Here is a 48,243-nt window from a genome sequence, read left to right as displayed (position 1 = left end):
CGCAGCTCCTACAGGGGAGTTGTGTGCAGGCGTTCAGTGTTGGATTTTGTGATCCAGGGCGGCGTAGAAGTTGGCGCTCTGTTGCAGGTATTTTTGGGTGTAGCTCTGGGTGTGGGATTTTTTACTGGCGATTTCAACGTTGGCACCGGCTGGCAGCACCACGGTGGCGGAGATGGCGGAAGCGGCGATAACGGAGAAGAGATTGAAGTTCATGGCGGTAACCCTCGTGTTCGGTTGGCTTGCTTGCCCGGTTGGGCTGTGAAGCAAACTTAACGCTCGAGGGTTGATCGCTTGAAATGCTTTGTAGCATTACCGGATATCAGCGCGATTAATACAAAGAGACAGGCCCCGTAAAACGGGGCCTGTGGCTTATTGTCGCACTAGAAACTTGAGATCGCTAGGGGCGTCCATCGGCAGTTTTTGCACGGTTTTGCCGAGCAAACCGGTCTTGCTGTCGCGTTCAACGACGACAATCTGGTTGCTCTTCTGGTTGGCAATCAGCAAGAACTTGCCGCTCGGATCAAGGCTGAATTCGCGCGGGTGATCACCTTCCACCGAACGCTTTTGCAGCTCTCTGAGCTGGGCGGTCGCCGGATCGATGCTGAACACCACCAGTTGATTGGCAGTGCCACGGTTGCTGACGTAGAGGAACTTGCCATCCGCCGAGGTGTGCAGCGCAGCGCCGGCCTTGTCCGAGGTCGGCTGGCCGGCAGCCAGGTCAACCAGTTGCGTCTGGGTCAGCACGCCGTCGTTGTAATCGAACACCGCAACCTGCGCGCTCATTTCCATGCTCAGCCAGGCGTGTTTACCGTCAGCACTGAACAGCAGATGACGCGGGCCGCTGCCGGCCGGCAAGGCGACCGAGGCGGTTTTCGCCGGGGTCAGCGGCAAGTCCGGGTTGGCTTTCGGATCGAATTGGTAAATGAAGACCTTGTCCGCGCCCAGGTCATTGGAGAACACGTAGCGACCGTCCGGCGAGGAAACTGTCGAGTGCACGTGGTTCGAGGCCTGGCGCTCAGGATTGACCCGACTCGCCGGGTGCGCGCTCATTTGCACGACGGGTTTGAGTTTGCCGTCGGCACCGACCGGCAACACCGCCAGCGTTCCACCCGGATCTTCCATCACCGAATAGTTACTCACGAACAAATGGCTGGCGTCAGCGCTGAGGCTCGAATGGGTCGGCTCGTTGCCTAGGCTCTGCACTTGATTGATCAGGGTCAGGGCGTGGGTTTTCGGATCGATCGAATAGCTGCTGACGCGGCCGACCGGGTCTTTCTGGCCCGGGCCGTTTTCATTGACCACGAACAGGCGATGCTGGTCTTTGGACAGGGTCAGCCACGACGGGTTTTCGCTCTTGACCACTTGCAGCGGCTTGGCCTCGATCTGGCCAGTGGCGCTGTCGAAGTTCATGCGATAGATGCCTTGGCTGGTGCCGGCGGTGTAGGAGCCGACCAGCAACTGGAAGTTCTCGGCGGACGCCGTGGACAGGCCCATGGCGCCGACGCTGCCGGCCATCAACAGCGGCCAGAATTTACGCATTTTCATCAGTGTCATCCTCGTCGTCGCTGCTGCTGACGACATCGCCATGGCAAACCAGGCGGTGTTCGCCGATCGTTTTGGTTTCATTGAAATAGCCGACGATCAACCAGCTCTGCAGCGAGTCATCAAACGTCGCCGCTGCCACCTGGGCCGGGGTGAATTCCCAATGCTTGGCCGCACGACCATCGATGCATTCAATGTGCAGGTTGTCGTCTTCGTCGAGGGCGAATTCGAAGGCATGCAGGCCGTCGATTTCGACCATACCGCAGTGTTCGAGGGCGTTGAGAAGGGTTTGGGCAGTCATGGCAAACAGTCTTTCTAGGGGGGAAAGGGCCAATGATAGCTCATTGACGTTGAAGAACCCTGTGGGAGCTGGCTTGCCAGCGATAGCGATATGTCGGCCACATCTATATTGGATGTACCGCCGACATCGCTGGCAAGCCAGCTCCCACAGGGTTCTTCTGTGTAATCACTACCTGTGCCACACCACAAAACCTGTGGGAGATTTTCCCACAGTGATTTGTGGGATGGTGTCAGAGGGCTTCGCGGCTAGGTTTGCCGTCGACCAGGCGCTGGATGCGCAATGGGTTGGCGTTTTTCAGCGGCTCGGGCAACAAGCTGTCCGGGTAGTTCTGGAAGCACACCGGGCGCAGGAAACGGTCGATGGCCAGCGTGCCGACGGAGGTGCCGCGCGCATCTGACGTTGCCGGGTATGGCCCGCCGTGGACCATCGAGTCGCATACTTCGACACCGGTCGGATAGCCGTTGAGCAGAATGCGCCCGACCTTCTGTTCCAGCAGCGGCGTCAGTTCGACGAAGCGCTCGAAGTCCGCCAGTTCACCGATAATCGTCGCCGTCAGTTGCCCATGCAGACCGTGCAGCGCGGCGCTGAGTTGAGCTTTGTCGGCCACTTCAACAATCACCGTGGTCGGGCCGAACACTTCTTCCTGGAGCACTTCATCGCCATCGATCAACAGGCTGGCGTCCGCCTTGAACAACTGCGGCTGCGCCTGATTGCCTTGCTGTGGATTGCCGGCCAGATGCTCGATGCCAGGATGCGCCATCAGCTTCTGCAAGCCTTTGCCGTAGCTGCCGAGGGTGCCGGCGTTGAGCATGGTTTGCGCCGGTTGATCACCGATCAAACCAGCGACCTGCTGCACGAACGCGCTGAACTCTGGCGAGCGAATCCCGATGACCAGACCCGGATTGGTACAGAACTGACCGCAGCCTTGCACCACCGAGGCGGTCAAATCGCGGGCGATGGTTTCGGATCGCTCGGCCAGTGCCTGCGGCAAAACGATCACCGGGTTGATGCTCGACATCTCGGCGAACACCGGGATCGGCTGCGGGCGCGCGGCAGCCATGTCGCACAGCGCACGACCACCCTTGAGCGAACCGGTGAAACCGACCGCCTGAATCGCCGGGTGCTTGACCAGCCATTCACCGACACCACCGCCGTAGATCATGTTGAACACGCCCGCCGGCATCGCGGTTTTTTCCGCTGCGCGGATCAGTGCATCGGCGACCAGTTCTGCTGTCGCCATGTGGCCGCTGTGGGCCTTGAACACTACTGGGCAACCGGCGGCCAATGCCGACGCGGTGTCGCCGCCAGCGGTGGAAAAGGCCAATGGAAAGTTGCTTGCACCGAATACCGCTACAGGGCCGAGGCCGATGCGGTATTGACGCAGATCCGGGCGTGGCAACGGCTGACGATCCGGCAACGGCAGGTCGATCCGCGCACCGTAGAAATCGCCCCGGCGCAGGACTTTGGCGAACAGGCGCATCTGGCCGCTGGTACGCCCGCGCTCCCCCTGAATACGACCGGCCGGCAACGCGGTTTCGCGGCAGACCACGGCGACGAAGTCATCACCCAGCGCGTCCAGCTCATCGGCAATCGCGTCGAGAAACTGCGCGCGGCGTTCGGCGCTGAGGCTGCGATAGGCCGGATAAGCAGCAGCGGCGGCTTTGGCGGCGGCGTCGACTTCTTCTACCGTGGCCTGAATGAAATCGTGCGGCAGTTGTTCGCCCGTGGTGGCGTCGACCGATTGCAATTTGACGTCGCCAGCGGCACTGCGCTGACCGCCGATGTAGTTGTGACCGAGAATCTGAGTCATGGGATCTCCTTAAAGGGTGCCGATGCTGTCCGGTTCAAACGCCGCTGGAACCGGAACGATGCCGTTGACCAGCGGCGCGCCGAATTCGGCCTGGCTGATTTCGAAGACGTCGCCCGGCTGGGTGCGGATGCCATCGGCAAACGACAGGGTCGCAGTGCCGAAGAAGTGGATGTGCACGTCGCCGGGACGCAGGAACTGGCTGTACTTGAAGTGGTGATACTCGAGGTTAGCGAGGCTGTGGCACATGTTCGCCTCGCCACTGAGAAACTCGTTCTGCCAGAGCACTTCGCCGTCACGCAGGATGCGACTGGTGCCTGCCAGATGTTGAGGCAATTGACCGGTGCGAAGTTCCGGGCCATAGCTGCAACTGCGCAATTTCGAGTGCGCGAGGTACAGGTAATTCTTGCGCTCCATGATGTGATCGGAGAACTCGTTGCCGACCGCAAAGCCCAGTCGATAAGGCTTGCCGTCGTTGCCGATGAGGTAGAGGCCGGCCATTTCTGGCTCCTCGCCGGCGTCTTCGGCAAACGGCGGTACCGGGAACGGCTGGCCGGGGCGGACGACGATGCTGCCATCGCCTTTATAGAACCATTCCGGTTGCACACCGGCCTGTCCCGCCGCCGGTTTGCCGCCCTCCACGCCCCATTTGAAGATGCGCATGGTGTCGGTCATCGTCGCTTCGTCGCCGGCTTGCTGGTGCATCTTGTCGCGCGCCGAAGCGCTGCCCAGATGGGTCAGGCCGGTGCCGCTGATCAGCATGTGCGCAGGATCCGGGTGGTCGAGTGGCGGCAGGATGCGCAGTTGCGACAGCAGTTCGGCGTAGTCGTGGCAGATGCCGAGGCCCAAGGTTTGCACTTGCTGCTCAAGGGTGTTGCCGGCCTCGATCGCGGCCAGGGCCAGATCGCGCACTGTGTGGGCGTCCTGCACTTCGCGCACCAGACCGTTGTCGACCACGCCGACGCGGCGTTCGCGGTTGCTTAATTCGAATTGAACCAGATGCATATGTCCTCTCCTGTCTACAAAACTTCGAAACACTGCAAAACCCTGTGGGAGCTGGCTTGCCAGCGATGGCAATCTGGCTGATACATCAATGCTGGATGTGCCGCCGTCATCGCTGGCAAGCCAGCTCCCACAGGTTTAGTGGTGATTGGTGGTTGGGTTTCAGGTACGGGTAGCACCGCGGGCGCTGGCGGCGAATTGGTCAACCGGCAGGACGTGTTTGCGTTCCAGTACACGGTAGACGATGCCGGTCAGGATCAAGCCGAACACCATCACCCCCGAGAGGAAGTACAGCCCTGACGCCAGATTGCCGGTGTATTCCTTCAACGCACCAATCACGAACGGCCCGATGTACCCGCCGAGATTGCCCACCGAATTGATCAAGGCAATCCCCGCCGCCGCACTCGCACCGGCAAAGAACCGCCCCGGCAAGGTCCAGAACACCGCCGTGCAGGAAAACAGCGCAAACGCCACCAGGCACAGCGCCGCCAGTTGCGCCACCGGCAACGACAGCCAAGCGCTCATGAACAGACCAATCGCGCCCAGCACATACAGCACCGCCAAATGCCCGTAGCGATCATTCAAACGGTCAGAACTGCGCGGCACGATCAGCAGACCGATGATCCCGAAGATATACGGCACCGACGACACAAAACCGGTGACCAGGTCACTGCCACCGAACTGCTTGATCAGCGTCGGCAACCACAAACCCAAACCATAAATGCTCAACGTCACCGGCAGGTAAAACAGCGCCAGCAGCAACACGCGTTTGTCTTTCAGCGCATGCAGCGGGTTGCCGTGGCGGGTCTGGCCGTATGCCTGCAGATCTTTTTTCAGCTCGCCGGTCAGCCAGTCTTTCTCGGCCTGATCCATCCATTTCACTTGCTGCGGGCCGTCCGGCAACCAGCGCAATACCGGCCAGGTCAGCAGGATCGCCGGGGTGCCGATGACGATGAACAGCCACTGCCAGCCGTGCAGGCCGAGCACGCCGTCCATGCCGAGCAAACCGCCGGACACCGGGCCGGTGATCATCATCGCGATCGGTTGCGAAAGGATGAACAGGCCAAGGATCTTGCCGCGATGGCGCACCGGGAACCATTGGGTGATGTAGTAGAGCACGCCGGGGAAGAACCCCGCCTCGGCCGCGCCGAGCAGAAAGCGCATCACGTAGAAACTGTGCGGGCCCTGGACGAAGGCCATGCCGATGGTGATGGCGCCCCAGGTGATCATGATTCGCGCGAACCAGCGCCGTGCGCCGAAGCGTTCGAGCATCAGGTTGCTGGGAATTTCGAGGAGGAAGTAGCCAATGAAGAACAGCCCGGCGCCGAGGCCGTAAGCCGCATCGCCGATGCCGATGTCGGCGCCCATGTGCAGCTTGGCGAAGCCAACGGCGGAGCGATCCACATAGGCGATCAGGTACAGCAGGATCAGGAAGGGAATCAGTTTCAGCGTAATGCGCCGTATCAGCCGCAGTTCCTGGCTCATGAGATCGGTCTCCGATTGTTGTTTTTATAGAACCTCGGGGGACGCCTCTCTCGGTAAACCGTCAGGGCCATCCCTCCGTCGAAAACGACTATATAGTAATACTAATTCACCAACAACACTTCCAAACCTAGGATTTTGAGCTTAGATTAAGCCGTAGCTGGAACACTATAGTCATACAATAAGAGAATCGATCATGTCTGATAAGAAACCCACCCTGCGCTCCGCCCAATGGTTTGGCACGGCCGACAAGAACGGCTTCATGTACCGCAGCTGGATGAAGAATCAGGGCATCGCCGACCACCAGTTCCACGGCAAGCCGATCATCGGCATCTGCAACACCTGGTCGGAACTGACCCCGTGCAACGCGCACTTCCGCCAGATCGCGGAGCACGTCAAACGCGGGGTGATCGAGGCCGGTGGTTTTCCAGTGGAATTCCCGGTGTTCTCCAACGGCGAATCGAACCTGCGCCCGACCGCCATGCTCACCCGCAACCTGGCGAGCATGGACGTCGAAGAAGCGATTCGCGGCAACCCGATTGACGGCGTGGTACTGCTGACCGGTTGCGACAAAACCACCCCGGCGCTGCTGATGGGCGCGGCCAGTTGCGATGTGCCGGCGATTGTCGTGACCGGCGGGCCGATGCTCAACGGCAAGCACAAGGGCAAGGACATTGGTTCCGGCACGGTGGTCTGGCAGCTCAGCGAACAGGTCAAGGCTGGCACCATCACCATCGACGATTTCCTTGCAGCCGAGGGCGGCATGTCGCGTTCGGCGGGCACCTGCAACACCATGGGCACCGCGTCGACCATGGCGTGCATGGCTGAAGCACTCGGCACTTCGCTGCCGCACAACGCGGCGATTCCGGCGGTGGATGCGCGACGTTATGTGTTGGCGCACATGTCCGGCATGCGCGCGGTGGAGATGGTGCGCGAAGACCTTCGTCTATCGAAGATCCTCACTAAGGAAGCCTTCGAAAACGCTATTCGGGTTAACGCGGCCATCGGTGGTTCGACCAACGCGGTGATTCACTTGAAAGCCATCGCCGGGCGCATCGGTGTCGAGCTGGATCTGGATGACTGGACGCGCATGGGGCGCGGCATGCCGACCATCGTCGACCTGCAACCGTCCGGGCGTTTCCTGATGGAGGAGTTCTATTACGCCGGTGGTTTGCCAGCGGTGCTGCGCCGTCTCGGTGAAGCCAATCTGATTCCTCATCCGAATGCGTTGACCGTCAATGGCAAATCCATTGGCGAGAACACCAAGGACGCGCCGATCTATGGCGAAGACGAAGTGATCCGCACGCTCGATAATCCGATTCGCGCCGACGGCGGGATTTGTGTGTTGCGCGGCAATCTGGCGCCGCTCGGTGCAGTGCTCAAGCCGTCCGCCGCCACGCCGGAACTGATGCAGCATCGCGGCCGTGCGGTGGTGTTCGAGAACTTCGACATGTACAAGGCGCGGATCAATGATCCGGAGCTGGACGTCGATAAAGATTCGATTCTGGTAATGAAGAACTGCGGGCCGAAGGGTTATCCGGGCATGGCCGAAGTCGGCAACATGGGTTTACCGGCAAAGCTGTTGGCGCAGGGTGTGACGGACATGGTGCGTATCTCCGATGCACGGATGAGCGGCACCGCGTACGGCACGGTGGTCTTGCACGTGGCGCCGGAAGCGGCGGCTGGCGGGCCTTTGGCGACGGTGAAGGAAGGCGACTGGATCGAGCTGGATTGCGCGACCGGGCGTCTGCACCTGGATATTCCGGATGCCGAACTGGCGGCGCGCATGGCAGATTTGCAACCGCCGCAGCAATTGTTGGTGGGTGGGTATCGTCAGTTGTACATCGACCATGTGCTGCAGGCGGATCAGGGCTGTGACTTTGACTTCCTGGTCGGTTGCCGAGGGGCTGAAGTGCCGCGCCATTCCCATTAAGAGCAAAAGATCGCAGCCTTCGGCAGCTCCTACATTGGAATGCATTCCCCTGTAGAAGTTGATCGTTCCCACGCTCCGCGTGGGAACGATCATTTTGTGTACTCCCTCAAGTTTGTCTGGTGCCTGCTATGATGCGCGGCATCTCCATCGCTCAGGATCGCGCCGTTCCCCATGGATTACCGCAAACCCTCCGACCGCAAAAGCATGCACTCGCGCATCGTCCAGGAACTGGGCATGCAGATCGTCTCCGGACGCTTCAAGCCCGACGACAAACTGCCCGCCGAAGCCTTGCTCTGCGAGGAGTACGCGGTCAGCCGCCCGGTATTGCGTGAAGCCACGCGGGTGTTGGTGGCCAAAGGTCTGGTGTATTCCAGGCCGCGTGTGGGAACAGTGGTCAAGGCACGCCGCGAATGGCACATGCTCGACCCGGACGTACTGCATTGGCTGATGCAAAGCAGCCCGCAGAATGAATTCTTCAATGTGTTGACCAGTGTGCGCAGCATTATTGAACCGGCCGCCGCTGCCCTCGCCGCCCAGCATGCGACCGAGGCTGATATTGCTTCGATTGGTGAGGCGTATCAGCGCATGGAAGCGGCGCCGACGCCAGAAGCGTTGTTGCAGCCGGATCTGGATTTCCATAGCCGGATTGCCGATGCGACGCACAACGATTTGCTGGCGAATCTGTGCAATATGTTGTCTGTGGCGATTGCCGAGGCGTTGAAGCATTCGAATCAGCGGCCGAATTTGCATGAGTTGGCGTTGCCTCGGCACAAAGCAATTCTGACTGCGATCGAGAATCGCGATGCCCTTGGCGCCCGGCATGCGACGTTGGTGCAACTGGACGATGCGCGCAGTGCACTCAGCGTAGTGCTCGGCACAGAACTCTCCTGAACACAAAAAAACCTGTGGGAGCTGGCTTGCCAGCGATGAGGGCTTAACATTCAACACTGATGTTGGCTGATAAGTCCGCTATCGCTGGCAAGCCAGCTCCCACAGGGTTTTGTGTGGATCATAAAATGTAAAAAAGCCGCAATCCTAGGTTGCGGCTTTGTCGTTTCAGCCTTTCAGATCAATGCGCAAACAGCGAATTGCCCTTCTGCCCTGCCAGTTTCTCCGGCTTGATCAGGAACTTCGCCAGTGCCGGCAGCAGCCACAGCGCACCGAACATGTTCCACAGCAGCATGAAGGTCAGCATCAGGCCCATGTCGGCCTGGAACTTGATCGCCGAGAAGATCCACGTGCACACACCGATCGCCAGGCACAGACCGGTGAACAGCACCGCTTTACCGGTGGATTTCAGCGTCTGGTAATAGGCTTCCTGCAACGGCAGGCCGGCACGCAGGAAACTTTCCAGGCGGCTGTAGATGTAGATGCCGTAGTCGACACCAATCCCCACACCCAGCGCCACCACCGGCAACGTCGCAACCTTCACGCCGATGCCCATGAACGCCATCAGCGCGTTGCCGAGTACCGAGGTCAGCACCAGCGGCAGGACAATGCACAAGGTCGCCGCCCACGAACGGAAGGTGATCATGCACATCACCGCCACGCAGATGTACACCAGAATCAGGATGGTCAGCTCAGCCTGTTTGATGACTTCGTTGGTGGCCGCTTCGATCCCGGCGTTACCGGCCGCGAGGATGAATTCCAGACCGTCCTTGTTGTTGTCCTTGGCGAATTCCTGCACCGCGTGAACGGCACGATCCAGGGTTTCAGCCTTGTGATCGTTGAGGAACACCAGCACCGGCGCCAACGAGCAGCTGTTGTTGTACAGGCCATCGGCACGAGCAATCGAGTTGTTCAGCACGTCCGGGTTGCGCGACAGGGTTTCCCACTTCAGGTTGCCCTCGTTCATGCCCTTGATCATCTGCTTGGACACGGTCACCAGCGAGATCGCCGACTGCACGCCCTCGGTGTTCTGCATCTTCCACATCAACTCGTCGATCGGCGCCATGGCTTCGTAGCGTGAGCAGCCTTCCGACTTGGTCTTGACCATCACCACCAGCACGTCGGAACTGGTCGAGTAGTTGTTGATGATGAAGTTGTTGTCCTTGTTGTAGCGCGAGTCCGGACGCAGTTCCGGTGCGCCCTGGTCGAGGTCGCCGATTTTCAGGTTCTGGCTGTACCAGAGGCCGCCACCGAAGGCGATCAGCGCCAGCACCACCGAAATGCGTGCAACTTTCGGGTTGGCGAAGTTCGACAGCAGGCGCCAGAACGGATGTTCGCGGTTCGCGTCTTTCTTGCTCTTGGCAATCGCACGCTTGCTGATGCCGACATAGGAAATCGCCACCGGCAGCAGGATCAGGTTGGTGAACACGATCACCGCCACGCCGATCGACGCGCCGATGGCCAGCTCACGGATCACGCCAATGTCGATGATCAGCAGGGTGATGAAGCCCACCGCATCCGCGAGAATTGCGATCATCCCCGGCAGGAACAGTTGCCGGAAGGTGCGCCGCGCTGCGGTCAAGGCGTTGTCAGCCTCGCTGGATTGCAGGGCGATACCGTTGATCTTCTGCACGCCGTGGGAAATACCGATGGCGAAAATCAGGAACGGCACCAGCATCGAATACGGATCAAGTCCGAATCCGAAGAAGTGCATCAGACCGAGCTGCCAGACCACCGCCACCAGCGTCGTGCTCAACACCGCGATGGTGCTGCGCACGCAGTTGGTGAACCACAACAGCAGGATCAGGGTGATGACGAACGCAATACCGAAGAACAGCACCACCATCACCAGACCGTCGATCAAGTCGCCGACTTTCTTGGCGAAACCGACGATGTGGATCTTGATGTTGGGGTTTTGCGCTTCGAACTTGTTGCGGATCTTGTCTTCGAGTTCATGGGAGAACTGGCGATAGTCCAGCGCCAGCAACTTGCCCTGATCCTGCGGGTCCGGATAGGACTCCAGCAGCGGAATGTCGACGATGCTCGACTTGAAGTCGTTGGACACCAGACGCCCGACCTGGCCGGACTTGAGCACGTTGTTGCGCAGCAGATCGAGGCTGTCCTGCGAGCCGTTGTAGCTCTGCGGGATCACTTCACCGCCGGCAAAACCCTCTTCGGTCACTTCGGTCCAGCGTACGCTCGGGCTCCACAGTGACTTCAGGCCGGAACGGTCGACGCCGGAAATGTAGAACACCTCGTCGTTGATCTGACGCAGGGTCTCCATGTATTCCTTGGAGAAGATGTCGCCGTCGGTGGCTTCGACCGAAATGCGCACGGTGTTGCCAAGGTTCGCCAGATCGTTGCGGTGCTCCATCATCTTCTCGATGAACGGATGCTTGAGCGGGATCATTTTTTCGAAACTGGTCGACGGCCGGATCAGCGTCGCCTGCCAGAACAGGAAAATGCTCACCACCAGACAGATCAGGATTACTGCCGGGCGGTTGTTGAAAATCAGGCGCTCAAGAAACGTCGCCTTTTCCTGCTGAGGAGTGATCAAGGAAGTCATAGCCCCGCCTTCTTATTATTAACTTCGGCGCCGTTCGGCTGGGTCGTGTGCAGGCCACCCTGCCCGGTCAGAATCAGGTTGCCGTCGCCGGCAGCGGTGACGGACGACAGCGAGATACGATCCGGACGGTTGAACACACTGAAGGTCTCGCCGTTGTCGCTGCTGCTGATCACCGAGCCGCCGTTGCCGACGATCACAATCGAACCGTCCGGCAGCAAGGTTGCGCCTGAGAGGCCGAACTCCAGCGCACCGCGCGCGGCTTTCAGCTCGACCTGCTCCCAGCTGCTGCCGAAATCGGTAGAGCGGTAGAGGTTGCCGCGCAACCCGTAGGCCAACAGGGTTTGTGGCTGGGCCGTGCCGATCACGCCGAACAGCGAACCTTCGTACGGGCCTTCGAGTTTTTCCCAGGTCTGGCCGTCGTCGGCGGAGCGGAACATGCTGCCCGACTCGCCGACGATGAACAGCCCGGCGTCCTTCACCGCCGCGATGGCGTTGAGGTGGAACTGGTCTTCGTTGTCGAGGCGATCGCTGACGTCTTGCCAATTCTTGCCGCCGTCGGTGGTTTCCAACAGCGCACCATAAGCGCCCACGGCGAAGCCGCTGTTGACGTCCTTGAACCAGACATCGAGCAGCGGCGATTCACGTTTGAGGTCTTCAAATTGCTTGGTCCAGGTCAGACCGCCGTCTGCGCTGGCGAGGACTTGTGCGTCATGCCCGACCGCCCAGCCGTGTTTGTCGTCGACAAAATACACGGCGGTGAGCAGTTGCCGGCTCGGCACCTTGGCCTGGGTCCAGGTTTTGCCCTGATCATCGGAATAAAGGATGTGCCCGCGATCCCCGACCGCCACCAGCCGGGTTCCGGCGTGGACTACATCGAGAATCAGGCTTTTCGCGGCTTTGCCGGATTCGGTGGCATAGACCACGTCGGCTGGGGCCTCGGCGGCGATCACCGGTGCCGATAACGTGGCCAGACCCAGCATGGACAGTGCTGTGGCCAGCAACGCGGTGTTGCGTAACGCCGGCGGGCGGCAACGACTCATAGACCTTCCCCTCTTTATTATTGTTAGGCCATCTGGCCTTCAAGGGCGCCGCAAGTGTGCTCCGCTGATGGCTGCTCAGGAGCATAGTCCTGAAACCCGCAATCCAGAGCCACTTCGGAAGCTGGCTCATCCTATCGGGCTTTCGAAACGTCTGACAATCGGCGCCACGTTATCTTTTGTTAACCGCACGGAATGAACGCATCCCCCCGTAGGAGCTGACGAGTGAAACGAGGCTGCGATCTTTTGATCCTGGTCTTTAAAGATCAAAAGATCGCAGCGTGCCGCGGCTCCTACAGGAATTTTGCGTTGTGATGACGGAGGATTCGTCGGATGGATGAGGGGAATCTTGCGAGGGGGACTTGCACGATCGGTATTATGGTATACCATCAGACGCACAGACACTCTCAATCCCCCTACGGAGCAGCTCATGAGTTTCGAAATTCGCAAGATCGTCAGCTATGTCGAAGAAACCTTCATCGAAGGCGGCAAAGCCACTGACAAGCCAGTGACCATGGTCGGCCTCGCCGTGGTGATGAAAAACCCTTGGGTGGGCAACGGTTTCGTCGAAGACCTCAAGCCGCAGATCCGCGCCAACTGCTCCGACCTCGGTGCGCTGATGGTTGAGCGTCTGGTCGGCATAATCGGCGGTGCCGAGAAGATCGAGGCCTACGGCAAAGCCGCCGTGGTCGGTGCTGACGGCGAGATCGAACACGCCTCCGCCGTGATCCACACCCTGCGCTTCGGCAACCACTACCGTGAAGCCGTCAACGCCAAGAGCTACTTGAGCTTCACCAACAAGCGCGGCGGCCCGGGCACCTCGATCCAGATCCCGATGATGCACAAGGACGACGAAGGTCAGCGTTCGCACTACATCACCCTGGAAATGCAGATCGAAGACGCGCCGCGTGCCGACGAAATCGTTGTGGTGCTGGGCTGCGCCGACGGTGGTCGCCTGCACCCGCGCATTGGCAACCGCTACATCGATCTGGAAGAACTGGCTGCCGAAAAAGCCCAGTAACCACAATAAAAAGGCATTGCAGGAGCGCTCCATGATTCGGCTCACCGCTGAACTCACCCCGGCTGGCACCAGTTACCTGGCGACCGGCCAAGGCCAGCCCGTGGTTTTGATCCACGGCGTGGGCCTGAATAAAGAAATGTGGGGCGGGCAGATTGTCGGCCTGTCCAGCCAGTACCGGGTGATCGCCTACGACATGCTCGGGCATGGCGCCAGCCCGCGACCGGCCAGCGGCACCAATCTGCTCGGTTACGCCGATCAGTTGCTGGAGCTGCTTGATCATCTGAATCTACCCCAGGCAGCGGTGATCGGCTTCTCCATGGGCGGTCTGGTCGCGCGGGCCTTTGCCTTGCATTATCCGCAGCGCCTGCAAAGCCTGGTGGTGTTGAACAGCGTGTTCAACCGCAGCGAAGAACAGCGTGCCGGCGTCATTGCTCGCACCGCGCAAGCGGCCGAACATGGCCCGGACGCCAATGCCGAAGCGGCGCTGTCACGCTGGTTCAGCCGCGAATATCAGGCGGCCAATCCGGCGCAGATCGCCGCGATTCGCCAGACCCTGGCCGGCAATGATCCGCAAGGCTACCTGACCACTTACGAATTGTTCGCCACCCAAGACATGTACCGCGTTGACGACCTGGGCAGCATTCAGGCGCCGACGCTGATCGCCACCGGCGAACTCGACCCGGGTTCGACCCCGGAAATGGCCGAGCAACTGGCTCGACGCATCCCCGGTGCAAAGGTTGCCGTGCTGCCCGAGCAACGGCATATGATGCCCGTAGAGTCGCCGCGTCTGGTCAATCAGACGCTGCTGGAATTTCTCCAATTCGCACACTCCCGACAAAACCATATAAAGGGGATCGTTGCATGACACTCGCACGCTTCCAGATGTGCATCGGCGGAGAATGGGTCGACGCCCTCTCCGGCAAGACCTTCGAAAGCCTCAACCCGGCCACGGCGCAAGCCTGGGCCGAGCTGCCTGACGCTGATGAGGCGGACGTCGAGCGCGCCGTGCAGTCGGCACAGACTGCCTTCGACAGCCCGGCGTGGCGTGGCCTGACCGCCACCGCACGCGGCAAACTGCTGCGCCGTCTCGGTGACTTGATCGCCGAAAATAAAGAACAACTGGCGCAGCTGGAAAGCCGCGACAACGGTAAGCTGATCCGCGAGACCCGTGGCCAGGTCAGCTATCTGCCGGAGTTTTTCCACTACACCGCCGGCCTTGCCGACAAGCTCGAAGGCGGCACGCTGCCGCTGGATAAGCCGGATCTGTTCGCCTACACCGTGCACGAAGCGATGGGTGTGGTCGCGGCGATCATTCCGTGGAACAGCCCGCTTTATCTGACCGCGATCAAACTCGCCCCGGCCCTCGCCGCTGGCAACACGATCGTGATCAAACCGTCCGAGCACGCCTCGGCGACGATTCTGGAACTGGCGCGTCTGGCCCTCGAAGCAGGGATTCCGCCGGGTGTGGTCAACGTCGTCACCGGTTACGGCCCGAGCACCGGCGCCGCCCTCACCCGCCATCCGCTGATCCGTAAAATCGCCTTCACCGGCGGCGCGGCGACAGCGCGGCATGTGGTGCGCAGCAGCGCCGAGAACTTCGCCAAGCTGTCGCTGGAACTGGGCGGCAAGTCGCCGAACATCATCTTCGCCGACGCCGATCTGGACAGCGCGATCAACGGCGCGATTGCCGGGATCTACGCAGCGTCCGGTCAGAGCTGCGTGTCCGGTTCGCGGCTGTTGGTGCAGGACGAGATCTACGACGAGTTCGTCAATCGACTGGTCGAACGCGCCCAGCGCATTCGCATCGGCAACCCGCAGGAAGACAACAGCGAAATGGGCCCGATGGCCACCGCGCAGCAACTGGCGGTGGTCGAAGGTTTGGTCGCCGATGCCATCGCCGAGGGCGCGCGTTTGCGTACCGGCGGCAAGCGTCCGACCGATCTCGGCGAAGGCTGGTTCTACGAGCCAACGCTGTTCGAATGCGACAGCAATTCGATGAAGATCATGCAGGAAGAAGTCTTTGGCCCGGTGGCTTCGGTGATCCGCTTTAAAGATGAAGCGGAAGCGCTGGCGATCGCCAACGACTCGCAATTCGGCCTTGCAGCTGGCATCTGGACGCGCGATTTGGGCCGGGCTCATCGCCTCGCTCGCGATGTGCGTTCGGGGATTATCTGGGTCAACACTTACCGCGCGGTGTCAGCTATGGCACCGATCGGCGGCTTCAAGAACAGTGGCTATGGACGCGAAAGCGGCATCGATTCGGTGCTGGCCTACACCGAACTGAAAACGGTGTGGATCAACCTTTCTCAGGCGCCGATGCCTGATCCGTTTGTGATGCGCTAGGAGTCCTGCGAAATGATCGAACCCGGCATTTACAAAGACGTCATGAGCTCGTTCCCGTCCGGCGTCACGGTGGTTACCACCGTTGACCCGGAGGGCGGGATCGTCGGCATCACCGCCAGTGCGTTCAGCGCGCTGTCGATCGACCCGGCGCTGGTGCTGTTCTGCCCAAACTACGCCTCCGACACTTATCCGATTCTGCGTGACAGCAAGAAGTTTGCGATTCACTTGCTGTCGGCTGACCAGACCGCCGAGGCCTATGCGTTTGCCGGTAAAGGCAAGGATAAGGCCGCCGGTATCGAGTGGCATTTGAGCGAACTCGGTAATCCGATTCTCGCCAAGGCGACGGCGATCATCGAGTGCGAGTTGTGGCGGGAATATGATGGTGGTGATCACGCGATCATTGTTGGCGCGGTGAAGAACCTGATCCTGCCCGAGCAACCGGTGACACCGATGATCTACCACAAAGGCAAGCTCGGCCCGTTGCCGACCCTGGCCTGATAGATCCACACACATCCCACTGTGGAACTGCCCATTGTGGTGAGGGGATTTATCCCCGACCGGCTGCGAAGCAGCCGTAAAACCATCGCACGCGGTATGTCTGGCAAATCGCGGTTGCAGGTGTTGGGGCTGCTTCGCACCCCGTCGGGGATAAATCCCCTCACCACAGGGTTCATTCCAACAAGAGGATCTGCATTGTGAGGAGGAATGATGAGTAACGAAAAGTATGAAAAAGGCCTGAAGATCCGCACTCAGGTATTGGGTGAAGCCTACGTGCAGCGCTCGATCGATAACGCCGACGACTTCACCCGCCCCCTGCAGGAAATGGTCACCGAATACTGCTGGGGCCATGTCTGGGGGCGTGAAGGCTTGTCGCTCAAGGAGCGCAGCATGATCAACCTGGCGATGATCTCGGCGCTCAACCGTCCGCACGAACTCAAGCTGCATGTGCGTGGCGCCTTGCGTAACGGCCTGAGTCGTGAGCAAATACGCGAAATTCTGCTTCAGGTCGGCATTTATTGCGGCGTTCCGGCAGCCGTGGACAGTTTCCGGCTGGCCCGTGAAGCCTTTGCCGAAGCCGACGCCGAAGCCCCAGTTAACCCCTCGGCTGTTTAGATGCCCGTCTGGCATGGACAGCCAACCGAAAGAGCGGACCCCATGAAACGCCAGCCCCTCGACGACAGCTTCAAGGTCAATCGCAACCCCGTTACCCTGCGCGAAATCGTGCTGGATAAACTGCGTAGCGCGATCATGAATTTCCAGCTCATGCCCGGTGATCGTCTGGTCGAGCGCGATCTATGCGATCGCCTGGGTGTCAGCCGCACCTCCGTGCGTGAAGCCTTGCGTCACCTGGAATCCGAAGGTCTGGTTGAGTTCGCCGATGCCAAAGGCCCGCGCGTGGCGATCATCACCCTCGCCGATGCCGTCGACATCTACGAACTGCGTTGCGTACTCGAAGGCCTGATCGTGCAGCTGTTCACCCTGCGCGCCAAAGCCAAGGACATCAAAGCCCTGGAAAAAGCCCTCGACGAGAACCGCAAGGCGCTCAAGGACGGCGAACTGCAACAGGTGATCGACTCGGTGCAAGGCTTCTACGACGTGCTGCTCGAAGGCTCGGGCAACCATGTCGCGGCCACTCAGTTGCGTCAGTTGCAGGCGCGCATCAGCTACCTCCGCGCGACTTCGGTTTCCCAGGAAAACCGTCGCGGCGCGAGTAATCAGGAAATGGAAAAAATGGTCGAGGCGATCAAGGGCGGCGATCCGCTGGTGGCGCATCAGGCCTGTGTTGATCACGTTCGCGCTGCCGCTGCGGTAGCGCTCGACTATCTCAAGCGCAAGCAGGAAGAGACCGGCTCTGTCGTTAAAGGCACGCCGGCCATGACCCTGCCCATCGCGCTGAAAGAACCCCGTATAGGTCACTGATATGTTCAGCCCGAGCTTTTGCCCGAAATGCGGTGGCCCTGACCTCGGTCAGCAGGTGCCGCCGGGCGATACGCACGAGCGCCTGATGTGCCGGGGCTGCGGCTACATTCACTACATCAATCCGAAAATCATTGCCGGCTGCATCATCGAGCAGGACGGCAAATACCTGCTGTGCCAACGGGCGATTCCCCCGCGCCCGGGCACCTGGACGCTGCCCGCCGGTTTCATGGAAAGCGGCGAGACCACTGAACAAGCCGCGGTCCGCGAAGTCTGGGAAGAAAGCGGCGTGCGCGCGGAAATCGTCTCGCCGTACTCGATTTTCAGCGTGCCGAAGATCAGCGAGGTGTACATCATCTTCCGCGCGATCGCGCTGGAGATTACCGGGCAGTACGGGCCGGAGACCATGGATTACAAGTTCTTCGCGCCTGAAGACATTCCGTGGGAGCAGATTTATTACCCGGCGATCCGGCAGATTCTTGAGCGCTATATCGAAGAGCGTCAGGCTGGGGTGTATGGGATTTACATGGGCAATGATGATAGCGGCAAGATCCACTTTATCCGCTGATTCAGCATGATCGTTCCCACGCTCCGCGTGGGAATGCAGCCCGGGACGCTCCGCGTCCCTGAAACGCCGAACGCGGAGCGTCCGAAGAGGCATTCCCACGCGGAGCGTGGGAACGATCACTAAGTGGTGTTGCTTAAATTGGGGCGATGCCTTCGACGATGATGATCTCCGCCCTCGCCCATTCTTCGCGATAACTTTTCGCTTCCTGATACGCCGCCGAGTGGTAGCACGCCACGGCTTTTTCGTAGCTCTCAAACTCGATCACTACGCTGCGTTGCGGCGTCTCGCGCCCTTCCATCGCCTCGCTGCGCCCGCCTCTTGCCAGAAACTTCGCGCCAAACGCGGCGAAGGCTGCCGGCGCGCGCTGGGTGTATTGGCTGTAGTGATCGGTATCGGCTATATCCACATGAGCAATCCAGTACGCCTTCATAGTGACCTCTTTGTTGATTTTGTATTATGGTATACCAATATATTTCCAACGAACCCTGAGAGTCCAGCATGGCCTTCAACAGCATTGAAGAAATCATCGAAGATTATCGCCTCGGCAAAATGGTTTTGCTGGTCGATGACGAAGACCGCGAAAACGAAGGCGACCTGTTGCTGGCCGCCGACCGTTGCACGCCTGAGGCGATCAGCTTCATGGCCCGTGAAGCGCGCGGGCTGATTTGCCTGACGCTCACCGACGCCCACTGCCAGCGTCTGGGCCTGGAGCAAATGGTGCCGGCCAATGGCAGCGTGTTCAGCACCGCGTTTACCGTGTCGATCGAAGCGGCGGTGGGCGTGACCACCGGTATCTCGGCAGCGGATCGCGCCTGCACCGTTGCCGCCGCTGTCGCGCCGAATGCCCGCGCTGAAGACCTGGTGCAGCCGGGCCACATCTTCCCGTTGCGCGCCAAGGAAGGTGGCGTGCTGACCCGCGCCAGGCATACCGAAGCGGGTTGTGATCTGGCTCGATTGGCCGGTTTCACCCCGGCCTCGGTGATCGTCGAGGTGATGAACGACGACGGCACCATGGCCCGCCGCCCGGATCTGGAGGTGTTTGCGCGCAAGCACGGGATCAAGATCGGCACCATCGCCGACCTGATCCATTATCGCCTGAGCACCGAACACACCGTCGAGCGGATTGGCGAACGCGAGCTGCCGACGGTGCATGGCACATTCCGTTTGATCACCTTTGAGGATCGCATCGAGGGCGGCGTGCACATGGCGATGGTCATGGGCGATCTGCGCCGTGAAGAGCCGACGCTGGTGCGCGTGCACGTGATCGATCCGCTGCGGGATCTGGTCGGCGCCGAGTACAACGGGCCGACCAACTGGACGCTATGGGCGGCGCTGCAACGGGTCGCGGCTGAGGGGCATGGGGTTGTGGTGGTGCTGGCCAATCACGAGTCGTCGCAGGCGCTGCTGGAGCGGGTGCCGCAATTGACCCAGCCGCCACGGCAGTTCAGTCGCTCGCAATCGCGGATTTATTCCGAGGTGGGGACTGGGGCACAGATTCTGCAAAACCTTGGGGTTGGAAAATTGCGCCATCTCGGCCCGCCACTGAAGTATGCGGGGTTGACTGGGTATGACCTGGAAGTGGTAGAGAGTATTCCGTTTACCGAATGAAGCTGCCCTCACCCCAGCCCTCTCCCGAAGGGAGAGGGAGCCTACCGCGTTGTTTAGTAGCTATACACCGACCTGAAATATCGAGTCGAACTCAGGTTTTGAACAGCATGAAGATCTGCTCCCTTTCCAATACCAAGTTGAGCTCGGTTTTGAACAACATGAAGACCGGCTCCCTTTCCAATGCCGACTCGAGCTCGGTTTTGAACGGCATGAAGATCTGCTCCCTTTCCCCCTCTCCCAATGGGAGAGGGCTGGGGTGAGGGGCTGGATCTAAAATTTCTCCACATTTCTCAAGTGAAAAACCATCAGCCTCCAGATAACCGGTAAGGCAAAGTGCTTGCACAAAGTTTGGAATACCATAATATGATATTCCATAGACCGGACGCTTCAACGAACGTCCAGCTACTGCTCCCGACAGGCGGGCAACAACGCAAGCCCGCTCAAAAACACAACAATGAGGGCGTGAACATGGTGTTGAACAAAGCTGCAACCGCGATCTTTTTTGCGGGACTGCTCAGCGTCACCGGCCAGGCTGCAATGGCTGCCGAAAGCGTGAACTTCGTCAGCTGGGGCGGAAGCACCCAGGATGCGCAGAAACAGGCCTGGGCCGATCCGTTCAGCAAGGCCAGCGGCATCACCGTCGTGCAGGACGGCCCGACCGACTACGGCAAACTCAAAGCCATGGTCGAGAGCGGCAACGTGCAATGGGACGTGGTCGATGTCGAAGCCGACTTCGCCCTGCGCGCCGCCGCTGAAGGCCTGCTCGAACCCCTCGATTTCAAAGTGATTCAGCGCGACAAGATCGACCCGCGTTTCGTCAGCGACTACGGCGTCGGCTCGTTCTTCTTCTCCTTCGTCCTCGGCTACAACGAGGGCAAACTCGGCGCCAACAAGCCGCAGGACTGGAGCGCCCTGTTCGACACCAAGACCTTCCCGGGCAAACGCGCCCTCTACAAATGGCCTAGCCCCGGCGTGCTCGAACTGGCGCTGCTGGCCGATGGCGTAGCCGCCGACAAGCTCTACCCGCTGGACCTGGATCGCGCCTTCAAGAAACTCGACACCATCAAGAAAGACATCGTCTGGTGGGGCGGCGGCGCGCAGTCGCAGCAACTGCTGGCGTCCGGTGAAGCGAGCATGGGTCAGTTCTGGAACGGTCGCATTCACGCCCTGCAAGAAGACGGCGCGCCGGTTGGCGTGAGCTGGAAACAGAACCTGGTCATGGCCGACATTCTGGTGATTCCAAAGGGCTCGAAAAACAAGGACGCGGCGATGAAGTTTCTGGCCAGCGCCAGCAGCGCCAAAGGCCAGGCCGACTTCTCCAACCTGACCGCCTACGCCCCGGTCAACCTCGACAGTGTGGAGCGTCTGGATTCGACGCTGGCCCCCAACCTGCCGACTGCCTACGCTAAGGATCAGATCACTCTTGATTTCGCGTACTGGGCCAAAAACGGCCAGGCCATCGCGACACGGTGGAACGAATGGCTGGTCAAATGAAAATGGCGGCCACCGCGTCCCGTCCCTCCACTGCCACCGGCAGCGCCCAAAGCGCTGCCGGCTCGGCCCACGGAACACAGGCGGTTGCGATGCAGCAAGCCCCGTCCCTCAAACAACGCTGGCGCGGCGCCGGCAACCTCGTACCGGCGCTGCTGTTCATCGGCCTGTTTTTTCTCGCGCCGTTGATTGGCCTGCTGTTGCGCGGCGTGCTCGAACCGACGCCTGGCCTTGGCAACTATGAACAATTGTTCGCCAACTCCGCTTATGCGCGAGTGCTGCTCAACACCTTTTCGGTGGCCGGGTTGGTAACGCTGTTCAGCCTGCTGCTGGGCTTTCCACTGGCCTGGGCGATCACGCTGGTGCCGCGCGGCTGGGGTCGCTGGATTCTCAACATCGTGCTGCTGTCGATGTGGACCAGCCTGCTCGCCCGCACCTATTCGTGGCTGGTGCTGCTCCAAGCGTCCGGCGTGATCAACAAGGCCTTGATGGCGATGGGCATCATCGATCAGCCGCTGGAAATGGTGCACAACCTCACCGGCGTAGTGATCGGCATGAGCTACATCATGATTCCGTTCATCGTGCTGCCGTTGCAGGCGACCATGCAGGCCATCGATCCGATGATTCTGCAGGCCGGCTCGATCTGCGGCGCGAGCCCGTGGACCAACTTCTTCCGGGTGTTCCTGCCGCTGTGCCGGCCGGGTCTGGCCTCCGGTGGCCTGATGGTGTTCGTCATGTCGCTCGGTTACTACGTCACCCCGGCGCTGCTCGGCGGGGCGCAGAACATGATGCTTCCGGAGTTCATCATTCAGCAGGTGCAATCGTTCCTCAACTGGGGCCTGGCCAGTGCCGGCGCCGCGTTGCTGATCGCGATCACTTTGGTGCTGTTCTACTTCTACCTGAAGCTTCAGCCGGAATCCCCGGTTGGCGCCAGTAACGCGAGGTAAGCCGACATGCTCCTGACCCCCAATGCGATGAGCCGGCGCATGCGCTTCGGCTTGTACGCCACCACCGGGCTGATCGGTCTGTTCCTGCTGTTGCCGATCGTCTTTATCGTGCTGCTGTCGTTCGGCTCCTCGCAGTGGCTGGTGTTTCCGCCACCGGGCTGGACGCTGAAATGGTACGGCCAGTTCTTCTCCAACCCGGACTGGATGAGCGCCGCTGCCGCCAGCCTCAAGGTTGCTGTGCTGACGACGATCTGCGCCGTGGCCCTTGGTTTGCCGACGGCGTTTGCGCTGGTGCGCGGACGTTTTCCCGGCCGGGAAATGCTCTACGGCCTGTTCACCCTGCCGATGATCGTGCCGCTGGTGATCATCGCCGTGGCGGTGTACGCGCTGTTCCTCAAGCTCGGTTACACCGGGACGATGTTCGCCTTCGTCGTCAGCCATGTGATCGTCGCGCTGCCGTTCACCATCATCTCGATCATCAACTCGCTGAAGCTGTTCGATCAGTCGATTGAAGACGCGGCGGTGATCTGCGGCGCCTCACGGTTGCAAGCGGTGTTCAAGGTGACCTTCCCGGCGATTCGCCCGGGCATGGTCGCCGGCGCCCTCTTCGCCTTCCTGGTCTCGTGGGACGAAGTGGTGCTCAGCGTGATGATGGCCAGCCCGACCCTGCAAACCCTCCCCGTGAAAATGTGGACCACCTTGCGCCAGGACTTGACGCCAGTGATCGCCGTCGCTTCGACGCTGCTGATCGGCTTGTCGTTGTTGGTCATGGGCATCGCCGCCGCGCTGCGCCGGCGCAACGAAATCAGCGCCTGAGCGCCAGGAGTACGACATGAGTGCCGTGATCAAAGACGCTTCCCAGCAGAACGACAAACCCCTGGTCAGCCTGCGCAACTTGAACAAGCACTACGGCGATTTTGCTGCCGTCGACAACATCTCGCTGGACATCAAGGACGGTGAGTTCCTCACTTTTCTCGGTTCCAGCGGCTCGGGCAAAAGTACGACGCTGTCGATGCTCGCCGGGTTTGAAACGCCGAGCAGCGGCGAAATCCTCGTCAACGGTGAATCGCTGGTAAATGTGCCGCCGCACAAGCGTGACATCGGCATGGTGTTTCAACGCTACTCGCTTTTCCCGCATTTGTCGGTGCGCGACAACATTGCCTTCCCGCTGGCGATTCGCAAACTCGCGGCCGCCGAACGTGAAAAGCGCGTCGATGCGATGCTGAAACTGGTGCAACTGGAACAGTTCGCCCATCGTCGCCCTTCGCAGTTGTCTGGCGGCCAGCAACAACGTGTCGCCATCGCCCGCGCCTTGGTCTACGAACCACGCATTTTGCTGATGGACGAACCGCTCGGTGCGCTGGATAAAAAACTGCGCGAGGATTTGCAGGACGAACTGCGCCAACTGCATCGCCGTCTGGGCATCACCATCGTTTACGTGACCCACGATCAGGAAGAAGCCATGCGCTTGTCGCAACGCATCGCGATTTTCAGTCACGGCAAGATTGTTGGATTGGGCAGTGGTTATGACCTGTATCAGAATCCGCCGAATGCGTTTGTCGCGTCGTTCCTCGGTAACTCGAACTTCCTCAAGCTCAAGGCGCAGGGTAATGCGGCGGCTTCGTTTGAAGGACAGTCATTATCGATTCGACTGACCGCTGGGTTGCACACCGATCAGGATGTTTTGCTGATGGTGCGGCCGGAAAAGGCACTTGCGTTGAGCGTGGCGCAAGCGATTAGCGAACCGTTGCCGTCGGGTTGGAACGAGGTTTCAGCGAAGGTTGTGGAAGTGTTGTTTCTCGGTGAGAGCCAAACCTGCAGCGTGGTCACCTCGGGCGGCACCTCAATGACGGTTAAGGCACTGTCAGCCGCCGGCATGCCGCTCAAGGCTGGCGACCCGGTGCAAGTACGCTGGGCCACCGCTGATGCTTGCGTTTACACCGAATGGACCGACAGCGACCTCAACAAAGCCGCCGGCTCCCACTGAAATCGTGTTGCCTGTTGGATTTACCCCCTCACCCCAGCCCTCTCCCCCAAGGGGGCGAGGGGGAAAGGGAGCCGATCTCTGTGCTGTTCAAAACTTGAGTTCGACTCGGTATCCCAAGTCGGTGTACCTCATCCAAACAACCCGGTCAGTCCCCTCTCCCTTTGGGAGAGGGCTAGGGTGAGGGAACCAGTCAACACGGTCTCAGGTAATGGCGCGGTAGCCTTCAATCTCGTCCGGCCACGCAGTGAGAATTTCGAAGCCGGTCTCCGTCACAGCCACCATATGCTCCCACTGCGCCGACAACGAGCCATCCTTGGTCAGCACCGTCCAGCCATCGGGCATGTTCTTCACATGACGCTTGCCGGCATTGAGCATCGGCTCCACGGTAAAAATCATCCCGGCCTTGAGCTTCATGCCCTGATTCGGGAAGCCGTAATGCAGAATCTGCGGCTCATCGTGATAGACCTTGCCGATCCCGTGCCCGCAATACTCGCGCACTACGCTGAAGCCTTCCTTCTCCGCCAGGCTCTGGATCGCGTGGCCGATGTCGCCCAAGGTGGCGCCCGGCTTGACCACGCGAATCCCCGCGCACATGGCGTCATAGGTAGTCTTGATGAGGTGCTGCGCCTCAGGCGTCGCCTCACCGACCACGTACATGCGGCTGGTGTCGCCGAACCAGCCGTCCTTGATCACCGCGATATCGAGATTGACGATATCGCCATCCTTCAGCGGTGTGCCCGATGGAATCCCGTGGCACACCACATCGTTGACCGACGCGCAGACGGTTTTCGGAAAACCGTGATAGCCGACGTTGGCCGGCACGGCTTTCTGCACGTTGACGATGTAGTCATTACACAGTTGATCGAGCTGATCAGTGGTGACGCCCGCCTTGACGTGCGGCACCAACATCGCCAGCACTTCAGCGGCGAGTTTGCCGGCAGCGCGCGATTGCGCGATGTCGGCCGGGGTGTTGATCTTGATCTGGTTTCTCATGCGCTGACGGCTTCCTGAGTCAGTTGTTGCAGATCCAGCCCGCCGTTCTGTTCGGCGCGGATCAGCAAGCGGCAAATGGCGCTGTGGTCGAGGTTGGGGTGCAGTTCGGCGAGCATGCCGATGCGCATCCAGTGTTCGGCCTGCGCGTTGATCGAGCGGCTGAGGGCGTTGCTGGAGATCCGCAGGTTCTCGTGCATGTCCTCTGAAATCTTTACGATGCCCATATATGAATCCGATACGATGTGTATATGGAACGTATATTAGCCAAGCCTCGCCGAAGATTGCAAATCTTCAGCCAATCGCCGCATCAAAGAACGACGAAATGAGCCGACTCGAACGGCGCTCAGCCAGACAATACAAATACGTTTCCGTAAACAGCTCTTCGCCTTCGATTCTGATCGTGCGGATTTTCGGGTCGGCAATGTACTCCGCTTCCGACACCACCCCCAAGCCCAACCCGCGCACCACCGCTTCACGCAGTGCCTCGCGACTGCCGATTTCCATGGCGATGCGCGGTTTTACCTGCGCCGCATTCAGTGCCTGCTCCAGCACCAGCCGCGTGGTCGAACCGGGTTCGCGTTGCAGCAGCCGCTGCCCTTCCAATTCCTCCAGACGCACGCTGCCGCGATTGGCCAGCGGATGCTCATAGTGCGCAAAAAGGATGATCGCGTGCCGCGCATAACGCACCGAACACAACGCCGGATCATCCTGACGCCCGGCCAACACCGCGATATCGGTCACATAGTTTTCCAGATCCGACAACACCTGCGCCGAGTTACCCACGCGGATCGACACGTCGATATTCGGATGCTGTTGCAAATAACTGTCGACCATCTCGATCACATGAAACGGCCCCACCGCACCGACCTTGAGCTGGCCGCTGTCGAGCCGCCCGGAATCACGCAGCAGGTTATGCGCTTCCAGTTCCAGCAGGGCGATGCGCTGAGCGATAGGCAGCAGTTGCCGACCCACATCCGACAACTCGATCCGCCGCCCACGCCGGTGGAAAAGCTCAACATTGTGCTGACGTTCCAAGGCCTGCACCTGAGTGGTCAGGGTCGGTTGGCTCAAGCCTGACGCCCGCGCCCCGGCACTGAAACTGCCGTGGCGGGCGACGGCGAGAAAGGCCCGCAATTTGGCGCTCGACATCCATAGACTCCATCAATAGTTAGCTGCGGTTTCGCATATTGAATTGATTGAATGACTGTCACGTGACAGACCTAGCCTGTGGCAACTCCCAACCACCCCGTGGAATGCCATGAAAACAATTAACCAGTTTCTGCGTGCCGCCAGCCTTGCCGTACTTGCCCTGAGTGCCAGCCAGGTCTGGGCCAAGGACAAACTGACCATTGGCCTGATCCCTTCGGAAGACTCCCAGGCGATGATCGAATCGAGCAAACAAGTGCTCGACGATCTGCAAGCCAAAATCGGCATGCCAGTGGTGCCGTTCGTGGCCACCGATTACAACGGCATCATCGAAGCGCTGCGCTCGGGCAAACTCGACGTTGCCTACCTCGGGCCTTTCTCCTACGTGCTGGCGACCTCGGTGGCCGATGTCGAAGCATTCTCCGTGGCGGTGACCAAGAAGACCGGCCAGAGCGCATACAAAAGCGTGATTCTGGCACGCAAGGACAGCGGCATTCATTCGCTGGCCGACCTCAAGGGCCATACATTCGCCTTCGTCGACCCAAGTTCGGCATCCGGTCATCTGTTCCCGAAAGCAGGACTTGAGCAGGCAGGGTTCGCCCCGGACACGCTGTTCAAACGGGTGATTTTCTCCGGTTCCCACGACGCCAGTATCCTCGCGGTCGAGAACAAGAAAGTCGACGCCGCCGCCGTGGCTGACCGCATCTTCGCCAGCGCCGTGGCCAAAGGCGTGGTCAAGCAGGATGACTTCGACATCGTCTGGAGTTCCAAGCCGATTCCCGAATCGCCGATGGTCTGGCGCAAGGCGCTCGATCCGGAATTGAAGAAAAAAGTCGCCGACGCACTGGCTTCGATCAAGGACGTGCCGTGGGGTGATCAGGGCGTGCTCAATGGTTTCCAGCCGACCACCGACGCCTCTTACGATGTGGTGCGCGAAACCGCCAAGGTGCTCGATCTCGATTTGCGGAGCATGAAATGATCAGCATCCGCCAACTGAGCAAACACTACGGCAGCAACCCGGTGTTGCGCGGCATCGACCTTGACGTCGCTGCGGGCGAATTCGTCGTGGTGCTCGGTCAATCCGGCGCCGGCAAATCGACCTTGCTGCGTTGCATCAATCGTTTGGCGCAGGCCGACAGCGGCACGCTGAACGTGGCGGGCATTGATGCCCTCGCCTGCCCGGACAACAGCGTTTTACGCCGAGAAGTGGCGATGATTTTTCAGCACCACAACGTCGTGCCGCGCCTGAGCGTATTGAAGAATGTGCTGACCGGTCGCCTTGGTTCCGTCGGCACCCTCGCCTCGATTCTGCAACTGTTCCGCCGTGACGATGTGGCGCTGGCGATGCAATGCCTGGAGCGCGTCGAACTGGCGCACAAGGCCGGTGAGCGCACCGATTCATTGTCTGGCGGGCAGAAGCAACGCGTCGGCATAGCCCGCGCCTTGGCGCAACGACCGCAGGTAATTCTGGCCGATGAACCGATCGCCAGCCTCGACCCGAAAACCGCGCGACTGGTGTTGCAGTACCTGCGCGATGCCACCCGCGAGCTGGGCATCACCGTGCTGTGCAATCTGCATCAAGTCGAATATGCCCGCGAGTTCGGCGACCGCGTGGTTGGCCTCGCTCACGGCAGTCTGGTGTTCGATGGCAAAGCGTCGAGCATGACCGACGCCGATCTGGCGCGAATCTATCCGGGGCAATCGGCAGAACACTCCGCTGACGTCCCGGCGCCCACCCTGTCCTACCGCACCGCCTCGAGGGCCTGAGCATGCAATCGCCAAACTATCAGTGGGTCGGCGAGCGGCCCCGTGGCAAACGCGGTTGGCTGACCACCGCCGGCATCGTCCTGATCGTGCTGTGGACGCTGAACTGGAGCGCGCAAGGTGCGCAGCTCAGCCTCGGTGAACTGGCAGCGGGGTTGCCGCAGATTGGTGACTTTCTTTCGCGCACCTTTCCGCCGGATCTGAGCATCCTGCCGCGTCTGGTCGCGCCAGCGGTGGAGACTTTGCAGATCGCCATTTGGGGCACCCTGCTCGGCGTGTTGCTGGCGATTCCGCTGTCGTTTCTCGCCGCGCGCAATCTGAGCCGCAATCGCTGGGTGTTTCACATCACGCGTCAGGCGCTGAATTTCACCCGCAGCATCAACGAACTGATCCTCGCGCTGATCTTCGTCTCGGCCGTGGGCCTCGGCCCGTTCCCCGGTGTGTTGGCGCTGGCGCTGCATGGTCTGGGCATGCTCGGCAAGTTCTTCGCCGAGAGCATCGAAGAGATCGATCAAGGCCCGATTGAAGCGCTGCAAGCCACCGGTGCACGACCGTTGCAAGTGATCGTGTTTGGCGTTTTGCCGCAGGTGATCACGGCGTGGATTGCGGTGATTTTGTACCGCTTCGAAGTCAATCTGCGTTCGGCCACGGTGCTGGGCATGGTCGGCGCCGGCGGACTGGGTTTCGAACTGGTGAGCAGCCTGAAGTTGTTCAAATACCCGGAAACCGCGACGTGCATCATCGTCATCACCTTCATGGTGATCGTCGCCGACACCCTCTCCAGTCGCCTTCGCGCGGCAATCCAGGGCGGGTCGGCGCACTGACGTCGAGCCGCTATCGGTTGAGCCGATTCAAACCTGCGATTTATCGATTTGTGCCGTTGTCGGCCGCCACCGAGTATGTGGCCATACGACAACAACAATAAGGATCCGCCATGACTGCCCGTTTTCAGAACCCCGTCGATACCCGCTTCGGCTGGGGCAGCCTGCAAGACCTCGCCGCCATCACCGAGCAGCAAACCGTGGCCCTCGTCACTTTTCCCGAGGCCCGTGGGCTGGGGTTGGTTGATCGCCTGCAAGCCTTGCTCGGCGAGCGTCTGGTCTACGTGTTCGAAGACGTTCAGCCCAACCCGGACGTCGCCCATTTGCGCAGTACTTATGAGCAGTTCTGGCAGCAGGCCGGCGCTTGCGATGTGGTGCTCGCGGTCGGTGGCGGCAGCGCCATCGATACCGCCAAAGCGCTGATCGTCGGCACCGAGTCCGGGCATTTCGATGAGTTGTTGACGCTGCTGGCGACCGGCAAGCCGTTCACTCCGGCGCGTTGCAAACAGCTGATCGCCGCACCGACCACCGCCGGCACCGGCAGCGAAGTCACGCCATGGGCGACGATCTGGGACAGCGCCAGCCAGAAGAAATATTCGCTGCACCTCGACTGCACCTGGCCGCGCGTGGCGATCATCGATCCGCAACTGATGCTCACCGTGCCGGCCAGCGTCACCGTGTCCACCGGGCTTGATGCGCTGTCCCACGCGCTGGAAGCGATCTGGAACGTTAACGCCAATCCGGTCTCTGACACCTTCGCCATTTCTGCGATCGAAGACATTCTCGAATGCCTGCCGCGTTTGCACAAAGATCTGTCGAGCCAAGAGTTGCGCACGCGCATGGCACTCGCCGCGCTCAAGGCCGGGCTGGCGTTTTCCAACACCAAAACCGCGCTGGCGCATTCGATTTCCTACGAGATGACACTGCGCCACGGCTTGCCCCACGGCATCGCCTGCTCTTTCACCTTGCCGCTGGTGCTCGGTCTGGCCTGGGGTCACGACGCGACCCGTGACCGCATCCTGCAACGAGTTTTCGGCGAGGATCTGCTCACCGCGCAACAGCAATTGCGCGAGTTCCTCCACCACCTAGGGGTGAAGACCGAGTTCGCCGATTACGGCGTCTCGGCCAAGGACGCCGAAGACATCATCCACCTCGCGATGCAGGGCGCGCGCGGCAAGAACTTCATCGGTTCGCAAGCTGCCTGACGCCCGACGCCACCCGATTAACCCAAGCACCGCCTGCGGCTCATAGCCGTGGTGATTTCCTGCCGCACCGAAAAAGAGTGCACCCGCCGACGACAAACGGCGGGAACCCACAACAATAAGGAAAAGATCATGAATCGTGCCCAAACCATGCCTGGTCTCGCCGTACGTTCTGCCTCATTCCGGGTCGCGCAGTGGCGCATGCTGCTGGCGGCGATGTTCTGTTACCTGTTTTTCTACACCGGTCGGCAGACCTTCGGTTTTGCCATTCCGGGGATTCAGGCCGAGTTCGGTTTGAGCAAGGAAACCCTTGGCTGGGCTTCTGCGGCGATGCTCTGGGCCTACGCCATTGGCCAGGCGATCAACGGCAACCTCGCCGATAAGTTCGGTGGGCGGCGCATCATGACTCTCGGTGCGGTGCTGTCCTGCGCGGCAAACTGGGTGACCAGTTTTGCCGGCGGTTTCACCAGTCTGATCCTGCCGTGGGGCGTCAACGGCTACTTTCAGGCCTTGGGCTGGGCGCCTGGCGGGCGGCTGATTGCCAATTGGTGGGCGGCCGGCGAGCGCGGCAAGGTCTATGGCTTCTACACCTTCGCCGCCGGTTGCGCGTCGATTCTGTCGTACGTCACCTCCATCGTCGTGCTTGAAGTGCTGCAACTGGAATGGCGCTGGATCTTCCGTTTACCGGTACTGCTGATGCTCGCCGGCGGGATCATTTTCTATCTGGTTGCCCGCGAACGCCCGCAGGATCTGGGCTTCGAACCGGTAGGCGATACCGGCGTGGCCAACGCTGACGACAAACATCAGGAAGCCGCGCATGGCGAAGTCGAGACCTCGGCGCAACGCTATAAAGCCGTGCTGAAGAATCCGCGCCTGCTGATCGCCGCGCTGTCACTGGGCTTTCAGAACGCGGCGCGCTACGGCTTGATCGTCTGGGTGCCGGTGCACTTTCTCGGCGCCGACTGGAAAAGCGGTGACGGCATGATCGATCCGAAATGGATCACCGTCGCCCTCCCCGTCGGCATGGCGGTCGGGGCGTTGAGCAATGGCTGGGTGTCGGACAAGCTGTTCGGCTCCAAACGCTATCTGGCGATCATGCTCTACATGTTCCTCGGCGCCGCGACGAGTCTGTGGATGTGGAGCCTGCCGCCGCACAGCGTGATCGGCCTGGTCGCGTTGTTCCTTTGCGGCTTCTTCGTCTACGGCCCGGCGTCGAGTTTCTGGGCGCTGTGTCCGGATCTGGTCGGTGCCAAACGCGCCGGTACGGCGACCGGAATCATGAACTTTTCGTCCTACCTGTTCGCCGGCCTGGCCGAGCCCATGATTGGTCGTTTGCTTGACACCACGGCAAACACGTCTCTCATCTTCATAGTGGTCACCAGCGCCTGCCTGTGCAGCGCGGCAGTGGCATTGTTCATCCGACGCTGATGGGGCTTGCATGTACCAGTATCACAAGTGGTTGCGTTCGTTTCATGCGGTGGCCAAAACCGGCAGCTTCACCCTGGCGGCGGAATACCTCAGCGTCGGTCAGCCGACCGTCAGCGAGCAGGTCAACGCGCTGGAGAAAACCTTTTCGGTCGAGCTGTTTCATCGGCGCGGGCGCTACATCGAGATGAGTTCCGCCGGGCACAAGCTTTACGCAATCACTCAAGGTTTGTTCGGCCAGGAAGATGAAGCGGTGCAACTGCTGCAGAGTTTCAAGCAACGCAAGAACGGCATGCTGCGGCTCGGCGCGGTATCGCCGCCAATCGCGATGAACCTGACCTACGAGCTGATGCAGCGGCACCCGGACATCGAACTGGAAACCTCGTTTTCCTCGGAAAAGGAAACCCTCGCGCGGTTGTTTAACTTCGATATCGACGTGGCGATTCTGGCGTTGTCGGAATTCGATGAGCGCTTTCACACGCTTCTGTATCACCGCTATCCGATCATTGCCGTGGTGCGCGATGACCATCCGTGGGCCAGCCAGTCGCAGGTTCACATCAGCGAAATCAGCCGCGAGAAATGGGTGATGCGCGAACAAAGTGCGCGCACCCGGCAACTGGTCGAAGAAAGCTGCAAGCGCCTCGATATCGACCTCAACCGCGTCATGCAACTCAACAGCCGCGAAGCCATCGTGCACGCGATCGTCAAAGGCATCGGCATCGGTTTTGTCTCGGCGGTCGAGTACGCCGAAACCCCGGGCACCACGCCGATCACCTTTGTCGATCACCCGTTTTTCATCGAATACCACCTGTGCTGCCTCGGCATCCGCCGCAACCGTCCGGTGATTGCCGAACTGTTTGATTCGAATCCACCGCTGACCTGATCAGCATTGACCCTTGAAACCGCCTACCTCATTACCGAGGGACGGCCCACGCTTACCCGAAAACGGAGATTTGACCATGCAGTACAAAAACCCGACTCACCTGCAAGCCGCGATCCTTGACTGGGCCGGTACCGTTGTCGACTTCGGCTCGTTTGCGCCAACGCAGATATTCGTCGAGGCCTTTGCCGAGTTCGGCGTCGCGGTATCGCTGGAAGAAGCGCGCGGCCCGATGGGCATGGGCAAGTGGGATCACATCCGCACGTTGTGCAACCTGCCGCAGATTGCCGAGCGTTATCGCGCCGCGTTTGATCGTTTGCCGAGTGACGACGATGTGACCGCGATCTACGAACGCTTCATGCCGTTGCAGATCGAGAAAATCGCCCTGCATTCGGCGGTCATTCCCGGTGCGCTCGAAGCAATTGCGGCGTTGCGCGGCAAGGGCTTGAAGATTGGTTCGTGCTCAGGGTATCCGGCGGTGGTGATGGCCAAGGTTGTCGAACTGGCGCGGGACAATGGTTACGTCGCTGACCATGTGGTGGCCACCGATGAAGTGCCGAATGGCCGGCCGTATCCAGCGCAATCGTTGGCCAACGTGATTGCCTTGGGCATCGATGATGTGGCCGCGTGCGTCAAGGTTGATGACACTTGGCCGGGGATTCTCGAAGGGCGTAGCGCGGGGATGTGGACGGTGGCGTTGACGTGTTCCGGCAACGCGCTGGGGCTGACTTACGAACAGTTCAAGGCGCTGCCGTCAGATCGTCTGGCGGAAGAACGTGAGCGCATCGGCAAGATGTTCGCGCCTTCGCGCCCGCATTACCTGATCGACACCATCGCCGAACTGCCTGAGGTCATTGAAGACATCAACGCACGCCTGGCGCGCGGCGAAACCCCACAGTCCTGCTGACGCATTCCCCTTACCCCTGATCGTTCCCACGCTCCCGCGTGGGAATGCAGCCCTTGACGCTCCGCGTCACTGGACGCGGAGCGTCCCTAGAGGCATTCCCACGCAGAGCGTGGGAACGATCAATGGTTTGCTTCGCTCAAATCACAGGCAAAAAAAAGCTGCCACGAATGGCAGCAGAAACTTCAAGAACACGCGATGTATTGAGCCAAGCATAGACGCTGAATAATGACAGTGTCATGACAGCCGTAAATTCACTGAACCGCCCCTGCCCCGTCATCAGGCCGTCATCAAGATCACGGCAGAATCCTCGCAAACCGTCCTGCGCCGCGCGACGGTTGTTTTGCAAGGATTCCCATGAAAGAACACGCCCCGCTGTTCGCTGCCATCGACTTGGGTTCGAATGCCTTTCGCCTGATGATCGGCCAGTCGGTGCGCAGTCGCAAAGGCTTCCTGATTCAGGAAGTGAAAACCCTGCGCGAACCGGTGCGTCTTGCCGAAGGTTTTGACGGTGGTGCGCTGGATGCGTTGGCGCTGGATCGCGGCTGGCAGGCATTGGCGCGGTTCGGCAAAAAACTGCGCGGTTTCGAGGCCGGTCGGGTGCGCGCGGTGGCGACCAGTGCGGTGCGTGAAGCGGACAATGCGCAGCTGTTTCTGGCCAGTGCCGAACGGCATCTGGGCTTCCCGATCGACGTCATTTGCGGCCATGAAGAGGCGCGCCTGGTCTACGCCGGCGTGACTCACGCCTTGCCGAGCGCCGAAGACCTGCGCCTGGTGGTCGACATCGGCGGCGGTTCCACCGAGCTGATCCTCGGCCAGGGTTCACAGCCGTTGCTGACCGAGAGTATCGCCATCGGCAGCGGCACCTTGAGCACGCGTTTCTTTCGCGGCGGCGATGTGTCCGCCGGCGCGCTGCAGGAAGCCGAGCGCTTCGCCATCCTGCAGTTTGAAAAAGTTGCCCGGCGCTATCGTGCTCAGGGCTGGCAGCAGACCATCGGTTCGTCCGGCACCGCGCGCATGCTGGCCAAAGTGCTCAAGGCCAACCGCCTCAACGATTTGGGTCAGGACGGCATCACCTACGGCGGACTGCTGCGCCTGTCGCTGCTGCTGCTGAAAGTGAACAACGTCCAGCAACTGCAACTCGCCGGCCTGCAACCGCACCGCCAAAGCATTCTCCCCGGTGGACTGGTGTTGATGCTGGCGGCGTTCAAAGTGTTTGGCATCGCGCAAATGCTGCCCTCCGAACCGGGCCTGCGTTTGGGCGTGTTGCACGGTTTGATGAGCCAACACTAATCCTCGCTGCGGCAGATTCGTCTCCCCTTCAGCGGCTCGATCGACTACCATGCCGCCGCCGGTTCCCGAAGGGGACTAAGAGGGAATCCGAGATGCTCGCACAGCACTGACCGGAACTGCCCCCGCAACTGTAGGTGCCGAGCCTGCTCCACGACTGCCACTGGGTGAATCCCGGGAAGGCCGGAGCCAGGCGATGACGCATCAGTCAGGAGACCTGCCGGCACAGTGACTCACTAACCGGCGGGGTGTCCGGGAAGGACATCGTGCCGCGCGCATCTTCAATGGATGACCGGCCTTGCGCTGTTGCCCTGACCGCGTTCGATGGTGTGTTTCCAATCCGTACTCTCCCGCTCCGCGTACGGATTCCCCGGAGACTGCCTCATGCTGCTGCCCCGCGTTGCCACCTTCATCACTGGCCTGAGCCTTTGCACCCTGGCCCACGCGGCACCGACCGCATACCCGCTGACGGTGGAAAACTGCGGCAGCACCCTCACCTTCCAACACGCCCCGACGCGCACGGTGACCATCGGCCAGGCCGGCACGGAAATGCTTTACGCCCTGGGTCTGGGCGACAAAATCGTCGGCACTTCGCTGTGGTTCAACAACGTGCTGGCCAAGTACAAGGCGCAGAACGACCAGATCGAGCGCCTGGCCGATAACGAGCCGAGTTTTGAATCGGTGATCGGCAAGCGTCCGGAACTGGTCGCCGTGGAGCTGGAATGGATGGTCGGCCCGCAAGGCGCGGTCGGCACTCGCGAACAGTTTCATGAACTGAAGATTCCGACATACCTGTTGCCCTCCGATTGCGAAGCCAAGGACAACCTCGTCGGCGCCGACGGCACGCGCCTGGCCCCGTTTCGCATCGACACGATCTACAAGAGCGTCAGCCAACTGGCGCAAATCTTCGATGTGCAGGAGCGTGGCCAGCAGCTCAACGACGCACTCAAGGCCAGTCTCGCCCGCTCGATTGCCACCGCCCAGGGCAAACAGCTGAAGGACGCCAGCGCGCTGGTCTGGTTCTCCAGCGCACAGATGGACATCGAGCCGTTCGTGGCCGGACACAAAGGCATTCCCGATTTCATGCTCAGCACCCTCGGCGTGCGCAACGTGGTGCAATCCGATGAAGAGTGGCCAACGGTTGGCTGGGAAACCATCGCCAAGGCCAACCCGACCTTCCTCGTCATTGCCCGCATGGACCGCCGACGCTTCCCCGCTGACGACCATGAAAAGAAACTCGCCTTCCTGCGCAGCGACCCGGTGACGCGCAACATGGACGCGGTGAAACACAACCGCATCATCGTTCTCGACGCCATGGCCATGCAGGCCAGCCTGCGCATGTTCGATGGCCTGGAACAACTGGCCACGGCCATCAACGGCTATGACCTGTCGCAATGAGTGCAAGCCTGATCCGCACGCTGCTGGCCTTGGTGACACTGTTGATTGCAGTGGTCGCCGGCGTGGCCATCGGTGAAACCTCGATTGAACCGGGTGTGGTGTTGCAAGTCCTCGCCAACAAACTGTGGGGCGCCGGCTATGCGCTCGACCCCATCGACGAAGGCATTGTCTGGAACTATCGATTGACCCGCGCACTGGTCGCCGCGGCCTGTGGTGCCGGGTTGGCGACATGCGGGGTGATTTTGCAGTCGCTGTTGCGCAACCCGTTGGCCGATCCGTATCTGCTGGGCATTTCCGCCGGCGCCTCGACCGGCGCGGTGATGGTCGCATTGCTCGGCGTCGGCGCCGGGGTGGTTTCGCTGTCGGCGGGCGCGTTTGCCGGGGCGGTGACGGCGTTCGTGCTGGTGATTGTGCTGGCGCGGGTCAGCGGCTCGGCCAGTGGCACCGGACAAATCATTCTCGCGGGCATCGCCGGCTCGCAGCTGTTCAATGCACTGACCGCGTTTCTGATTACCCGCTCAGCCAGCTCGGAACAGGCGCGCGGCATCATGTTCTGGTTGCTCGGCAATCTCGGCGGCGTGCGTTGGCCGTCGGTGTGGCTGGCAGTGCCGGTGGCATTCGCCGGTCTGGTGGTGTGCCTGTGGCATCGTCGCGCGCTGGATGCGTTTACCTTTGGCGCAGACTCGGCGGCGTCCCTCGGCATTCCGGTGCGCCGGGTGCAGATTCTGCTGATCGGCTGTGCGGCGCTGGTGACAGCGGTGATGGTCTCGATTGTCGGCTCGATCGGCTTTGTCGGGCTGGTGATTCCGCATGCCGCACGTCTGCTGCTCGGCACCGGGCATGCTCGGCTGTTGCCGGCCAGTGCGTTGGGGGGCGCGGTGTTCTTGATCGCCGCCGACGTGTTGTCGCGCACCTTGATCAAGGGGCAGGTGATTCCGGTCGGCGTGATTACCGCGCTGGTCGGTGCGCCGGTGTTCGCGTTGATTCTGGTCGCACGCAGGTCTGCTCGATGAGCAGCGTTCTGAGTTGTTCCGGGTTGACCTTCAAGGTGCGCGGTGCCGAGCTGCTCAACGATGTCAGCCTTGCGGTCGAGCGCGGCGAGACCCTCGGTATCGTCGGGCCCAACGGTTCGGGCAAATCGACCCTGTTGAAACTGTTGGCCGGGTTGCGCGAACCGAGCGCTGGCGAGGTACTGCTCGACGGTCAGCGTCTGGGCAAAATGCCCCGCCGCAGCATTGCGCAGAAACTTGCGGTGGTCGAGCAACAGGCTGACACCGACGACGGCATTCGCGTGTTCGACGCTGTAGCGTTGGGGCGCACGCCGTGGCTGTCGGCGCTGCAACCGTGGTCGGCGGCAGACGATGCCATCGTCCAACAGGCGCTGACCGACGTTGACGCGACGCACCTGTGCAATCGTCTCTGGCGCAGCCTGTCGGGCGGTGAGCGACAACGGGTACACATCGCTCGGGCATTGGCGCAGCGACCGCAAATTCTATTGCTGGATGAGCCGGCCAATCATCTCGACATTCAGCACCAACTGACCATTCTCAACGTGGTGCAGGCATTGCCGGTGACCACGTTGATCGCCCTGCATGATCTGAATCAGGCGTTGAAATGCGATCGTCTGGCGGTGCTGGAGCGCGGGCGGCTGGTGGCGTTGGGCGAACCGCTGGAGGTGCTGACTCCGCAGCGGTTGCAGGAAACATTCGGGGTCAGAGCGCATTACCTGACGGACCCGTTTGACGGGGCGCAGATTCTACGTTTTCACGCATGACGGCGTGCATGTGTGTGGTCTGCCACACCGGGTCAGCGTCGACATCAATGATCTCGAAACCCTGCCGCTGCCAGAACGCGATGGCGCCCGGCAGAAACGGATGGGTGTGCAGGTAAATCACGTCTACTGCGTTGGCGAGTGCCAGATCCTTGAGTGATCGATACAGTGCGCCGGCCAGCCCTGAACGGCGCTGCGCAGGCAGGACGAACAGACGCACGACCTCCACCACGTTGCGGTCGGGATAGGCAAGGTGCGAAAAGCGTCGGTCGTAAGGGAGATAGCCGATGGACGCGACGATTTGCCCCGCCTGCCGAGCAATCAGAAAGCGCCCTGCCCCATGCAGATAAACCTCGGCAAAACGCGCCAGATCGTCGGGCATGCCGGTCGCGCTCAGCTTCGGGAAAAGCTCGGCGCGGGCCTTGAGAACAAAATCCAGCACCTCGGCGATGTCTGCTTCAGACACTGCCTGAATAATCGGTTGATGACTCATGTAACTGCAAACACCTGAACTGCGGTTGGCCACAGTAGCAACAGCCTCTTGGTGATGCCAGCCATCCGTCTACCTGTAGGAGCTGCCGCAGGCTGCGATCCTTTGATCCTGTTTTCTAACAGCCAACATCAAAAGATCGCAGCCTGCGGCAGCTCCTACAGGGGTGTGTTTATTCGTGTCAGGCCAGTTCTTTGCGCAGTTGGCGGGCGGCGGTGACCATGTGCACCAGCGCCGCTTCTGTTTCCGGCCAGCCGCGGGTTTTCAGGCCGCAGTCCGGGTTGACCCACAGGCGTTCTGCCGGAATACGCTTGGCCGCCTTGCGCAGCAGATTAGCCATTTCCGAAGCGTCCGGAATGCGTGGCGAGTGGATGTCGTAGACGCCTGGGCCGATGTCGTTCGGGTAAGCGAAGGCTTCGAAGGCGTCCAGCAGTTCCATGTCCGAACGTGAGGTTTCGATGGTGATCACGTCGGCATCCATCGCCGCGATCGACTCGATCACGTCGTTGAACTCGCTGTAGCACATGTGCGTGTGGATCTGGGTTTCGTCGCGCACACCCGAGGCGCACAAGCGGAATACTTCTGTCGCCCAATCCAGATAAGGCTGCCACTGCGCCTGACGCAACGGCAGGCCTTCACGGAACGCCGCTTCGTCAATCTGCACGATCTTGATGCCGGCGGCTTCCAGATCGACCACTTCGTCACGGATTGCCAGCGCCAGTTGCCGGGCCTGCACTTCACGGCTGACGTCTTCACGCGGGAACGACCACATCAGCATGGTCACCGGACCGGTCAGCATGCCTTTCATGACCTTGTCGGTCAGGCCCTGGGCGTAGCGGATCCACTCGACGGTCATGGCTTTCGGACGGCTCAAGTCGCCAAAGATCACTGCCGGTTTCACACAACGCGAACCGTAGCTTTGCACCCAGCCGAAACGGGTGAACACGTAGCCGTCGAGTTGCTCGGCGAAGTATTCGACCATGTCGTTGCGTTCGGCTTCACCGTGCACCAGCACATCGAGGCCCAGACGCTCCTGGATTTCCACCGCGTGGCGGATTTCGCTGTGCATCGCTTCGGTGTATTCGGAAAGGGTCAGCTTGCCCTGCTTGAACGACTGGCGGGCAAGACGGATCGACGCCGTTTGCGGGAACGAACCGATGGTTGTGGTCGGGAACAGCGGCAGATCAAGACCGGCACGCTGCTTGGCAATGCGCTTGGCGAACAGCGATTGACGCTGGCTGTCCTTGGCGGTGATTGCCGCCACCCGAGCCTGAACCGCAGGCTTGTGAATACGTGGCGACGCCGCGCGGGCGGCCTGCACCGAACGGCTTTCGGTCAGGGCACGCAGCACTTTCGGCGCTTCCGGTTGGTTGACGGCTTGAGCCAGCACCGCCACTTCTTCGCACTTCTGTACGGCAAAGGCCAGCCAGCTTTTCAGCTCGGCATCGAGCTTGTCTTCACGGCCCAGATCCACCGGGCTGTGCAGCAGCGAGCAGGACGGCGCGACCCACAGGCGATCGCCCAGACGCTCGTGCGCATGCTGCAAAGTCGCCAGGGCATTTTCCAGATCGCAGCGCCAGACGTTACGGCCGTTGACCACGCCCAGGGACAACACTTTATAAGCCGGCAAGCGATCAAGAATGGTCGGGTATTGCTCCGGTGCGCGCACCAGATCGATGTGCAAACCGTCGACCGGCAGGTTGGCGGCCAGGCCGAGGTTTTCTTCCAGGCCCCCGAAGTACGTCGCCAGCAGTTTCTTCAGCGGATCGCGCTGGATCTGGTTGTAGGCACGCTCGAAAGCGTTCTTCCATTCCTGCGGCAGGTCGAGCACCAGAATCGGCTCATCGATCTGCACCCACTCGACGCCTTGGGCCGCGAGACGCGAGAAGATCTGCCCGTATAGCGGCAGCAGGCGATCAAGCAATTCGAGTTTGTCGAACTCCGCGCCTTTGGCCTTGCCCAGCCACAGGTAAGTCAGCGGGCCGATGATCACCGGTTTGACGTTATGGCCCAGTGCGCGCGCTTCTTCGACTTCTTCGAACAACTGCTCCCAGCCCAACTGGAACTGTTGATCCGCGCTGAACTCGGGGACCAGGTAGTGATAGTTGGTGTCGAACCACTTGGTCATTTCCTGGGCGTGCGCACCGCCGCAGCAGCTGTCGCTGACACCTCGGGCCATGCCGAACAGGGTGTGCAGGTTGGCTTTGCCGTCGTGCGGACGAAAGCGCTCAGGGATCACGCCGAACATCAGCGAGTGCGTCAGCACCTGGTCGTACCAGGCGAAATCGCCGACCGGCAGCAACTCGATGCCGGCGTTTTTCTGCAAGTCCCAATGGGCCTTGCGCAGCTCGCGACCGACGTCACGCAGGCCTGCCTCGTTCAGTTCTCCTTTCCAGAACGCCTCTTGCGCTTTTTTCAGTTCGCGGTCGCGACCGATGCGCGGAAATCCAAGGGAATGGGCCAGTGCCATAACAAACAACTCCAATGTCTTGTTGATGGCGGCCATTGTCGGCAGCAGCGCCTAGTGAGACAAACTCATTTTAATCTTGATCATCGCGAGTTTCCCTCATGATCAACTAATCGCAGCCTGTCACCTGAAAACACTGCAAAGTTGAAATCGCGGACGACGGTTGAGCGGTTTTTGCAGCAGGAAATTTCTCGGCAATTCAAGCTGTTCGTCGCCATGAAGACGCCCTTTGAAAACTCGATGACGCCTCCGTATAAACGCCCCCAAAAGCACCCCGGCAGGTCTTTGATTTCGATCTATCGTTAGATCGAAATGGCTGTATTTGCGACCGACTAAAGGTTGCGACAGAGGATGTCTGAGCCTATGTTGCACGCGAGTCTTTTCCCCGCGATTGGAACGCGATCAACACCACTAAGAGGTGAAGAAATGTCAAAGGAATCACGCCCTGCCGTACTTGGGCTGATCGGCAATACTCCGCTGGTGCAAGTCACCCGCTTCGATACCGGGCCGTGCACGCTGTTTCTCAAACTTGAATCGCAGAACCCCGGGGGTTCGATCAAGGACCGCATCGGTCTGGCGATGATCGACGCTGCCGAGCGTGATGGTCGTCTGCAACCCGGTGGCACCATTGTTGAAGCCACTGCCGGTAACACTGGCCTGGGCCTGGCACTGGTTGGTCGCGCCAAAGGCTATCGTGTGGTGCTGGTGGTGCCGGACAAAATGTCCACCGAAAAAGTCCTGCACCTGAAGGCCATGGGCGCCGAAGTACACATCACCCGCTCCGACGTCGGCAAGGGTCATCCCGAGTATTACCAGGACGTCGCCGCGCGTCTGGCCAAGGACATTCCCGGCGCATTCTTCGCCGACCAGTTCAACAACCCGGCCAACCCGCTGGCCCACGAATGCAGCACCGCGCCGGAAATCTGGGCGCAGACCGAACATGATCTGGATGCCATCGTCGTCGGTGTCGGTTCGGCCGGCACGCTGACGGGCCTGAGCCGTTTCTTCAAACGCGTGCAGCCGGATCTGGAAATGGTCCTGGCTGACCCGGTCGGTTCGGTCATGGCCCAATACAGCCGTGACGGCACAATGCCGACGCCCGGTTCATGGGCGGTGGAAGGCATTGGCGAAGACTTCATTCCGTCGATCACCGACCTCTCCAGCGTGCGCCACGCCTACTCGATCAGCGATGAAGAAAGCTTCGACCACGCCCGCCAGTTGCTCAAGGCCGAAGGCATTCTCGGCGGCTCGTCGACCGGCACCCTGCTCGCTGCGGCGCTGCGCTATTGCCGCGAACAGACCGAGCCGAAACGCGTGGTGAGTTTTGTCTGCGACACCGGTACGCGTTATCTGTCGAAGGTCTACAACGACCAATGGATGACCGATCAAGGCCTGTTGCAGCGTAAGGGCTACGGTGATCTGCGCGACCTGATCGCCCGCCGTTTCGAAGACGGCCGGGTGATCAGTGTCGGCCCTGACGACACCCTGCTGACCGCGTTCCAGCGCATGCGCCTGGCGGATGTCTCGCAATTGCCGGTGCTGGTGGAAGGCAAGCAACTGGTCGGCGTGATCGATGAATCGGACATCCTCCTGCCAGTGCATGAAGACGCCGCTCGCTTCAGCCAATCGGTCTCCAGCGTGATGACCGACAAGCTACAAACCCTTGCACCCGGCGCCAGCCTGTCCGAGCTGGAATCGGTACTCAGCCGTGGTCTCGTCGCCATCATTGCCGATGCATCGGGCTTCCATGGCCTGATCACCCGCACCGACATGCTCAACCAATTACGGAGATCCCTCGCATGAGTCAGCACGACGACAAATCCCAAGGCTTCGCGACCCGGGTGATCCACGCCGGGCAAACGCCGGACCCGACCACCGGCGCGCTGATGCCGCCGATCTACGCCAACTCAACCTACCTGCAAGACAGCCCTGGCGTACACAAGGGTTTCGATTACGGGCGCTCGCACAACCCGACGCGCTTTGCCCTGGAGCGCTGCGTCGCCGACCTTGAAGGCGGCACTCGCGCGTTCGCCTTCGCCTCCGGTCTGGCGACCATTTCCACAGTGCTGGAACTGCTCGATGCCGGCTCGCACATTGTCTCTGGCAACGACTTGTATGGCGGCACCTTCCGCCTGTTCGACAAGGTCCGTCAGCGCAGTGCCGGGCACCGTTTCAGCTTTGTCGATCTGGCCGATCTGTCGGCGTTCGAAGCGTCGTTGCAGGACGACACGCGCATGGTCATGGTCGAGACCCCGACCAACCCGCTGCTGAGCCTCTCGGATCTGGCCGCGATCGCCCGTATCTGCCGCGCTCGCGGGATCATTTGCGTAGCCGACAACACCTTCGCCAGCCCTTATATCCAGCGTCCGCTGGAGTTGGGTTTCGATATCGTGCTGCACTCGACCACCAAATACTTGAACGGTCACTCCGATGTGATCGGCGGCATTGCCGTGGTCGGCCAGAACGAAGAACTGGCCGAGAAGCTGGGCTTTCTGCAGAACGCGGTCGGTGCGATTGCCGGGCCGTTCGATGCGTTTCTGACCCTGCGCGGGGTGAAAACCCTGGCGCTGCGCATGGAACGCCATTGCAGCAACGCACTGGATCTGGCGCGGTGGCTGGAGCAACAGCCGCAGATCAAACGCGTCTACTATCCGGGCCTTGAGTCACACCCGCAGCATGAGTTGGCGAAGCGCCAGATGCGTGGTTTTGGCGGGATGATTTCCGTCGATCTGAACAGTGATCTGGCGGGCGCGCGGCGCTTCCTTGAGAACGTGAAGATCTTCGCCCTGGCGGAAAGTCTCGGTGGCGTGGAAAGCCTGATCGAGCATCCGGCGATCATGACTCATGCGACCATTCCAGCGGATACCCGCGCGAAGCTGGGGATTGGCGATGGTCTGGTGCGTCTGTCGGTGGGCGTCGAGGACGTCGAAGACCTGCGCGCTGATCTGGCGCAGGCGCTGCAATCGATCTGACCGGGCAAGAACGACAAAGCCCGCACGAAGCGGGCTTTGGTGTTCGAGCAGGCGGCCAGTGCTGGTCTCTGGCTTACAAGGTTTATCGGGCTTCCCACAGTACCGGGCCAAATTGAAAAGGTACGGCCTCGGCTGCTTCACACGGCATAAGGGCTGGATCTCAGCGCGGAGATCTTTCTAACCGTGTACCTTTCGGAGCGCGCCCCACGCCCCCTTGCTATCCGATTGCGCATCAGTCTGCGTCTTCGCCTACATCTTTGAGACTAGCAAAGGCTCGCCGAACCGCTTCGTCGTTTTTAGATTGATTTCAACTGTGTCTGACCGGTACAGGAAGAGAAGCGCCTAACGCCCGTCGATCCCCCCGCCACGCCGCCTCGCTAGCGCGATCTATACTCAACCAGTTCGATCATGATTATGTCGACACCCGCACGCCAGACGGTGTGCCCGTGCCTTTCGCCCACCAGACTGACCCAAGCCAATGAGTCGCAGCGCCAACGAATAAGCGACGAACGATGCCTCATCGCGTTGTGGCTGACGGGTCATGGAGAAAACTATGAAACACAAGCTGTTGTCAGGCGTGCTTCTGGCGGTCGTGGCGACCGTTGTGGTGCCCAATGTCTGGGCGGCGCAGCCGCAGGCGTTGGCGTCCGATGGGGCCGATCATGTCGGTGCGGGCGCGGTGGCTTCTGACGGCGCCGATCATGTTGGTGCAGGCGCGGTGGCGTCTGACGGCGCCGATCATGTTGGTGCAGGCGCGGTGGCTTCTGACGGCGCCGATCATGTTGGTGCAGGCGCCGTGGCTTCTGACGGCGCCGATCATGTCGGTGCAGGCGCGGTGGCTTCTGACGGCGTCGATCATGTCGGTGCAGGCGCGGTGGCTTCTGACGGCGCCGATCATGTCGGTGCAGGCGCGGTGGCTTCTGACGGCGCCGATCATGTCGGTGCAGGCGCGGTGGTTTCTGATGGGGCTGACCATGTTGGTGCGGGCGCGGTCGCTTCCGACGGGGCTGACCATGTCGGTGCGGGCGCAGTCGCTTCTGATGGTGCCGATCATGTCGGTGCAGGCGCATTGGCGGCTGATGGCGCTGATCGTACCGGTGTCAACCGAGTTGCCTATTCGCGGGTCGGCGTCGGCTCTGATCGGGTCGCCTCCGCATTGATGACAGGCAGTTATTCCGACCAGTTCAACAGCCCTCAGTAATCATCCCTTGGCCCAACGGGCGGTTCCCACGAGCCGCCTGTTGAGCACCGCACTAGCACATTTGTGCTAATCGACCGCCTCATCACCTGGCGTTATATTCCCCGCATCCCCGATGCTCCTCGACGTTGCCTGTTCGCAGCGTGCGGATCGTTGTGCCTGGAAATCAGAACAACACCAAGGAAGAAACACTATGAAATCCCTGATCGCAACACTCACGCTTAGCGCCCTGTTCCTCACTGGCTGCGCCACGCCAAAACAATGGGAAGCCACTGGCGGCAGCAAAAACGATGGCGTCGTCCAGGTCTCCTATGAACTGGGCCAATTCGAAAGCGGCCAGACCAGCGCCGAACAAGGCCTGACCGTCGCCGCACAACGCTGCAAGACCTGGGGCTACAAAAACGCCGAGGTCACCGGCTCCGAGAAAAACATCTGCCGCACCATGGGCCAGTACAACTGCCTGCAGACCACCATCACCCAGGATTACCTGTGCAAACGCTAGACGCTTGACCCTGTAGGAGCTGTCGAGTGCAACGAGGCTGCGATCTTTTGATCTTGCTCTTCTCATCAACATCAAAAGATCGCAGCGTGCCGCAGCGCCTACAGACCCATGGACACCTACAAGGCATTTTCGGTGAGTTCGGGCTGGCGATCGCGCAGGGCTCGCAAGGTCGCGCGCAGTTCGGCCGGGCGTACCGGTTTGGACAGAATGGCGATGTCACGGTCGTGCAGGGCTGCCTGGATTTTTTCGACGTCATGTCCGGTGATGATCATCGCTGGCACGGCCCAACCGCGTTGCCTGCGCACATCGTCGATGCATTCGATGCCAGTGGCGTGGGTGCCGAGGTCATAATCGGCGACGATGATGTCGCAGTCAGTCATCAAATCCCGCCCGCTCAGTTCAGCTTGAACTACACAGCCCCAACGCTCCAACAGCGCCGAAGTCGCGAGCAATACGTTGCGATCATCCTCCACCAGACACACCTTCAGCCCGGTCAGCAAACCGACCTGACGCGCCTCATCCCGATTGACCGCTGACTGCGGCGGTGAGGTGATCGGCAACCCGTACAAGGTCACCGCCGTTCCCCGCCCGAGCCGCGAGCGCAGGGCAACACTTACGCCGATCAACTCTCCCAGACGCTTGACGATCGCCAGCCCCAGCCCCACGCCTTCGACGTCTTTGTCACGCACTTGCCGCACCCGATAAAACTCCTCGAACACCTTGGCCAGATGCTCTTCGGCAATTCCGTGGCCTTGGTCATAAATCACAATGGCCAGCCCTGCCCCACGCCGACGCACGCCGATCAAAACCGGCCGATGCGCACCGTATTTGAAGCAGTTGGAAAGCACGTTTTGCACCATGGTCGCCAGCAGTGCCGGATCGGTCTGAACCCAGTACGGGCAAGGTCGCAAGCGCAGCTCAACGCCGGCCCAACGTGCGGCTTCAGCGTTCTGGCGAATCAGCTCCGCCAGCCATTCGCCCAGATTCACACTTTGCAGTTTCGGCAGGACGCGACCGTTATCGAGGGTGTACAGATCGAGAATCGAGCGAAACAGCTGTGAAACATTGAGCAATGAACGGTCGATATTGTCGACCAGACGCCGCTCCTCATCGCCTAATCGTGACTCACGCAGGCACGCGGTGAACAGGCCGATAGAGTGAATAGGCTGGCGCAAATCATGACTGGCCTGGGCAAGAAACCGCGACTTTTCCAGATTCGCCGCCACCGCCTCTTCGGAGGCCTTGCGCGTACGCTCCAACAGCAAGTGCGCATAAAACGGGATCACCGTGCTGGTGATGATCAGCATCAACACCATGAACGGTTGCGCCTGCCACACCGGGGTCAGGCGATAAACACACACCAGCGCCAGCAACGCCAATGCCGTGGCAATCGCCAGATAACGCGAGCCATAGCGCATACCATTGCCGAGGTTGACCCAGATGATCACCGCATACAGCGGCAACGCCGCCTCGCCACCGACCACAAGGCCAAAGCAGGTGCCGGTGTAATCGTGGACCATGGCGAAAATCCGCCGCGCCGGGTAATGCCCCGGCCAGCGCGCAATCGCCTGACGCAAGCCGATCGAAGCCAGCAAAAACACAAAGATGTAGGTGACCACCGGCAGATACGTATCGAAGCGCTGGCCCGGCAAAAAACCGAGGATGAGCATGTAAACCACGGCAATACTGGCGATGATAATGCGCAGATTGGCCTGGTCGAGTTCGGTGTTTTTCTCGAACTTCATGGTTAAACATCCTTGTGCGGCAATCGTCAAAATCAAAAGGAACCTACAGGCAACCCTTGCGCTCGGTGCTAATGTGCAGGCCTTAAGCAACGCCTGACCCAGGGAGGGTCATGCCATGACATGCCGAATTATCATAGCCGACGATCACCCGTTGTTTCGCGAGGCGATGCTGCGCACGGTTCAGCATTTGTTTCCCGACGCCGTTATCGACGAAGCCGGCGATCTCGACGCCGTGATGACGCTGCTGCCTTTGGGTGATGAGCCGGACACATTGATTCTCGACCTGCGCTTCCCCGGACTCACCTGTGTGAGCCAGCTCGGCGAACTGCGTCGGCGCCTGCCGCGCACCACGTTGATCGTAGTGTCGATGGTCGATGATGAGTCGCTGATCAGTGAAGTCATGGCCTGCGGTATCGACGGTTTCATCGGTAAGAACATTGCCCCGGATGAAATCGGTCCGGCGATTCTGGCGATTCGCGAAGGTGAAGTACTGGTGAAGTTCGCACCGTCAGGCCTGCTGCCGCTGGAAACCGGCGCCGCCCTCACGCCTCGTCAGCAAGACGTGCTGCGCTTGATTGCCCAAGGCAAGACCAACAAGGAAATCGCCCGCGAACTGGATATTTCACCGTTCACGGTGCGCATTCATGTGTCTTCGTTGTTGCGCACGTTAAACGTGCCCTCGCGGGCGGCAGCCGTGAAGTACGCAGGAACTCTGTAGGAGCTGCCGCAGGCTGCGATCTTTTGACTTTGTTTTTAAAGACAAGATCAAAAGATCGCAGCCTTCGGCAGCTCCTACACGTAGACGGTGTGTTATGGGTCGACTTGGGCCATCAGT

The 48,243-nt window shown here is 60.5% G+C and carries 48 protein-coding genes and 1 riboswitch (1 of these 49 only partly in view); of the genes, 30 read left to right on the top strand and 18 right to left on the bottom strand.

Annotation, left to right across the window (positions count from 1 at the left end; genetic code table 11):
• Positions 1-33 precede the first annotated feature (33 nt).
• The 6 genes from EJA70_RS12225 to EJA70_RS12200 form a co-directional block, all read right to left on the bottom strand.
• Positions 34-213: a hypothetical protein gene (locus EJA70_RS12225; protein WP_158830932.1), complete on the bottom strand. Its 180-nt coding sequence runs from the start codon at positions 211-213 to the stop codon at positions 34-36.
• A 156-nt stretch (positions 214-369) separates the two neighbouring features.
• Complete coding sequence (locus EJA70_RS12220; RefSeq protein ID WP_158830931.1) at positions 370-1,545, bottom strand: lactonase family protein; 1,176 nt, start codon at positions 1,543-1,545, stop codon at positions 370-372.
• On the bottom strand, positions 1,532-1,843 hold the full coding sequence (locus EJA70_RS12215) for a DUF5629 family protein (RefSeq protein WP_158830930.1): 312 nt from the start codon (positions 1,841-1,843) through the stop codon (positions 1,532-1,534). Before EJA70_RS12215 ends, EJA70_RS12220 begins: the two co-directional genes overlap by 14 nt.
• A gap of 229 nt (positions 1,844-2,072) precedes the next feature.
• Complete coding sequence (locus EJA70_RS12210) at positions 2,073-3,653, bottom strand: aldehyde dehydrogenase (NADP(+)) (protein WP_158830929.1); 1,581 nt, start codon at positions 3,651-3,653, stop codon at positions 2,073-2,075.
• Positions 3,654-3,662: 9 nt separating this feature from the next.
• The gene (gene araD1 / locus EJA70_RS12205) at positions 3,663-4,655 is read right to left on the bottom strand and encodes an AraD1 family protein (RefSeq protein ID WP_158830928.1); all 993 of its coding nucleotides are present in this window, start codon (positions 4,653-4,655) and stop codon (positions 3,663-3,665) included.
• A 159-nt stretch (positions 4,656-4,814) separates the two neighbouring features.
• A complete protein-coding gene (locus tag EJA70_RS12200; RefSeq protein WP_158830927.1) occupies positions 4,815-6,137 on the bottom strand; it encodes an MFS transporter in 1,323 nt (440 codons plus the stop codon).
• A gap of 193 nt (positions 6,138-6,330) precedes the next feature.
• On the opposite strand from EJA70_RS12200, the gene EJA70_RS12195 reads away from it, so the two are divergent.
• Entirely contained in the window at positions 6,331-8,067 is a 1,737-nt protein-coding gene (locus tag EJA70_RS12195; RefSeq protein WP_008088043.1) for an IlvD/Edd family dehydratase, read from the top strand.
• 171 nt (positions 8,068-8,238) lie between these two features.
• Entirely contained in the window at positions 8,239-8,958 is a 720-nt protein-coding gene (locus EJA70_RS12190; protein ID WP_158830926.1) for a FadR/GntR family transcriptional regulator, read from the top strand.
• A 178-nt stretch (positions 8,959-9,136) separates the two neighbouring features.
• Here the strand turns inward: EJA70_RS12190 and EJA70_RS12185 are convergent, their stop codons facing one another.
• Positions 9,137-11,521: an RND family transporter gene (locus tag EJA70_RS12185; RefSeq protein ID WP_008088046.1), complete on the bottom strand. Its 2,385-nt coding sequence runs from the start codon at positions 11,519-11,521 to the stop codon at positions 9,137-9,139.
• Positions 11,518-12,561, bottom strand: coding sequence for a YCF48-related protein (locus EJA70_RS12180; RefSeq protein WP_158830925.1), 1,044 nt, complete (start codon positions 12,559-12,561; stop codon positions 11,518-11,520). The genes EJA70_RS12185 and EJA70_RS12180 overlap by 4 nt, the downstream gene beginning before the upstream one ends.
• A gap of 427 nt (positions 12,562-12,988) precedes the next feature.
• Between EJA70_RS12180 and EJA70_RS12175 the strand changes: the two genes are divergently transcribed.
• The 7 genes from EJA70_RS12175 to EJA70_RS12145 all read left to right on the top strand — a co-directional run bounded on the left by EJA70_RS12175 (position 12,989) and on the right by EJA70_RS12145 (position 18,407).
• Positions 12,989-13,579, top strand: coding sequence for an amino acid synthesis family protein (locus tag EJA70_RS12175; RefSeq protein WP_007917992.1), 591 nt, complete (start codon positions 12,989-12,991; stop codon positions 13,577-13,579).
• 31 nt (positions 13,580-13,610) lie between these two features.
• Entirely contained in the window at positions 13,611-14,444 is an 834-nt protein-coding gene (locus EJA70_RS12170; RefSeq protein ID WP_158830924.1) for an alpha/beta fold hydrolase, read from the top strand.
• Complete coding sequence (locus EJA70_RS12165; protein ID WP_158830923.1) at positions 14,441-15,922, top strand: aldehyde dehydrogenase; 1,482 nt, start codon at positions 14,441-14,443, stop codon at positions 15,920-15,922. The genes EJA70_RS12170 and EJA70_RS12165 overlap by 4 nt, the downstream gene beginning before the upstream one ends.
• 12 nt (positions 15,923-15,934) lie before the next feature.
• Positions 15,935-16,420, top strand: a complete 486-nt coding sequence (locus EJA70_RS12160; protein WP_038368096.1) for a flavin reductase family protein — start codon at positions 15,935-15,937, stop codon at positions 16,418-16,420.
• A gap of 210 nt (positions 16,421-16,630) precedes the next feature.
• Positions 16,631-17,035 (top strand): carboxymuconolactone decarboxylase family protein, encoded by a 405-nt coding sequence (locus EJA70_RS12155; protein ID WP_053121180.1) that lies wholly within the window; start codon positions 16,631-16,633, stop codon positions 17,033-17,035.
• A 42-nt stretch (positions 17,036-17,077) separates the two neighbouring features.
• Positions 17,078-17,842 (top strand): GntR family transcriptional regulator, encoded by a 765-nt coding sequence (locus tag EJA70_RS12150; RefSeq protein WP_110720961.1) that lies wholly within the window; start codon positions 17,078-17,080, stop codon positions 17,840-17,842.
• A gap of 1 nt (position 17,843) precedes the next feature.
• On the top strand, positions 17,844-18,407 hold the full coding sequence (locus EJA70_RS12145; protein WP_158830922.1) for an NUDIX hydrolase: 564 nt from the start codon (positions 17,844-17,846) through the stop codon (positions 18,405-18,407).
• 133 nt (positions 18,408-18,540) lie between these two features.
• On the opposite strand, the gene EJA70_RS12135 is transcribed toward EJA70_RS12145, so the two are convergent.
• A complete protein-coding gene (locus tag EJA70_RS12135) occupies positions 18,541-18,837 on the bottom strand; it encodes a DUF1330 domain-containing protein (RefSeq protein WP_158830921.1) in 297 nt (98 codons plus the stop codon).
• A gap of 68 nt (positions 18,838-18,905) precedes the next feature.
• Here EJA70_RS12135 and ribBA point away from each other — a divergent pair, with 68 nt between their 5' ends.
• Positions 18,906-20,015: a bifunctional 3,4-dihydroxy-2-butanone-4-phosphate synthase/GTP cyclohydrolase II gene (gene ribBA, locus EJA70_RS12130; protein ID WP_158830920.1), complete on the top strand. Its 1,110-nt coding sequence runs from the start codon at positions 18,906-18,908 to the stop codon at positions 20,013-20,015.
• Between the two features lie 91 nt (positions 20,016-20,106).
• Here the strand turns inward: ribBA and EJA70_RS12125 are convergent, their stop codons facing one another.
• Positions 20,107-20,406 carry a hypothetical protein gene (locus EJA70_RS12125; protein ID WP_158830919.1) on the bottom strand — a complete coding sequence of 100 codons (300 nt, stop codon included), beginning with the start codon at positions 20,404-20,406 and terminating at the stop codon, positions 20,107-20,109.
• A 77-nt stretch (positions 20,407-20,483) separates the two neighbouring features.
• Here EJA70_RS12125 and EJA70_RS12120 point away from each other — a divergent pair, with 77 nt between their 5' ends.
• From EJA70_RS12120 to EJA70_RS12105, 4 genes are read left to right on the top strand one after another with little or no spacing between them, the layout of a single operon-like run.
• Positions 20,484-21,509: an ABC transporter substrate-binding protein gene (locus EJA70_RS12120; protein ID WP_158830918.1), complete on the top strand. Its 1,026-nt coding sequence runs from the start codon at positions 20,484-20,486 to the stop codon at positions 21,507-21,509.
• Positions 21,506-22,453 (top strand): ABC transporter permease, encoded by a 948-nt coding sequence (locus EJA70_RS12115; protein WP_178116850.1) that lies wholly within the window; start codon positions 21,506-21,508, stop codon positions 22,451-22,453. The genes EJA70_RS12120 and EJA70_RS12115 overlap by 4 nt, the downstream gene beginning before the upstream one ends.
• 6 nt (positions 22,454-22,459) lie before the next feature.
• Positions 22,460-23,269, top strand: coding sequence for an ABC transporter permease (locus tag EJA70_RS12110; protein WP_158830916.1), 810 nt, complete (start codon positions 22,460-22,462; stop codon positions 23,267-23,269).
• A gap of 16 nt (positions 23,270-23,285) precedes the next feature.
• Positions 23,286-24,440: an ABC transporter ATP-binding protein gene (locus EJA70_RS12105; RefSeq protein WP_158830915.1), complete on the top strand. Its 1,155-nt coding sequence runs from the start codon at positions 23,286-23,288 to the stop codon at positions 24,438-24,440.
• A 201-nt stretch (positions 24,441-24,641) separates the two neighbouring features.
• On the opposite strand, the gene map is transcribed toward EJA70_RS12105, so the two are convergent.
• The 3 genes from map to EJA70_RS12090 form a co-directional block, all read right to left on the bottom strand.
• Positions 24,642-25,433 carry a type I methionyl aminopeptidase gene (map, locus tag EJA70_RS12100; protein WP_158830914.1) on the bottom strand — a complete coding sequence of 264 codons (792 nt, stop codon included), beginning with the start codon at positions 25,431-25,433 and terminating at the stop codon, positions 24,642-24,644.
• On the bottom strand, positions 25,430-25,657 hold the full coding sequence (locus EJA70_RS12095) for a ParD-like family protein (RefSeq protein WP_007918027.1): 228 nt from the start codon (positions 25,655-25,657) through the stop codon (positions 25,430-25,432). The genes map and EJA70_RS12095 overlap by 4 nt, the downstream gene beginning before the upstream one ends.
• A gap of 67 nt (positions 25,658-25,724) precedes the next feature.
• Positions 25,725-26,582 carry a LysR substrate-binding domain-containing protein gene (locus EJA70_RS12090; protein WP_158830913.1) on the bottom strand — a complete coding sequence of 286 codons (858 nt, stop codon included), beginning with the start codon at positions 26,580-26,582 and terminating at the stop codon, positions 25,725-25,727.
• Between the two features lie 109 nt (positions 26,583-26,691).
• Between EJA70_RS12090 and phnD the strand changes: the two genes are divergently transcribed.
• The 7 genes from phnD to phnX all read left to right on the top strand — a co-directional run bounded on the left by phnD (position 26,692) and on the right by phnX (position 33,578).
• The gene (gene phnD, locus EJA70_RS12085; protein ID WP_158830912.1) at positions 26,692-27,558 is read left to right on the top strand and encodes a phosphonate ABC transporter substrate-binding protein; all 867 of its coding nucleotides are present in this window, start codon (positions 26,692-26,694) and stop codon (positions 27,556-27,558) included.
• Positions 27,555-28,346: a phosphonate ABC transporter ATP-binding protein gene (phnC, locus tag EJA70_RS12080; protein ID WP_158830911.1), complete on the top strand. Its 792-nt coding sequence runs from the start codon at positions 27,555-27,557 to the stop codon at positions 28,344-28,346. The genes phnD and phnC overlap by 4 nt, the downstream gene beginning before the upstream one ends.
• A 2-nt stretch (positions 28,347-28,348) precedes the next feature.
• The gene (gene phnE / locus EJA70_RS12075; RefSeq protein WP_158830910.1) at positions 28,349-29,167 is read left to right on the top strand and encodes a phosphonate ABC transporter, permease protein PhnE; all 819 of its coding nucleotides are present in this window, start codon (positions 28,349-28,351) and stop codon (positions 29,165-29,167) included.
• A gap of 110 nt (positions 29,168-29,277) precedes the next feature.
• Complete coding sequence (gene psrA, locus EJA70_RS12070; protein ID WP_158830909.1) at positions 29,278-30,369, top strand: iron-containing alcohol dehydrogenase PsrA; 1,092 nt, start codon at positions 29,278-29,280, stop codon at positions 30,367-30,369.
• Positions 30,370-30,498: 129 nt separating this feature from the next.
• On the top strand, positions 30,499-31,794 hold the full coding sequence (locus EJA70_RS12065; RefSeq protein ID WP_158830908.1) for an MFS transporter: 1,296 nt from the start codon (positions 30,499-30,501) through the stop codon (positions 31,792-31,794).
• 10 nt (positions 31,795-31,804) lie between these two features.
• Positions 31,805-32,674, top strand: coding sequence for a LysR substrate-binding domain-containing protein (locus EJA70_RS12060; RefSeq protein WP_158830907.1), 870 nt, complete (start codon positions 31,805-31,807; stop codon positions 32,672-32,674).
• A 76-nt stretch (positions 32,675-32,750) separates the two neighbouring features.
• Positions 32,751-33,578, top strand: a complete 828-nt coding sequence (gene phnX, locus EJA70_RS12055) for a phosphonoacetaldehyde hydrolase (RefSeq protein WP_158830906.1) — start codon at positions 32,751-32,753, stop codon at positions 33,576-33,578.
• Positions 33,579-33,714: 136 nt separating this feature from the next.
• On the opposite strand, the gene EJA70_RS12050 is transcribed toward phnX, so the two are convergent.
• On the bottom strand, positions 33,715-33,924 hold the full coding sequence (locus tag EJA70_RS12050; RefSeq protein ID WP_158830905.1) for a hypothetical protein: 210 nt from the start codon (positions 33,922-33,924) through the stop codon (positions 33,715-33,717).
• 8 nt (positions 33,925-33,932) lie between these two features.
• Here EJA70_RS12050 and EJA70_RS12045 point away from each other — a divergent pair, with 8 nt between their 5' ends.
• From EJA70_RS12045 to EJA70_RS12030, 4 genes are all read left to right on the top strand, one after another.
• A complete protein-coding gene (locus EJA70_RS12045) occupies positions 33,933-34,868 on the top strand; it encodes a Ppx/GppA family phosphatase (RefSeq protein ID WP_158830904.1) in 936 nt (311 codons plus the stop codon).
• A 42-nt stretch (positions 34,869-34,910) separates the two neighbouring features.
• Positions 34,911-35,105, top strand: a riboswitch (cobalamin riboswitch).
• Between the two features lie 144 nt (positions 35,106-35,249).
• A complete protein-coding gene (locus EJA70_RS12040) occupies positions 35,250-36,263 on the top strand; it encodes an ABC transporter substrate-binding protein (RefSeq protein ID WP_158830903.1) in 1,014 nt (337 codons plus the stop codon).
• 8 nt (positions 36,264-36,271) lie between these two features.
• A complete protein-coding gene (locus EJA70_RS12035; protein WP_178116849.1) occupies positions 36,272-37,276 on the top strand; it encodes an iron ABC transporter permease in 1,005 nt (334 codons plus the stop codon).
• Positions 37,273-38,037 (top strand): ABC transporter ATP-binding protein, encoded by a 765-nt coding sequence (locus EJA70_RS12030; RefSeq protein ID WP_158830901.1) that lies wholly within the window; start codon positions 37,273-37,275, stop codon positions 38,035-38,037. The genes EJA70_RS12035 and EJA70_RS12030 overlap by 4 nt, the downstream gene beginning before the upstream one ends.
• Here EJA70_RS12030 and EJA70_RS12025 read toward each other — a convergent pair.
• Together EJA70_RS12025 and metE are read right to left on the bottom strand one after the other, a co-directional pair.
• Positions 37,976-38,527: a GNAT family N-acetyltransferase gene (locus EJA70_RS12025; protein ID WP_158830900.1), complete on the bottom strand. Its 552-nt coding sequence runs from the start codon at positions 38,525-38,527 to the stop codon at positions 37,976-37,978. The two genes, EJA70_RS12030 and EJA70_RS12025, sit on opposite strands and share 62 nt — an antisense overlap.
• 178 nt (positions 38,528-38,705) lie before the next feature.
• The gene (metE, locus tag EJA70_RS12020) at positions 38,706-40,994 is read right to left on the bottom strand and encodes a 5-methyltetrahydropteroyltriglutamate--homocysteine S-methyltransferase (RefSeq protein WP_158830899.1); all 2,289 of its coding nucleotides are present in this window, start codon (positions 40,992-40,994) and stop codon (positions 38,706-38,708) included.
• A gap of 423 nt (positions 40,995-41,417) precedes the next feature.
• Between metE and EJA70_RS12015 the strand changes: the two genes are divergently transcribed.
• The 4 genes from EJA70_RS12015 to yecR all read left to right on the top strand — a co-directional run bounded on the left by EJA70_RS12015 (position 41,418) and on the right by yecR (position 45,663).
• Positions 41,418-42,794 carry a pyridoxal-phosphate dependent enzyme gene (locus EJA70_RS12015; protein ID WP_008085127.1) on the top strand — a complete coding sequence of 459 codons (1,377 nt, stop codon included), beginning with the start codon at positions 41,418-41,420 and terminating at the stop codon, positions 42,792-42,794.
• A complete protein-coding gene (locus tag EJA70_RS12010; RefSeq protein WP_158830898.1) occupies positions 42,791-43,963 on the top strand; it encodes a cystathionine gamma-synthase in 1,173 nt (390 codons plus the stop codon). The genes EJA70_RS12015 and EJA70_RS12010 overlap by 4 nt, the downstream gene beginning before the upstream one ends.
• A 553-nt stretch (positions 43,964-44,516) precedes the next feature.
• Positions 44,517-45,164 (top strand): phage infection protein, encoded by a 648-nt coding sequence (locus EJA70_RS12005; RefSeq protein ID WP_256677670.1) that lies wholly within the window; start codon positions 44,517-44,519, stop codon positions 45,162-45,164.
• Positions 45,165-45,354: 190 nt separating this feature from the next.
• Complete coding sequence (yecR, locus tag EJA70_RS12000) at positions 45,355-45,663, top strand: YecR family lipoprotein (RefSeq protein WP_008082757.1); 309 nt, start codon at positions 45,355-45,357, stop codon at positions 45,661-45,663.
• 116 nt (positions 45,664-45,779) lie between these two features.
• On the opposite strand, the gene EJA70_RS11995 is transcribed toward yecR, so the two are convergent.
• Complete coding sequence (locus EJA70_RS11995; protein ID WP_158830897.1) at positions 45,780-47,408, bottom strand: hybrid sensor histidine kinase/response regulator; 1,629 nt, start codon at positions 47,406-47,408, stop codon at positions 45,780-45,782.
• A gap of 115 nt (positions 47,409-47,523) precedes the next feature.
• On the opposite strand from EJA70_RS11995, the gene EJA70_RS11990 reads away from it, so the two are divergent.
• Positions 47,524-48,126, top strand: a complete 603-nt coding sequence (locus EJA70_RS11990) for a response regulator transcription factor (RefSeq protein ID WP_158830896.1) — start codon at positions 47,524-47,526, stop codon at positions 48,124-48,126.
• 92 nt (positions 48,127-48,218) lie between these two features.
• Here EJA70_RS11990 and EJA70_RS11985 read toward each other — a convergent pair whose 3' ends face one another.
• A protein-coding gene (locus tag EJA70_RS11985) for a bile acid:sodium symporter family protein (protein WP_158830895.1) crosses the window boundary here: on the bottom strand, positions 48,219-48,243 show its 3' end. The gene runs 974 nt beyond the window's last position; 25 of the gene's 999 nt are visible here — the last part of the coding sequence; the start codon falls outside the window, past its right edge — the gene reads right to left on this strand; the stop codon is at positions 48,219-48,221.

The sequence above is a fragment of the Pseudomonas sp. PB103 genome, assembly GCF_009764635.1.
Lineage (GTDB): Bacteria > Pseudomonadota > Gammaproteobacteria > Pseudomonadales > Pseudomonadaceae > Aquipseudomonas.
Note: the sequence above shows the minus strand (reverse complement) of the source record. Positions and strands in the feature narration are given on the sequence as shown.

Excerpts from the sequence above, each read along its gene's own strand:
- EJA70_RS12225 (WP_158830932.1), bottom strand. The coding sequence starts at position 213 with ATGAACTTCAATCTCTTCTCCGTTATCGCCGCTTCCGCCATCTCCGCC.
- EJA70_RS12220 (WP_158830931.1), bottom strand. The coding sequence starts at position 1,545 with ATGAAAATGCGTAAATTCTGGCCGCTGTTGATGGCCGGCAGCGTCGGC.
- EJA70_RS12215 (WP_158830930.1), bottom strand. The coding sequence starts at position 1,843 with ATGACTGCCCAAACCCTTCTCAACGCCCTCGAACACTGCGGTATGGTC.
- EJA70_RS12210 (WP_158830929.1), bottom strand. The coding sequence starts at position 3,653 with ATGACTCAGATTCTCGGTCACAACTACATCGGCGGTCAGCGCAGTGCC.
- araD1 (WP_158830928.1), bottom strand. The coding sequence starts at position 4,655 with ATGCATCTGGTTCAATTCGAATTAAGCAACCGCGAACGCCGCGTCGGC.
- EJA70_RS12200 (WP_158830927.1), bottom strand. The coding sequence starts at position 6,137 with ATGAGCCAGGAACTGCGGCTGATACGGCGCATTACGCTGAAACTGATT.
- EJA70_RS12195 (WP_008088043.1), top strand. The coding sequence starts at position 6,331 with ATGTCTGATAAGAAACCCACCCTGCGCTCCGCCCAATGGTTTGGCACG.
- EJA70_RS12190 (WP_158830926.1), top strand. The coding sequence starts at position 8,239 with ATGGATTACCGCAAACCCTCCGACCGCAAAAGCATGCACTCGCGCATC.
- EJA70_RS12185 (WP_008088046.1), bottom strand. The coding sequence starts at position 11,521 with ATGACTTCCTTGATCACTCCTCAGCAGGAAAAGGCGACGTTTCTTGAG.
- EJA70_RS12180 (WP_158830925.1), bottom strand. The coding sequence starts at position 12,561 with ATGAGTCGTTGCCGCCCGCCGGCGTTACGCAACACCGCGTTGCTGGCC.
- EJA70_RS12175 (WP_007917992.1), top strand. The coding sequence starts at position 12,989 with ATGAGTTTCGAAATTCGCAAGATCGTCAGCTATGTCGAAGAAACCTTC.
- EJA70_RS12170 (WP_158830924.1), top strand. The coding sequence starts at position 13,611 with ATGATTCGGCTCACCGCTGAACTCACCCCGGCTGGCACCAGTTACCTG.
- EJA70_RS12165 (WP_158830923.1), top strand. The coding sequence starts at position 14,441 with ATGACACTCGCACGCTTCCAGATGTGCATCGGCGGAGAATGGGTCGAC.
- EJA70_RS12160 (WP_038368096.1), top strand. The coding sequence starts at position 15,935 with ATGATCGAACCCGGCATTTACAAAGACGTCATGAGCTCGTTCCCGTCC.
- EJA70_RS12155 (WP_053121180.1), top strand. The coding sequence starts at position 16,631 with ATGAGTAACGAAAAGTATGAAAAAGGCCTGAAGATCCGCACTCAGGTA.
- EJA70_RS12150 (WP_110720961.1), top strand. The coding sequence starts at position 17,078 with ATGAAACGCCAGCCCCTCGACGACAGCTTCAAGGTCAATCGCAACCCC.
- EJA70_RS12145 (WP_158830922.1), top strand. The coding sequence starts at position 17,844 with ATGTTCAGCCCGAGCTTTTGCCCGAAATGCGGTGGCCCTGACCTCGGT.
- EJA70_RS12135 (WP_158830921.1), bottom strand. The coding sequence starts at position 18,837 with ATGAAGGCGTACTGGATTGCTCATGTGGATATAGCCGATACCGATCAC.
- ribBA (WP_158830920.1), top strand. The coding sequence starts at position 18,906 with ATGGCCTTCAACAGCATTGAAGAAATCATCGAAGATTATCGCCTCGGC.
- EJA70_RS12120 (WP_158830918.1), top strand. The coding sequence starts at position 20,484 with ATGGTGTTGAACAAAGCTGCAACCGCGATCTTTTTTGCGGGACTGCTC.
- EJA70_RS12115 (WP_178116850.1), top strand. The coding sequence starts at position 21,506 with ATGAAAATGGCGGCCACCGCGTCCCGTCCCTCCACTGCCACCGGCAGC.
- EJA70_RS12110 (WP_158830916.1), top strand. The coding sequence starts at position 22,460 with ATGCTCCTGACCCCCAATGCGATGAGCCGGCGCATGCGCTTCGGCTTG.
- EJA70_RS12105 (WP_158830915.1), top strand. The coding sequence starts at position 23,286 with ATGAGTGCCGTGATCAAAGACGCTTCCCAGCAGAACGACAAACCCCTG.
- map (WP_158830914.1), bottom strand. The coding sequence starts at position 25,433 with ATGAGAAACCAGATCAAGATCAACACCCCGGCCGACATCGCGCAATCG.
- EJA70_RS12095 (WP_007918027.1), bottom strand. The coding sequence starts at position 25,657 with ATGGGCATCGTAAAGATTTCAGAGGACATGCACGAGAACCTGCGGATC.
- EJA70_RS12090 (WP_158830913.1), bottom strand. The coding sequence starts at position 26,582 with ATGTCGAGCGCCAAATTGCGGGCCTTTCTCGCCGTCGCCCGCCACGGC.
- phnD (WP_158830912.1), top strand. The coding sequence starts at position 26,692 with ATGAAAACAATTAACCAGTTTCTGCGTGCCGCCAGCCTTGCCGTACTT.
- phnC (WP_158830911.1), top strand. The coding sequence starts at position 27,555 with ATGATCAGCATCCGCCAACTGAGCAAACACTACGGCAGCAACCCGGTG.
- phnE (WP_158830910.1), top strand. The coding sequence starts at position 28,349 with ATGCAATCGCCAAACTATCAGTGGGTCGGCGAGCGGCCCCGTGGCAAA.
- psrA (WP_158830909.1), top strand. The coding sequence starts at position 29,278 with ATGACTGCCCGTTTTCAGAACCCCGTCGATACCCGCTTCGGCTGGGGC.
- EJA70_RS12065 (WP_158830908.1), top strand. The coding sequence starts at position 30,499 with ATGAATCGTGCCCAAACCATGCCTGGTCTCGCCGTACGTTCTGCCTCA.
- EJA70_RS12060 (WP_158830907.1), top strand. The coding sequence starts at position 31,805 with ATGTACCAGTATCACAAGTGGTTGCGTTCGTTTCATGCGGTGGCCAAA.
- phnX (WP_158830906.1), top strand. The coding sequence starts at position 32,751 with ATGCAGTACAAAAACCCGACTCACCTGCAAGCCGCGATCCTTGACTGG.
- EJA70_RS12045 (WP_158830904.1), top strand. The coding sequence starts at position 33,933 with ATGAAAGAACACGCCCCGCTGTTCGCTGCCATCGACTTGGGTTCGAAT.
- EJA70_RS12040 (WP_158830903.1), top strand. The coding sequence starts at position 35,250 with ATGCTGCTGCCCCGCGTTGCCACCTTCATCACTGGCCTGAGCCTTTGC.
- EJA70_RS12030 (WP_158830901.1), top strand. The coding sequence starts at position 37,273 with ATGAGCAGCGTTCTGAGTTGTTCCGGGTTGACCTTCAAGGTGCGCGGT.
- EJA70_RS12025 (WP_158830900.1), bottom strand. The coding sequence starts at position 38,527 with ATGAGTCATCAACCGATTATTCAGGCAGTGTCTGAAGCAGACATCGCC.
- metE (WP_158830899.1), bottom strand. The coding sequence starts at position 40,994 with ATGGCACTGGCCCATTCCCTTGGATTTCCGCGCATCGGTCGCGACCGC.
- EJA70_RS12015 (WP_008085127.1), top strand. The coding sequence starts at position 41,418 with ATGTCAAAGGAATCACGCCCTGCCGTACTTGGGCTGATCGGCAATACT.
- EJA70_RS12010 (WP_158830898.1), top strand. The coding sequence starts at position 42,791 with ATGAGTCAGCACGACGACAAATCCCAAGGCTTCGCGACCCGGGTGATC.
- EJA70_RS12005 (WP_256677670.1), top strand. The coding sequence starts at position 44,517 with ATGAAACACAAGCTGTTGTCAGGCGTGCTTCTGGCGGTCGTGGCGACC.
- yecR (WP_008082757.1), top strand. The coding sequence starts at position 45,355 with ATGAAATCCCTGATCGCAACACTCACGCTTAGCGCCCTGTTCCTCACT.
- EJA70_RS11995 (WP_158830897.1), bottom strand. The coding sequence starts at position 47,408 with ATGAAGTTCGAGAAAAACACCGAACTCGACCAGGCCAATCTGCGCATT.
- EJA70_RS11990 (WP_158830896.1), top strand. The coding sequence starts at position 47,524 with ATGACATGCCGAATTATCATAGCCGACGATCACCCGTTGTTTCGCGAG.